This is a genomic window from Pseudomonas syringae group sp. J254-4 (assembly GCF_032586855.1).
GTDB classification, from domain to species: domain Bacteria; phylum Pseudomonadota; class Gammaproteobacteria; order Pseudomonadales; family Pseudomonadaceae; genus Aquipseudomonas; species Aquipseudomonas amygdali.
In genome coordinates this window covers 1-57,671 of sequence record NZ_JAWHOO010000017.1, presented here as the reverse complement: position 1 = coordinate 57,671, position 57,671 = coordinate 1, and the positions used below count along the sequence as shown (strand labels likewise).

Annotated in this window: 50 protein-coding genes and 1 pseudogene (1 of these 51 running past the window's edge); 17 read left to right on the top strand and 34 right to left on the bottom strand. The window is 59.2% G+C overall.

Going from position 1 to position 57,671, the window contains the following annotated elements; genetic code table 11:
• From RYB09_RS19300 to RYB09_RS19260, 9 genes are all read right to left on the bottom strand, one after another.
• Window positions 1–513: the 5' portion of a CMD domain protein gene (locus RYB09_RS19300; protein WP_316889789.1), read on the bottom strand. 15 nt of this gene lie to the left of the window's left edge; the window shows 513 of its 528 coding nt (coding positions 1–513); it begins with the start codon at window positions 511–513; its stop codon lies off the left edge, out of view.
• A gap of 70 nt (window positions 514–583) precedes the next feature.
• The gene (locus RYB09_RS19295; RefSeq protein ID WP_058401528.1) at window positions 584–2,149 is read right to left on the bottom strand and encodes an ABC transporter substrate-binding protein; all 1,566 of its coding nucleotides are present in this window, start codon (window positions 2,147–2,149) and stop codon (window positions 584–586) included.
• 51 nt (window positions 2,150–2,200) lie between these two features.
• Window positions 2,201–3,214 (bottom strand): ABC transporter ATP-binding protein, encoded by a 1,014-nt coding sequence (locus RYB09_RS19290; protein WP_057403027.1) that lies wholly within the window; start codon window positions 3,212–3,214, stop codon window positions 2,201–2,203.
• Window positions 3,204–4,202: an ABC transporter ATP-binding protein gene (locus tag RYB09_RS19285; RefSeq protein ID WP_057403026.1), complete on the bottom strand. Its 999-nt coding sequence runs from the start codon at window positions 4,200–4,202 to the stop codon at window positions 3,204–3,206. The genes RYB09_RS19290 and RYB09_RS19285 overlap by 11 nt, the downstream gene beginning before the upstream one ends.
• Window positions 4,199–5,119 carry an ABC transporter permease gene (locus RYB09_RS19280; protein WP_057403025.1) on the bottom strand — a complete coding sequence of 307 codons (921 nt, stop codon included), beginning with the start codon at window positions 5,117–5,119 and terminating at the stop codon, window positions 4,199–4,201. Before RYB09_RS19280 ends, RYB09_RS19285 begins: the two co-directional genes overlap by 4 nt.
• Entirely contained in the window at window positions 5,116–6,090 is a 975-nt protein-coding gene (locus RYB09_RS19275; RefSeq protein WP_002553733.1) for an ABC transporter permease, read from the bottom strand. Before RYB09_RS19275 ends, RYB09_RS19280 begins: the two co-directional genes overlap by 4 nt.
• Window positions 6,087–7,547 (bottom strand): NAD(P)/FAD-dependent oxidoreductase, encoded by a 1,461-nt coding sequence (locus RYB09_RS19270; protein WP_316889785.1) that lies wholly within the window; start codon window positions 7,545–7,547, stop codon window positions 6,087–6,089. Before RYB09_RS19270 ends, RYB09_RS19275 begins: the two co-directional genes overlap by 4 nt.
• Window positions 7,548–7,787: 240 nt before the next feature.
• Window positions 7,788–8,738, bottom strand: coding sequence for a LysR family transcriptional regulator (locus RYB09_RS19265; protein ID WP_057403023.1), 951 nt, complete (start codon window positions 8,736–8,738; stop codon window positions 7,788–7,790).
• Between the two features lie 108 nt (window positions 8,739–8,846).
• Window positions 8,847–9,902, bottom strand: coding sequence for a GGDEF domain-containing protein (locus RYB09_RS19260; protein ID WP_058401524.1), 1,056 nt, complete (start codon window positions 9,900–9,902; stop codon window positions 8,847–8,849).
• A 402-nt stretch (window positions 9,903–10,304) separates the two neighbouring features.
• Between RYB09_RS19260 and yghX the strand changes: the two genes are divergently transcribed.
• On the top strand, window positions 10,305–11,192 hold the full coding sequence (yghX, locus tag RYB09_RS19255; RefSeq protein ID WP_316889782.1) for a YghX family hydrolase: 888 nt from the start codon (window positions 10,305–10,307) through the stop codon (window positions 11,190–11,192).
• A 145-nt stretch (window positions 11,193–11,337) separates the two neighbouring features.
• On the opposite strand, the gene RYB09_RS19250 is transcribed toward yghX, so the two are convergent.
• Window positions 11,338–14,385, bottom strand: a complete 3,048-nt coding sequence (locus tag RYB09_RS19250) for an FAD-binding and (Fe-S)-binding domain-containing protein (RefSeq protein WP_316889780.1) — start codon at window positions 14,383–14,385, stop codon at window positions 11,338–11,340.
• 154 nt (window positions 14,386–14,539) lie between these two features.
• Here RYB09_RS19250 and RYB09_RS19245 point away from each other — a divergent pair, with 154 nt between their 5' ends.
• The 4 genes from RYB09_RS19245 (at window position 14,540) to RYB09_RS19230 (ending at window position 19,136) form a co-directional block, all read left to right on the top strand.
• Window positions 14,540–15,445, top strand: coding sequence for a LysR substrate-binding domain-containing protein (locus RYB09_RS19245; protein ID WP_080394721.1), 906 nt, complete (start codon window positions 14,540–14,542; stop codon window positions 15,443–15,445).
• Between the two features lie 24 nt (window positions 15,446–15,469).
• Window positions 15,470–16,381, top strand: a complete 912-nt coding sequence (locus RYB09_RS19240; RefSeq protein WP_057403021.1) for a LysR substrate-binding domain-containing protein — start codon at window positions 15,470–15,472, stop codon at window positions 16,379–16,381.
• Window positions 16,382–16,569: 188 nt separating this feature from the next.
• A complete protein-coding gene (locus RYB09_RS19235; protein ID WP_057403020.1) occupies window positions 16,570–17,880 on the top strand; it encodes an MFS transporter in 1,311 nt (436 codons plus the stop codon).
• Window positions 17,877–19,136 carry a metal-dependent hydrolase family protein gene (locus RYB09_RS19230; protein ID WP_057403019.1) on the top strand — a complete coding sequence of 420 codons (1,260 nt, stop codon included), beginning with the start codon at window positions 17,877–17,879 and terminating at the stop codon, window positions 19,134–19,136. The genes RYB09_RS19235 and RYB09_RS19230 overlap by 4 nt, the downstream gene beginning before the upstream one ends.
• 7 nt (window positions 19,137–19,143) lie before the next feature.
• On the opposite strand, the gene RYB09_RS19225 is transcribed toward RYB09_RS19230, so the two are convergent.
• Complete coding sequence (locus RYB09_RS19225) at window positions 19,144–20,046, bottom strand: polysaccharide deacetylase family protein (RefSeq protein WP_057403018.1); 903 nt, start codon at window positions 20,044–20,046, stop codon at window positions 19,144–19,146.
• On the bottom strand, window positions 20,043–21,203 hold the full coding sequence (locus RYB09_RS19220; protein WP_057407948.1) for a GNAT family N-acetyltransferase/peptidase C39 family protein: 1,161 nt from the start codon (window positions 21,201–21,203) through the stop codon (window positions 20,043–20,045). Before RYB09_RS19220 ends, RYB09_RS19225 begins: the two co-directional genes overlap by 4 nt.
• A gap of 93 nt (window positions 21,204–21,296) precedes the next feature.
• Here RYB09_RS19220 and RYB09_RS19215 point away from each other — a divergent pair, with 93 nt between their 5' ends.
• Both RYB09_RS19215 and RYB09_RS19210 read left to right on the top strand, forming a co-directional pair.
• Window positions 21,297–22,883 (top strand): RimK family protein, encoded by a 1,587-nt coding sequence (locus tag RYB09_RS19215; protein WP_057401347.1) that lies wholly within the window; start codon window positions 21,297–21,299, stop codon window positions 22,881–22,883.
• Window positions 22,884–22,887: 4 nt separating this feature from the next.
• Window positions 22,888–23,817, top strand: coding sequence for a magnesium transporter CorA family protein (locus RYB09_RS19210; protein WP_057401348.1), 930 nt, complete (start codon window positions 22,888–22,890; stop codon window positions 23,815–23,817).
• 4 nt (window positions 23,818–23,821) lie between these two features.
• Here the strand turns inward: RYB09_RS19210 and RYB09_RS19205 are convergent, their stop codons facing one another.
• The 5 genes from RYB09_RS19205 to lexA are packed head-to-tail and all read right to left on the bottom strand — an operon-like array spanning window position 23,822 to window position 30,486.
• Window positions 23,822–24,673, bottom strand: coding sequence for an urea carboxylase-associated family protein (locus RYB09_RS19205; protein ID WP_316889775.1), 852 nt, complete (start codon window positions 24,671–24,673; stop codon window positions 23,822–23,824).
• Window positions 24,674–24,733: 60 nt separating this feature from the next.
• Window positions 24,734–27,829 carry an error-prone DNA polymerase gene (locus RYB09_RS19200; protein ID WP_058401514.1) on the bottom strand — a complete coding sequence of 1,032 codons (3,096 nt, stop codon included), beginning with the start codon at window positions 27,827–27,829 and terminating at the stop codon, window positions 24,734–24,736.
• The gene (locus tag RYB09_RS19195) at window positions 27,826–29,241 is read right to left on the bottom strand and encodes a DNA polymerase Y family protein (protein WP_316889772.1); all 1,416 of its coding nucleotides are present in this window, start codon (window positions 29,239–29,241) and stop codon (window positions 27,826–27,828) included. The genes RYB09_RS19200 and RYB09_RS19195 overlap by 4 nt, the downstream gene beginning before the upstream one ends.
• A gap of 7 nt (window positions 29,242–29,248) precedes the next feature.
• Window positions 29,249–29,869, bottom strand: a complete 621-nt coding sequence (gene imuA, locus RYB09_RS19190; RefSeq protein ID WP_057454456.1) for a translesion DNA synthesis-associated protein ImuA — start codon at window positions 29,867–29,869, stop codon at window positions 29,249–29,251.
• Window positions 29,869–30,486, bottom strand: a complete 618-nt coding sequence (gene lexA, locus RYB09_RS19185; RefSeq protein ID WP_057401353.1) for a transcriptional repressor LexA — start codon at window positions 30,484–30,486, stop codon at window positions 29,869–29,871. The genes imuA and lexA overlap by 1 nt, the downstream gene beginning before the upstream one ends.
• 181 nt (window positions 30,487–30,667) lie before the next feature.
• On the opposite strand from lexA, the gene RYB09_RS19180 reads away from it, so the two are divergent.
• The gene (locus RYB09_RS19180) at window positions 30,668–31,663 is read left to right on the top strand and encodes an aldo/keto reductase (RefSeq protein WP_058401512.1); all 996 of its coding nucleotides are present in this window, start codon (window positions 30,668–30,670) and stop codon (window positions 31,661–31,663) included.
• 19 nt (window positions 31,664–31,682) lie between these two features.
• Here the strand turns inward: RYB09_RS19180 and RYB09_RS19175 are convergent, their stop codons facing one another.
• Window positions 31,683–32,369: a hypothetical protein gene (locus RYB09_RS19175; RefSeq protein ID WP_011168719.1), complete on the bottom strand. Its 687-nt coding sequence runs from the start codon at window positions 32,367–32,369 to the stop codon at window positions 31,683–31,685.
• A gap of 209 nt (window positions 32,370–32,578) precedes the next feature.
• Between RYB09_RS19175 and RYB09_RS19170 the strand changes: the two genes are divergently transcribed.
• From RYB09_RS19170 to RYB09_RS19155, 4 genes are read left to right on the top strand one after another with little or no spacing between them, the layout of a single operon-like run.
• Window positions 32,579–32,956 carry a hypothetical protein gene (locus RYB09_RS19170; protein ID WP_162492556.1) on the top strand — a complete coding sequence of 126 codons (378 nt, stop codon included), beginning with the start codon at window positions 32,579–32,581 and terminating at the stop codon, window positions 32,954–32,956.
• Window positions 32,871–33,881: an aliphatic sulfonate ABC transporter substrate-binding protein gene (locus RYB09_RS19165; protein WP_058401511.1), complete on the top strand. Its 1,011-nt coding sequence runs from the start codon at window positions 32,871–32,873 to the stop codon at window positions 33,879–33,881. The genes RYB09_RS19170 and RYB09_RS19165 overlap by 86 nt, the downstream gene beginning before the upstream one ends.
• Window positions 33,878–34,726 (top strand): ABC transporter permease, encoded by an 849-nt coding sequence (locus tag RYB09_RS19160; RefSeq protein ID WP_122259860.1) that lies wholly within the window; start codon window positions 33,878–33,880, stop codon window positions 34,724–34,726. Before RYB09_RS19165 ends, RYB09_RS19160 begins: the two co-directional genes overlap by 4 nt.
• 3 nt (window positions 34,727–34,729) lie before the next feature.
• Entirely contained in the window at window positions 34,730–35,443 is a 714-nt protein-coding gene (locus tag RYB09_RS19155; RefSeq protein ID WP_058401509.1) for an ABC transporter ATP-binding protein, read from the top strand.
• 19 nt (window positions 35,444–35,462) lie between these two features.
• Here RYB09_RS19155 and RYB09_RS19150 read toward each other — a convergent pair whose 3' ends face one another.
• Window positions 35,463–36,542: a polyamine ABC transporter substrate-binding protein gene (locus RYB09_RS19150; RefSeq protein WP_058401508.1), complete on the bottom strand. Its 1,080-nt coding sequence runs from the start codon at window positions 36,540–36,542 to the stop codon at window positions 35,463–35,465.
• A 389-nt stretch (window positions 36,543–36,931) separates the two neighbouring features.
• Between RYB09_RS19150 and RYB09_RS19145 the strand changes: the two genes are divergently transcribed.
• Entirely contained in the window at window positions 36,932–37,198 is a 267-nt protein-coding gene (locus RYB09_RS19145; RefSeq protein WP_002553708.1) for a DUF1652 domain-containing protein, read from the top strand.
• Window positions 37,199–37,208: 10 nt separating this feature from the next.
• Here RYB09_RS19145 and RYB09_RS19140 read toward each other — a convergent pair whose 3' ends face one another.
• From RYB09_RS19140 to RYB09_RS19075, 14 genes are all read right to left on the bottom strand, one after another.
• Window positions 37,209–39,701 (bottom strand): UvrD-helicase domain-containing protein, encoded by a 2,493-nt coding sequence (locus RYB09_RS19140; protein ID WP_193601057.1) that lies wholly within the window; start codon window positions 39,699–39,701, stop codon window positions 37,209–37,211.
• A 129-nt stretch (window positions 39,702–39,830) separates the two neighbouring features.
• Entirely contained in the window at window positions 39,831–40,754 is a 924-nt protein-coding gene (locus tag RYB09_RS19135; protein ID WP_058401506.1) for a sugar kinase, read from the bottom strand.
• A gap of 28 nt (window positions 40,755–40,782) precedes the next feature.
• The gene (locus tag RYB09_RS19130; protein WP_080396316.1) at window positions 40,783–41,988 is read right to left on the bottom strand and encodes an amino acid deaminase; all 1,206 of its coding nucleotides are present in this window, start codon (window positions 41,986–41,988) and stop codon (window positions 40,783–40,785) included.
• A gap of 31 nt (window positions 41,989–42,019) precedes the next feature.
• Window positions 42,020–42,784, bottom strand: a complete 765-nt coding sequence (locus tag RYB09_RS19125; protein ID WP_004658792.1) for an IclR family transcriptional regulator — start codon at window positions 42,782–42,784, stop codon at window positions 42,020–42,022.
• A gap of 59 nt (window positions 42,785–42,843) precedes the next feature.
• Complete coding sequence (locus tag RYB09_RS19120) at window positions 42,844–43,230, bottom strand: RidA family protein (RefSeq protein WP_002553703.1); 387 nt, start codon at window positions 43,228–43,230, stop codon at window positions 42,844–42,846.
• 40 nt (window positions 43,231–43,270) lie between these two features.
• Window positions 43,271–44,062 carry an amino acid ABC transporter ATP-binding protein gene (locus tag RYB09_RS19115; protein ID WP_002553702.1) on the bottom strand — a complete coding sequence of 264 codons (792 nt, stop codon included), beginning with the start codon at window positions 44,060–44,062 and terminating at the stop codon, window positions 43,271–43,273.
• On the bottom strand, window positions 44,059–44,721 hold the full coding sequence (locus RYB09_RS19110; RefSeq protein WP_004665521.1) for an amino acid ABC transporter permease: 663 nt from the start codon (window positions 44,719–44,721) through the stop codon (window positions 44,059–44,061). The genes RYB09_RS19115 and RYB09_RS19110 overlap by 4 nt, the downstream gene beginning before the upstream one ends.
• A 9-nt stretch (window positions 44,722–44,730) precedes the next feature.
• Complete coding sequence (locus RYB09_RS19105) at window positions 44,731–45,393, bottom strand: amino acid ABC transporter permease (protein WP_002553700.1); 663 nt, start codon at window positions 45,391–45,393, stop codon at window positions 44,731–44,733.
• 63 nt (window positions 45,394–45,456) lie between these two features.
• On the bottom strand, window positions 45,457–46,308 hold the full coding sequence (locus tag RYB09_RS19100; RefSeq protein ID WP_002553699.1) for a transporter substrate-binding domain-containing protein: 852 nt from the start codon (window positions 46,306–46,308) through the stop codon (window positions 45,457–45,459).
• A 375-nt stretch (window positions 46,309–46,683) separates the two neighbouring features.
• On the bottom strand, window positions 46,684–47,043 hold the full coding sequence (locus tag RYB09_RS19095; protein WP_005743630.1) for a hypothetical protein: 360 nt from the start codon (window positions 47,041–47,043) through the stop codon (window positions 46,684–46,686).
• Between the two features lie 49 nt (window positions 47,044–47,092).
• On the bottom strand, window positions 47,093–47,536 hold the full coding sequence (locus tag RYB09_RS19090; protein WP_005743629.1) for a hemerythrin domain-containing protein: 444 nt from the start codon (window positions 47,534–47,536) through the stop codon (window positions 47,093–47,095).
• A 115-nt stretch (window positions 47,537–47,651) separates the two neighbouring features.
• Window positions 47,652–48,077 (bottom strand): DUF3830 family protein, encoded by a 426-nt coding sequence (locus RYB09_RS19085; RefSeq protein WP_122259859.1) that lies wholly within the window; start codon window positions 48,075–48,077, stop codon window positions 47,652–47,654.
• 119 nt (window positions 48,078–48,196) lie between these two features.
• Window positions 48,197–48,760 carry a GNAT family N-acetyltransferase gene (locus RYB09_RS19080; protein WP_058401571.1) on the bottom strand — a complete coding sequence of 188 codons (564 nt, stop codon included), beginning with the start codon at window positions 48,758–48,760 and terminating at the stop codon, window positions 48,197–48,199.
• A gap of 99 nt (window positions 48,761–48,859) precedes the next feature.
• Window positions 48,860–49,561, bottom strand: coding sequence for a DUF3053 domain-containing protein (locus RYB09_RS19075; protein ID WP_058401502.1), 702 nt, complete (start codon window positions 49,559–49,561; stop codon window positions 48,860–48,862).
• An 859-nt stretch (window positions 49,562–50,420) separates the two neighbouring features.
• On the opposite strand from RYB09_RS19075, the gene RYB09_RS19070 reads away from it, so the two are divergent.
• Both RYB09_RS19070 and RYB09_RS19065 read left to right on the top strand, forming a co-directional pair.
• Complete coding sequence (locus RYB09_RS19070) at window positions 50,421–51,269, top strand: lipopolysaccharide biosynthesis protein (protein ID WP_316889765.1); 849 nt, start codon at window positions 50,421–50,423, stop codon at window positions 51,267–51,269.
• 398 nt (window positions 51,270–51,667) lie between these two features.
• Window positions 51,668–53,257: an ABC-F family ATPase gene (locus tag RYB09_RS19065; RefSeq protein WP_002553692.1), complete on the top strand. Its 1,590-nt coding sequence runs from the start codon at window positions 51,668–51,670 to the stop codon at window positions 53,255–53,257.
• 63 nt (window positions 53,258–53,320) lie between these two features.
• Here RYB09_RS19065 and RYB09_RS19060 read toward each other — a convergent pair whose 3' ends face one another.
• Window positions 53,321–54,454: a lactonase family protein gene (locus RYB09_RS19060; protein ID WP_058401500.1), complete on the bottom strand. Its 1,134-nt coding sequence runs from the start codon at window positions 54,452–54,454 to the stop codon at window positions 53,321–53,323.
• A gap of 164 nt (window positions 54,455–54,618) precedes the next feature.
• Here RYB09_RS19060 and RYB09_RS19055 point away from each other — a divergent pair, with 164 nt between their 5' ends.
• Window positions 54,619–55,812: an MFS transporter gene (locus RYB09_RS19055; protein ID WP_193601056.1), complete on the top strand. Its 1,194-nt coding sequence runs from the start codon at window positions 54,619–54,621 to the stop codon at window positions 55,810–55,812.
• 252 nt (window positions 55,813–56,064) lie between these two features.
• Window positions 56,065–57,671, top strand: a pseudogene (locus tag RYB09_RS19050) (autotransporter outer membrane beta-barrel domain-containing protein); the annotation flags it as partial.

Sequence of the window (57,671 nt, the reverse complement as noted above, 5' to 3'; positions counted from 1 at the left end):
AGACTTTAACGCATCCAGCCCTGCGGCCAGACGCACTTGATAGGACAGGAATGCGATCAGTTGTGCCAGCACTACGATTTCAGCGGTGCTCAGGCCCTGATGTTGCAGCGCCTGCAACGCGCTTTGATCGCCGTGTACCGGAGACTCGATCAAGGTGCGGGTAAAACGCAGGATCGCAGCCAGACGCGGGTCCTCCAGCAGATCGATTCGGCTGGCGCTCACATCGGCCAGTACGCTTGCCTGCGCGCCAGTCGCCTGCAATTGCGAAAGATAATGCTCGCTGAGGGTCGGTTGCAGGCTCAGCAGGGTCGCGTAATAAGCAACCCAGAGGCGCTCGTTCAAAGACAGGTTGTGCTCCAGCGTCGGAGCAAAAAACAAATCCTGGCTACCCTGGGTGGCCAGTGCGACCTTGTCCCGCGCGTGTCGAACTGTGTGCAGCGGACTGCCCGGCGCAATGCCCAACAGGCTATCGAGAGTGTCCGGAGGCGTTGAATGTTCAGTGGTCGATGTCATGACAGGTCCTGCAATGCTGTGGTTGCATGCGCGCAGCCGCTTCAAGAAGCTGCGCAGGAATGAAAGGAGATCAAGGCTGTTCGGTAACCATGGTTGCCGCCGTGCGGTCACTGACCAGCGGCTCTACCTTCAGGCCTTTGCGCGCCGCCCAGATGTTCTGGTAGTGGAACAGCGGGATGATGCCGACGTCGTCGCTGACCACCTGGACCGAGTCCTGAAGAATCTTGCGCCGTTTGGCCTCGTCGAATTCGGCGGTCGAATCAGCCAGAGCCTTGTCTACCAGCGGATTGCTGTAATGCCCCCAGTTGGACGCGCCCTGCCCCTTGGTGCTGTCGACCGTGGTCAGAATGTTGGTCAGGGCATATGCCGCTTCGCCGGTCCCGTTGCCCCAGGCAATCACACTGATCGCCAGTTCATTCTTGTTGGCCTTGCCCGCGTACACCGCCCACGGCAATACCTCCAGCTGGACCTTGACGCCGATCCGCGTCCAGAACTGCGCCACTGCCTGCATGACTTCCGGCGCTTGCGGGTAACGGTCGCCCGGAACATGAACGGTCATTTGGAAGCCTTCGGGAAAGCCTGCCTGCGCCAACAGGTCCTTGGCTTGCTTGACGTCGTAAGGGATGTTCTTGATCTGCGGGTTGTAACCGAAGGTGTTAGCCGGCATCCATTGGTTGGCCTCGGTAACGGTGCCTTGCATGATGCGTTCGTTGATGGCCGGGCGGTTGATCGCCAGGGACAGCGCCTTGCGCACCCGCACGTCCAGCAGCGGGTTTTCGGCCAGCGGCTTGCCTGCGTTGTCACGAATGAACTCGTTCGGCCCGGCACGGAAGCTCGGTTGAATGATCAGCGCACGCAAGCCCTGATAGGCGAAAACATTGACATTCGGCGTTTTGCGCAGACGCTCCACATCGGTGGGCGACACCTTGTCGATCACGTCTACATCACCCGCCAGCAATGCAGCAGTACGGTTGGCAGCGTTGGCAATGAAACGAAAATCAACCTTGTCCCAGGTTGGTTTCGCGCCCCAGTAGCTGTCGTTGCGGGCAAAGATCGTGCGATCGCCAGGCACGAACGAGACAAACCGGTAAGGACCGGTGCCGATCATGGCCTTGCCCGAGTTGTAATCGGCGCTGCTGGCGGTCGCACCTGCATGGCGGCTGACAATGTAGATCGAATCGACGTCCGGCAGCAGGTTGGCATTGGGCAGACGGGTCTTGATGATCAGCGTGTGCTCATCCTTGGCCTTGACCGATTCAACGGTGCGCATGGCACCTGCGTAAGACGCGACGCTGCCGGGTACGCTGCGGGCGCGCTCGAAGGAGAACACCAGATCGTCGGCGGTCAGCGGCGTACCGTCCTGCCATTTCACGTCATCGCGCAGGGCAAATTCCCAGGTGGTGTCGTCGACGACCTTCCAGCTCTTGGCGAGGCCCGGCAGAGTCTTGTCATCGCGGCGGCTGACCAGCGATTCAAAGGCATGCAGCGCCACCGAGCGGTCGCCGGCATAGTTGTTGAGCTGAGGATCGAGCGACGATACCGGGTCGGCATAACCGATACGCAAGTCCTGCGCCGAGACACTGCCAGCGGCCAGAACGAGGGCCGACGCTAACAACGAACGAACGAGTGGTTTCATGGGTGATTCCTTGTACGCAATGGCAGAGGGTGACGAGCTTCAGGCGCTCGTTCAGCGTTGATCATTCAGATGGCACGCGCTCTGGTGGTTCGGCGAAACCTCCCTCAGCGCTGGAACTTCCTCGCGACAGCGCGCCATGGCGTGCGGACAGCGAGGGTGGAAATGACACCCGGTTGGCGGGTTCAGCGGGCTGGGGATTTCCCCTTGGATCGCGTCATAACGGGTACTGCGAATATCAAAGCGCGGGATCTGCGCCAGCAGGGCCTGGGTATACGGGTGATTGGCACGCGCAAACAGGTCATCGACCGATGCGGTCTCGACCACCCGCCCCAGGTACATCACGACCACGCGGTCGCAGAGGTGCTCGACCACGCCCAGGTCATGGCTGATAAACAGATAGGTCAGCCCCAGTTCGTCGCGCAGGTCCATGAACAGGTTGAGAATCTGCGCCTGAATCGACACGTCCAGAGCCGCCACCGACTCGTCGCACACCAGCAGTTCCGGTTGCACCGCCAGCGCACGGGCAATGCCGATGCGCTGACGCTGACCGCCGCTGAATTGATGCGGATAGCGCTGGCGCAACTGCGGGCTGAGCCCGGCACGTTGCAACTGGGCACTGACGTAATCATCGGCCCCTTTACGGTCGGTCAGGCCATGCAGCAGCGCGCCCTCCCCGACGATACGGTCGACCCGCAGGCGCGGGTTAAGGCTTGACGACGGGTCCTGAAAAATCATCTGCACTTTCAGGCGCAGCGCCTTGCGCTCCTGCGTCGTCAGGCTGTCGAGCGGCTTGCCGTCCACCGATGCGATACCTGACGAGACCGGCAGCAGCCCGGCGACCATGCGCCCAAGGGTCGATTTGCCACAGCCCGACTCGCCCACCAGCCCGACCACCTCGCCACGCATTATCCGCAGGTCGACTCGGTCCACCGCATGGGTCACCGGTTTCGGACGGGTCAGGTGCAGTCGCTGCAGCAGTCCTTGAAGAGAGTGTTCAGCCACTGGTTTGCCGAAGATCTTGCTGACCTGGTGCAGCTCGATAAGGGGAATCAGATCACTGGGCATCGGCAGCTCCCGGATGAAAGCAGCGAACCGTCTGGCCCGGTCCCGCCTCGTGGGGTTCGGGGTCGGTCTGTACACATATCTGCGACGCTCTGGAGCAGCGCGCCGCAAAGGCGCAGCCGGCAGGCATCGACAGCAGGTCCGGCGCCATGCCGGGTATCTGACGCAGGCGCTGGCCACGCTTGTTGCGACTTGGCAGGCTGTCGATCAGCCCCTGTGTATAAGGATGTTGCGGGCGATCCAGCACCTCGGCGACCGGGCCTTGTTCGACAATACGTCCGGCGTACATCACTGCCACGTCATCAGCCAGCCCGGCGATCACGGAAAGATCATGGGTGATCCAGATCAGTGAGGTGCCCTGCTCACGTACCAGCTTCTGCACCTCGCTGAGGATTTGCGCCTGAATGGTGACGTCCAGCGCAGTGGTTGGCTCATCGGCAATGATCAGGTCCGGGGCGTGCAGCAGCGCGATGGCGATCGCCACCCGCTGGCGCATGCCGCCAGACAGTTGATGCGGATAGGCGCGCAGGCGCTCTTCAGGGCTGGCGATGCCCATCAGCGCCAGAGTACGACTGGCATGCTCGCGGGCCTCGCGCCTGCCGAGCGGGCTATGCGCGCGCACCGCTTCGACCATTTGCGTGTCGACCCGCAGCACCGGGTTGAGGGTCATCATCGGGTCCTGAAAAATCATCGCCACCCGATTGCCCTGAATACCGCGCAGTTGCGAGGCAGACAGTTTGGTCAGATCACGTCCTTTGAACAGCACCTGCCCGCTACTGATGCGCCCCGGCTCATCGACAAGACCGAGGATCGAAAACCCGGTGACCGATTTACCCGAACCCGACTCACCGACCAGGCCGAGAATACGCCCCGGCTGCACGCTCAAGGACACATCACGCACCGCCGGCAGCACGCCTGCGCGGGTATGGAACGAGGTGCACAGCCCTCGCACATCAAGGGTTGGCTGTGCTGACACTTCAGGCAGGCTCATCGCTGCAACCTCGGGTTGAGAACATCACGCAGACGGTCACCGACCAGATTGATCGCCACAATGGTGATCAACAGCGCCAGCCCCGGAAACAGGCTGATCCAGTATTCATTGCTGAGCATGTACTGAAAGCCGTTGGCAATCAGCAGCCCCAGTGACGGCTCGGTCACCGGCACACCCAGACCGAGAAACGACAGGGTCGCTTCCAGGGTAATGGCGCGGGCGATTTGCAGCGCGCCGATCACGATCAGCGGCGGCAGGCAGTTGGGCAGAATGTGGCCGATCACAATGCGTAGCGGACCAACGCCCTGCCCGCGCGCTGCATCAACGTATTCACGGCGGCTTTCGGTCAGCGCCTGACCGCGCGCTGTGCGGGCGTAATAGGCCCATTCGAGCACTATCAGGGTGAGCATCACGTTGCCGACGCCCTTGCCCAGCCAGGCGAGAATCATCAGCGCCATGAGAATGACCGGGAATGACAGCAGCAAGTCGACCAGACGCATCAGCAAGGCATCGACCCAGCCGCCTACATACGCAGATACAAGCCCCAACAACGTGCCGATCACTGCCGCAATCAACGCCGAGCCAATGCCGACCCACAGGCTGATGCGCAGGCCATAGATAATCGCCGAGACCAGATCGCGGCCCTGCCCGTCGGTACCCAGCCAATAGGTGTAACCGCTGTCCCCATTGAGGCTGCCAGGCGGCATGCGCGCGTCCATGACGTTGAGCTGCATCAGGTCGTAGGGGTTCTGCACCACAATCCACGGCGCCAAGACAGCCACCAGCACGATGATCAACAGGACCATCAGGCCTGTCACCGCAGTCGGTGAGCTGAAGAACTCGGCCAACACTCGTCGCCAGGGTGACTGGGCCTGCAACAGCGTGCTGCCGATCGGGGCTTTTTCAATGACATTCATCGGGACGCCTCGATGCGTACGCGTGGGTCCAGCAGGTAATACAGGCCGTCAACGATCAGGTTGAGCACCACGAAAATCACCACGACCACCATCAGGTAAGCGACCACCACCGGGCGATCAAGCATGTTGATGCTGTCGAGGATCAACTTGCCCGCACCGGGCCAGGCAAAAATGCTCTCGGTTACCACGGCGTAGGCGATGGTCGAGCCCAGTTCCATGGCCAGCACCGTCACCACCGGGATCATGGTGTTGCGCATGACGTGCATGCACATCACACGCATCGGCGACAGGCCCTTGGCCCGGGCGAATTTGACGAACTCCTGAGGCAGCACCTCGCGCACTCCGGCACGGGTCAGGCGCAGCACCAGGGAAATCTTGAACAGCGCCAGGTTCAGCGCAGGCAGTAACAGATGTTGCAAACCGTCCAGCGTCAGCCATGACCATTGCACGCCCAGCCATTCGCGGGTTTCGCCCCGGCCACTGGCCGGCAACCAACCCAGCGTGATCGAGAACAGCATGATCATCATCAATGCCACCCAGAACGCCGGCAGCGAAAAGCCGACGATGCTGGCGGCCATCATCAGCCGGGACAGCGGGTGCTCGGGGTACATACCGGCGAACATGCCCAGCGGCACACCGATGACCACAGCCAGAAACAGGGCGCTGAACGCCAACTCAAAGGTCGCGGGCAAGCGTTGCAGAATCAGGCGCATGGCATCTTCGTGGTACACAAAACTTTGCCCAAGATTGCCGTGAACCGCGCCTTTGAGAAAAATCAGGTACTGCTGCCACAGCGGCTGGTCCAGCCCCAAATGGGCGATGGCCTGCAGACGTTCGGCCTGATTGAGGTCTTCACCCACCAGAATGTCCATCGGGTTGCCGATGGCATTGAGGCCGACGAACACCACCACGGTCATCAACAGAATGACCAGCAACGACTGAGTGAGCCTGCGCAACGCCCAGCCGATCATTGGCGCAGCTCTTCGGCGGTCGGCTGGCTGGCCACCCACTCATCGCCCAGCAGCTCCGGTTCGGCGTAATCGAGCATGGTGTCGAAATGCAGAACGATGTCCTCATTGAACAACTGCCCGACCAAGGCATGAGCCAGACGCTTGGAGCCTTCGCTGATGGCAGGAATATCCCCGGATACCGCGCCATAGCTCAGCGCTGCCGGGTAACTGAAGCAGTGGATATGGTTCAGCCCCGGACAGGCGCCGGGGGTCTTTTCCAGAAACTCGAAGCAATTGCCCAGATCCGGCAGCACCGCCAGTTCGCTATCGGTTTCACCTTGCGGCGCGTCGAAACGATCCTGCCAGACGCGAATCTGCGAAGAAAACGGGGCAAATTCAGGGCGCAGGCGGAAGTCAGTACGAAACCCGGTGGCAAACACCACAAAATCGGCCTCGATACGCGCTGTGGGCGTATTCAGCCACACGCCGCCAGCCGGGTTCTGTTCGACTGAAAGCACCGGGCTGTCGAGCATGAAGCGGGCTCTGCCCGAACCAGACACTCTGAGCGTACTGCCGCGTGGCGGTGGCACTTGCTGGGTGTTCAGGTAGTGACGAATGCGCCATTTCCAGATATCCGGCAGGCGCCAATAACCGTGAACCATGCCCGGGTTACCGACCCCCTTGCCTTTATTGATGCGAGGCAGCTCGGCGCGCCGGATGAGCAGGTCAACCCGCGTTGCGCCCGCTTCAAGCGCAGTGGCGGCGCTGTCCATGGCCGATGCGCCACCACCGATGACTGCCACACGTTTACCGGTGAACCAGCCATCCTGCAGGCCCGCCGCCGAATGCGTCCACAAATGCTCCGGCAACTGCCGGGCAAAATCCGGCACCCAGGGGCCGCCCAGACCGTCACGGCCCGTGGCGAGCACCACATGCCGGGCCAGCAGGAATTGCGTTTGCACAGGCGTCACGATATCCAGTTCGATAAGGCCGTCCGCTCTGGGTGCGACCCGGCTCACCCGGTGTTCGTTGCGTACGTCCAGCGCCAGCACCTTGCGATACCAACGCAAGTATTCGGCCCATTGCAGGCGTGGAATCTTGTCCAGTAATGCCCAGCCGTCGATACCGAATTGCGCTTCGTACCAGGCGCGGAACGTCAGCGCCGGTAGCCCCAGCGCCGGTCCGGTCAGTTGCTTTGGCGAACGCAGGGTTTCCATTCGCGCGGTGGTTGCCCAAGGGCCTTCGAAACCGGCCGGGGACTGATCGAAAATCACCGCCGCCACGCCGAGGTTGCGCAGTTCTGCGGCCAGAGCAAGACCGGCCATGCCACCGCCGATGATCGCCACATCAAGCACTGCCTGCCCGGCGCTCATCCTGGCTTTGACCCAGGGCTTGGCAGGCAGGTCCAGCCAGGCCAGATCCTGCTGCAAACGAGCTTCCAGGGCCGCCAGACCAGCGGGTGCATTTACATCTGACATTGATCGGTACTCGAAAAAATGTTCGGGCCACAAGCCCAAGCGGTGACTCAAACACTTCAAGAATCATTCCAATGTCGCATTAAATGAATTCTTTAAGCCTTTGAATGCTTAATTCGAATAGTAAGAGGCGCTTTTTATTCTCGCAATGCGCAAAAAAGCATATTGATATTCCTGAATGGAATTTTAACGAGCTTCGCGTGCTGTGCCGTGGGGCGTCACGACACGCATTGCACCTCTCGCTCACTCGGCATAAATGCTCTGCAACAGAGCATCGTGCGCGCTGGCTTCGTGCATGATCATTGCCGGCAACAGGGTTTTTGCGCTGTCGGCAATCTCATCGATCAGCGCGCTTGCCACATCGGACAACGGGCTGGCGAAGGCTGAAATCAGACCGAAGAAAAACGGGATGTTGCAGGCGATTGGCCGGACCACCACACCTTGCAACGGCACGCCGATGGCGGTGAAAGGATCGACCAGCGCAATGCCCAGCCCGACTCTGGCCATTTGCATGGCGATCAGGGATGTATTGGTGTCAAGCATGCGCGGCGGCTGACCGCCCGCGTCCTGAAACGCCTTGTCGATGCGTCGACGAAAGCGATACGGGTTGGCCATGGTGATCAGCGTTTGCTGACGCAGCAGCTCCATCGACAGCACTTCATGGCTGGCCAGCGCAGAATCGGCAGGCAATACCGCCACGCAAGGCGCTTCGCCGATCCAGTGGATTTCCAGGCCGCGATGCTCCAGCGGCAGGCTTACCGCGCCCAGGTCCATGGTTTTCGACAACACCGCCTGAACCACATTCTCCGGGGACATGCTCTGCAACTGGATCTGCTGTGGACGCAGATGCTCAGGCAAGCGCGACAAGGCCGTGGGCAGCAAACCAGCCGCCAGGGCCGAGATCGCTACCAGCTTGATCTGGTGATTTTCTTCCTGGGCAATATGCTGCGCACGTTGGCGGATATTCCGTACGCCCAGCAACGCGCTCTCCACTTCGCCATACATCATGAACGCCTTGTGGGTAGGCGTGACCTTCGGCCCGCTGCGCTCGAACAAGGCAAAACCCAATTCCTGCTCAAGCTCCTGAATGGCCCGTGTAACCGATGGCTGAGAACGGCCAAGCATTTTCCCGGCAGCAGTGACACTGCCTGCCGACATGACCGCCGCGAAGGCTTCGAGCTGACGCAAATCCATAAGCATGCCTTGATCGATACATAGCCAATGAGGAAGCGCGACGCAATGCGCCCTCTGTTCAAAGCGCGAAAGTCTACACGCTGATGGAGCACTGGGTGAATGAACACCTCACCCGGCGATCATTACCCGGTTTCGGCCTTGTTGTTTGCCCAGATAAAGCGACGTGTCGGCACGATTGAGGGTTATCTGAAAGGTCTCGCCCGCGGCAAGGGTTGCCATGGCAAGGGTTGCGGTGACCGCAATGCTGCGTTCATCGATCTGACCGGCCTCTTCGGCGATACGCCGCCAGATGCGCTCCGCCACCCGCAGTGCATCATCGGGCGCGGTGTCCGGCATCAGCACCAGAAACTCCTCACCACCCCAACGGGCAGCCATATCGCTGTTGCGCACGCTTGAACTGATGACTTCGGCTACCCGCTGCAACACCGCGTCACCGGTCTCATGTCCGTGGAGATCATTGATCTGTTTGAAATGGTCGATGTCGAGCAGGATCAGTGAAGCCGAGAACCCCTGACGCCTTGCCTCCAGCTCGCGTATGCGATGCAGCACTCTCCTGCGCGTATAAAGGTTGGTCAGGCTGTCGCGGTTGGCAATATGAAACAGGCTCAGTTGCATCGACGACGTGAAACGTACCGAGAGTGCGGTGGCATAAATCGACAGGACGGTAGCCGTCAGCACGTTGACGATACCGAACGCATCAAGCACGTTCTGGCTAAGGCCGGATCCCTGCCCCATGTGGCGGCGAAAGGCGAAGCATCCGACCAGCGACAGGAGTATCGCCAGGCTATAGGCAATGCGTCTGATAGCGACCAGTTGAAAGGTAAAGGCAATGATCGGGATCACGCAGAACAGGTAGAAGCTGAAGTTGCTTTCCCAGCCCAACTCCCATGTCGCGAGCAGTGCATGGCCGATGATTTCCAGACACATCAGCTGTCCGGCCTGGCGATAGCGCTGTCTGCGGATCAGGTAAAGGCAGTTGATGTAGAGCAGCGTGCTGACGATGTTCGCTACCCACAGGACCTTCATGCCCAGCCCCAGGAACACCACCAGCAAGACACAGTGAATGCCCAGCGCGACGTACACGATCGGAGTGATGTGTTTCCAGAACTGGATAGCCGTGTCCTTGAACAGCTGGGTGCGGTCTTCCGTCGGGAGGGTCATCATCACGTTATCTCGAAATGCAGGTGGAATATGACCATGAGCGTGGGGTGAAGATCATGATGTGTTGTCGGCCTGAACCGACGCTGCTTGATACGGCGGCTCGATAATATGTTGGTTTGCACAGCGCAAACGCCGTGGCATGTGCCGAAGGAGTCAAATGGACATCACTGATGGCAAGTAGTGCAATTAGATGCCTGATTTTCCTGAACCACTGGCAGCAGGCACGGGCCTGCACATCAGGCTCGTTGGCGAGATCGGTAAGGGATGACGGCTTTTCTTCAATTTGCAGTAGCGATCCCGGTGTTCTGGAAATACTATCGGGACCGGACATTGTGTTGATCGCGCTGCGCCCATCAGCCCGCCAACACGCAGGCAGCCCTGAATGATTCAGAAGGAAGCGTACTGATGGAACGTCTCACTGCAAAAGACTTTGCCCCTGAATTGCTTGAGCTTTACGACTACTACGCGCACGGCCGGATCAATCGACGCGAGTTTCTCGATCGGGCTGCGCTGTTCACCTTCGGCGGCCTGACCGCCAGCGCGCTGCTCGCTTCCCTCAGCCCCAACTACGCGCTGGCCGAACAGGTGGAATTCACCGATCCGGATATCGTTGCCGAGTATGTGTCCTACCCCTCACCCAAGGGGCATGGTCAGGTTCGTGGCTATCTGGTACGCCCGGCAAAAGCCACCGGTAAAGTACCGGCAGTGGTCGTGGTGCATGAGAACCGCGGTTTGAACCCCTATATCGAAGACGTTGCCCGTCGTGTGGCCAAAGCCGGTTTCATCGCGCTGGCACCTGACGGCCTGTCCTCGGTCGGCGGCTATCCGGGCAATGACGACAAGGGTCGGGAGCTCCAGCAGACCGTTAACCCGGAAAAGCTCATGAACGATTTCTTCGCTGCCATCGAGTGGCTGATGAAGCATGACGCGAGCACCGGCAAGGTCGGCATCACCGGCTTCTGTTATGGCGGCGGCGTGACCAATGCTGCCGCCGTGGCGTACCCGGAACTGGGCGCTGCCGTATCGTTCTATGGCCGCCAGCCCAACGCCGAAGACGTGGTGAAGATCAAGGCGCCGGTGATGATTCACTACGGCGAACTGGACACCCGCATCAACGAAGGCTGGCCCGCGTACGAGAAAGCCCTGAAAGCGGCTGGCACGACGTACGAAACGTACATCTATCCGGGCGCCAACCACGGCTTCCACAATGACTCCACCCCGCGTTACGACGAAGCCGCGGCCAAACTGGCCTGGGACCGCACATTGGGGTGGTTCAACAAGTACCTGGTCTAAGTTCTGGCCGAACGGCGCGGCACAGATCTGTGACGCGCAGCATCACGCAAGGCATTCCCACGCAGGAGCGTGAGGAACGATCGTTTTGTAACTATCGTGCCCATGCTCCGCGTGGGCATGCCGTTCTGGACGCTCTGCGTCCTCTCTATAGCGCCCTCACCCGTTCCAGCAGTACCTGTAGTGGATGCTGCACCACTTTGCCATCCTGGCGCTTGACCTGGCTGCGGCATGAGTAGCCATCGGCGACCAGTCGACCTTCAACGCCATGCCGGGCCACCAGCGGCTGCCAGGACTGACGATAGATGGTGTCGCTGGTTTTCGCGTTTCGGGTTTCATGCCCATAAGTGCCGGACATGCCACAGCAACCGCTGGCCAGCACATCAAGCCTGAGCCCGGCGCGAGCGAAGGCTTTCTGCCAAAGGCCGACACTGGCGGGCTCGTTGGTCTTTTCAGTGCAATGCGGCAGGAAGTAATACGTCTCACCTGACGGAGCACCACACTGTTCCTCAAGCGCAGAAGCCAGCCATTCCTGCGGCAGCATGACGGTCGGTACGCTCTCGCTGCCCAGCGTCTTGCTGTACTCCTGGCGATAGACCAGGGTCATGGCCGGGTCCAGACCGATCAGCGGAATGCCGTACCCTGCCAGCTTGCCAAGCGACTGGCTGTTGAAACTGGCAGCCTTCTCGAACGCAGCCAGAAAACCCTGCACGTGCAGCGGCTTGCCGTTGGGTGCGAACGGTGCGAGATAAACCTGATAACCCATGCGCGAGATCAGCTCCAGCCAGTCTGCTGCCAGCGGGGTTTCAAAGTATCGGGTGAACGCATCCTGAACCAGCACCACCGTACGTTTGCGCTCCTGCTCGCTCAACGCGGCCAGACGCTGCGGCGTGGCAATGCCGACATTCCAGCGGGCGCAGGCCGCGCGAAAGTCCATCAGGCTGAGCAATGGGCTGTCGACCATACCGGCGACGTGCTCAAGCAGGTAACGCACCGGTTTTGCGCCCATGATCGCGTTGTACAACCGGGGAAAGCGCGCCAGGTGCGGAATGCTGAACTCCAGCGAGCCAATCAGGTAATCCTTGATCGGACGCAGGTAACGGCTGTGGTACAGCTCGAGAAAACGCGAACGGAACTCAGGCACGTTGACCTTGACCGGGCACTGCCCCGCGCAGGACTTGCAGGCCAGACAACCGGCCATGGCATCGTAGACTTCATGAGAGAAATCCTTCTGCCCTGCTACTCTGGCCACGCTGTTGACAGTTCGCTCGGCAAGACTTTTCAGCACATTGGCATTCCGCGCCCTGGCGCTGGCGGTCAGGACGTCGACATCCTGCTCGCCTTGCAGACGCAGCCATTCCCGGACCAGCGAAGCGCGGCCCTTGGGTGAGTGAATGCGGTCACGCGTGGCTTTCCATGACGGACACATGGCATCGTCGGTGTCGTAGTTGTAACAGGCACCGTTGCCATTACAGTGCAGCGCGCTGTCGTAGCTCTGCCAGACCCGTTCATCGATAGTGCGATCCAGATCACCGCGCAACGTCACTTCATCCACCAGCGTCAAGCGTGATTCCGGCACCGTCGCAGGCGTGGCGATCTTGCCGGGGTTCAGCTGGTTGAACGGGTCGCACGCGGCCTTGAGCGCCTGCAACGCAGGGTACAACTCGCCGAAATATTCGGGCACGTATTGCGAGCGCAGGCCCTTGCCATGCTCGCCCCACAGCAGCCCGCCGTAGCGCTTGGTCAGCGCGGCGACGGCGTCGGATATCGGCCGAATCAACGCAGCCTGCGCAGGGTCTTTCATGTCCAGAATCGGTCGTACGTGCAGCACGCCTGCATCAACATGGCCAAACATGCCGTATTGCAGGCCGTAGCTGTCCAGCAGCGCACGAAACTCCTGAATGTAATCGGCAAGGTTTTCCGGTGGCACAGCCGTGTCTTCAACAAACGGCTGCGGCCGCGCTTCACCCTTGACGTTGCCGAGCAGCCCTACCGAACGCTTGCGCATGGCGTAGACGCGGTTTACCGCAGCGCTGCCGGTTGCCAGGGTATGACCTAGGCGCACCACCGAGGTGTCTTTTTGCAGGTGAGCGACGAATGCATGGACGCGCTGTTCCACTTCGTCCAGCTCATCACCACTGAACTCGATCAGGTTGATGCCCAGAGTCGGCGTCGCCGGGTCCTGCGGGAAATACTCGGCCACGCCGTGCCAGACGATATCCTGCATGGCCAGCATCAGCACTTTGGAGTCCACGGTCTCGATGGACAGCGGCTTGTGCGCCATCAACGCCTTGGCATCCCGCAGAGCGTCCATGAAACCGGCATAACGAACGTTGACCAGAATCGAATGTTTGGGGATTGGCAGGACGTTGAGTCGGGCCTCGACGATAAAACCCAGCGACCCCTCGGAACCGCACAGCACGCTGTTGAGGTTGAAACGCCCGTCTTCCTCACGCAGGTGCGCCAGATCGTAACCGGTCAGGCAACGGTTGAGCGGCGGAAAAACGTCCTTGATCAATTGCGCCTGCGTATCGGCGATCTGCTGCGCACAGCGATACACATCGCCAGCACGGTCAACACGCGCTTGCTCGCTGGCCAGCTGCTCAGCGCTGAATGCCTGACTGTTGACGTAGGAACCACCGAGCAGCACGGTCGTCAGTTCCAGCACATGGTCACGGGTCTTGCCGTAGGTGCAACTGCCCTGCCCGCTGGCGTCGGTGTTGATCATGCCGCCAATCGTGGCGCGGTTGGAGGTCGACAGTTCCGGCGCGAAAAACAGCCCGTGCGGCTTCAGCGCTGCGTTGAGCTGGTCCTTGACCACGCCGGTCTGCACCCGCACCCAGCGTTCCTCGACGTTGATTTCAAGGATATTGTTCATGTGCCGCGACAGGTCGACCACCACGCCGTTGGTCAACGACTGTCCATTGGTCCCTGTGCCTCCGCCACGCGGGGTCAGCACCACCTGCTTGTGCTCGGGCCGCGCTGCCAGGCGGGCGACAATTGCCACATCATGGCTGTCCATCGGGAACACCGCAGCCTGCGGCAGGCGCTGGTAGATGGAGTTGTCAGTGGCCAGCACAGTACGCGAGCCGAGGTCCCTGGCTATTTCGCCGCGAAAGCCGCCCTCCACCAAGGCATTGAGGAAACGGTCATAGTGACCGACCTGCTCGGAGGTCGGTTTCAACAGCGCAATCATGGTGGTCTTCCTGGCTGGCTAGGCGTTTTATATGCAAAGCACGTATGCTTCGAAACGCTCGTATGCATGGCGTTATCAACGGTTATCGTGATTCTCCGGCGTGTCATGCTTCAGTGCAAACGTAAAAGACGCCGTTTTTCCATGAGTTTTATGAATGAACACCAGAAGACTGACGCCCTCCATGTCGTTGTTGCTCGCTTTCGAGGCGGCCGCGCGGCATGGCAGCTTCACCAAAGCCGCAGACGAACTGGCCTTGACCCAGAGCGCCGTCAGCCGCCAGGTGCAGGCGCTGGAAGCCCAACTGGAAGTCGAGCTGTTCAAGCGTGATGGCAGGCGTATCGAACTGACCACTGCCGGTGCGTTGTACCAGCATGAGCTGGCCGCCGCGCTGGGCCGCATTCGCAGTGCAACCCTGCAAACCATCGCGCACAAGGCCGAGGGCGGCACGCTGCATCTGGCCGTGCTGCCCACCTTCGGCTCCAAATGGCTGCTGCCGCGGATGAATGACTTTTACACCCGGCATCCGGGCTATGTGGTGCATATTCACTCACGCATCGTGCATGCCGACCTGACGCCTGCTGCAAGCGAAATGAACGCGATCATCTGTGCCGGCAACGGTAACTGGCCCGGTTACATCGCCCACCCGCTGGTCAGCGAAAAACTGGTGGTCATTGCCAGCCCTGCCGCGCTTGCCGGCTACCAAGCGATGACTCCGACGCAGGTCGCCCAGCATTCGTTGCTGAGCGTGGTGTCACGGCCCAATGCCTGGTCAGACTGGTTCGACAGTAATCGGCTGGACCACCACATCATGCGCCCCGGCCCGAGTTTCGAACTGACCTCGCACCTGATCCAGGCTGTGGCGGCGGGCATCGGTATCGCACTGGTACCGCGCATTCTGGTGCAGGACGAAATCAACAGCGGCGAACTGGTCACCCTGTTCGAGCCGCTGGACAGTGGGCGCAATTACTACCTGGCGTACGCGACGCGCTTTCAGAACCTGCCATCGCTGTGCGTGTTCAGGGACTGGCTGCTATCGACACCGTTTCCCGACCCTTTGTAAAACCTGCCCGCAACAGGAGCCGCTGTGCGTATCGAGCCCCTTCCACCCTTGCAGAACCTGATCGCCTTCGAAGCCGCCGTTCGGCACGCTAGTTTTACCCGTGCCGCCAGCGAACTGAACCTCACCCAGAGCGCGATCAGCCGTCAGGTCGCGCAACTGGAGGAATTTCTCGGCCGCGCGCTGTTTCGTCGCGAGCACAAGCGTATTCATCTGACGGTGGCCGGGCAGGTTTACGCCGAGCAGATCCAGCGTGTGCTGACCCTGTGTGCAGAGGCCACGGCACAAGTCATTACCCATAGCGGCGAACAACAACTGACCCTGGCTTGTTCCAGCGGCGTGGCCGCACTGTGGCTGGGCCCTTTGCTGGGACGCTATCGCGATGCCTTCCCCGCCGTGGATATCCGCCTGCGAGTGGTCGACGGGCTGGATTCTCTGATTCGCGCGGAATTCGATCTGGCGTTGTATTTTTTGCGCGAAACATCACCGACGGGCCTAGACAGTCGTTTGCTGTTCGCCGAATCGGTAAATGCCTACTGCTCGCCAGACTACCTGGACGGCAAACTGCTGGAACCTGCACAGTTGCTGGACCACTGCCTGCTGATGCTGGAAGACGGGCAACGTCAGTGGCTGTCCTGGGGAGACTGGTTCGGCCGTCAGGGCGTTGATGCGTCGCTGATCCGCAAGCGTATGACCGTTAACCTGTACCCCGTGCTGGTCGACCTGGCTGTCGCCGGGCACGGCATCGTACTTGGCTGGCAACCGATGATTGACCGTCACGTGCAATCCAGTGCGCTGGTGCCGGCCTGCCAGAAAAGCGTCGGTGCAATAGGCGGCTATTACCTGCTGACCCCCAGCGGCAAGACGCCCCGGCGCGCTGCGCGAGCCTTCGAGAAATGGCTGACAGATGAAATAGCCACGCTGACACCTCGCCCCTGACGCTTGCATGCATCTGGCGCATGCAAACCTGCGCAATAAGCGTTTTCTTAAAATCGGCCCAGCACCTACTCTCGACTGAAACGGGCAAAAAGACCTGACTCAGCCGCACTTACATCAACCCTGCCCCTCAATCAATGCAGCCACTGCAGGGGGCCTCCCTGCGTGTATCGCATGCAGGAGCCTATCCAGTGAGCACATTACGATCCTCTGCTTCACGCACCCATGAACAAAAGGCACGCCGCGCGGTGACCGCTACGGTGATCGGCAATGGCCTGGAATGGTTTGACTTCACGGTCTACAGCTTCTTCTCGGTGATCATTGCCAAAGTGTTCTTCCCCACCGGCAGCGAGCTGACCTCTTACCTGTTGGCGCTGGCGACCTTCGGGGTCGGCTTCTTCATGCGTCCGGTGGGCGGTATTGTTCTGGGAATCTACAGTGACAAGCGCGGGCGCAAGGCGGCTTTATCCCTGACCATCCTGCTGATGGCGCTGGGGACGCTGATCATCGGACTGACGCCCAGCTTCGCGCAAATTGGCTATCTGGCACCGCTGCTGATTGTTCTGGCGCGACTGCTGCAAGGGTTCTCTGCCGGTGGCGAGATGGGCAGTGCCACCGCCTTTCTGACCGAGCATGCCCCGTCCGGCAAGAAAGCCTTCTACTCCAGCTGGATTCAGGCCAGCATCGGCGTCGCGGTGCTGCTCGGCTCTGCGCTGGGTGCCATTCTGTCCAGTTACCTGACCCAGGCACAGCTCGAAAGCTGGGGCTGGAGGGTGCCGTTTCTGATTGGCACGCTGATCGGGCCGGTCGGCTTTTATATTCGCAGCCGGGTGGATGAGACGCCTGCCTACAAGGCCGCAAAACCAGTCGAGTCGCCTCTGCGCGAAGTCATCAAGACCTACCCGCGCCAGACCCTGATCAGCTTTTCGCTGGTGGTACTGTGGACGGTCTGCACCTACGCGATTCTGTTCTACATTCCGTCCTACGCCCAACGCGTGCTTGGCCTGCCGTCATGGATGGGCTTCAGTGCGGGAATGATGGGTGGTGCAGTACTGATCGTCGCCACACCGATTGTCGGCGCCCTGGCAGACCGCAGCGGGCATCGCCCGTGGTTGCTGGGCTCGGCAATTGCCATTTTCTTCAGCGCCTACCCGATGTTCCTGTTCATCAACCAGATGCCGGGACTGTTTTCGCTGCTGGTCTTTGAGCTGGTACTCGGCCTGCTGATTTCCGGTTACATCGGTTCGATCCTTGCGGCCTTTGGCGAATTACTGCCCACCCACGTGCTGTCCACCGGGCTTTCGGTGGCCTACAACTTTGCCGTCACCATTTTCGGCGGCTTTGCCACCTTCACCATCACCTGGCTGATTGCCTCGACCGGCAGCAACCTGGCACCCGCTTTCTACATCATGTTCGCGGCCGTCGTCAGCGGCATTGGTGCGCTGCTGTATCGCGACCGTGCGCCTGCTGCCCATCGTCCCCTGTCTGGAGCTTTCCAATGAGTATTGCTGATCCTACACGCCTGATCCTGCGCAACGGCCGCCTGCTGGACCTGCAAAAAGGGCAATTGATTTCCGGCCAGGAAGTCGTGATCGAGGGTGAGCGCATTGTCGAAGTACGTGCCGAAGGCGAACCTGCCGCGGTTGGCGCTCAGATTATCGATCTGGGCGGCAGAACCCTGATGCCCGGCCTGATCGACTGCCATGTGCATGTGCTGGCTTCCAACGCCAACCTGGGCATGAATGCCCTGCAACCCAACGCAATCATCATGTACCGCGCATTGCCGATTCTTGCTGCAATGCTCAACCGCGGCTTTACCACTGTGCGCGATGCCGGGGGCGCCGACTGGGCGCTGGCGCGTTCGATCCAGATGGGGCTGATTCCCGGGCCGCGGATCTTCGCTTCGGGCAAGGCGTTGTCGCAGACCGGCGGCCATGGCGACATGCGCGCACGGGGCGAATTGCTGCTCAACGAACCTTGCTCGTGCTGCTTTCGGGCAGGAGCCATTGCCCGCGTAGTGGACGGCGTCGATAACGTGCGTCTGGCCGTGCGCGAAGAGCTGCAACAGGGTGCCAACCAGATCAAGATAATGGCGTCGGGCGGCGTCTCGTCACCGACCGATCCAATTGCCAACACCCAATACAGCGAAGCTGAAATCCGCGCCATCGTTGACGAAGCCGCCGCTGCGAACACCTACGTGATGGCCCATGCCTATACCGCTCGGGCGATTCGCCGTGCCATCGAATGCGGCGTAAGAACCATCGAACACGGCAATCTGGTGGATGCCGACACCGCCCGACTGATGGCCGAAAAAGGCGCATTTGCGGTGCCGACTCAGGTCACCTATGAAATGCTTGCCGAGTACGGCGAGCGCTTCGGCCTGCCAGCGGACTCGGTGGCCAAAATCGAAGATGTGCGCCAGGCCGGGCGCAACGCGCTGCTGCTGTTCGCCGAAGCGGGCGTACCGATGGGCTATGGCTCGGATCTACTGGGGGAAATGCACGAGTACCAGACCCACGAACTGAAGATTCGCGCCGAATTGCTCGGTAATCTGGCGGCGTTACGCAGTGCAACAAGTGTTGCGGCGCAGATACTCCAGCGCGAGGGTGAACTGGGTTGCATCAGCGCCGGTGCGATAGCCGATCTGCTGGTGGTGGATGGCGACCCGCTGAGCGATATCGGTTGTCTGGTCGGTCAGGGCGAACATCTGGCAATGATTGTCCAGGGCGGTCATGTGCGCAAGAACACCCTGGTCTGACGCCTGGTCAGTGCGCGTTGTGGTCCCAGATCCAGTTCCACACACCGGGCAAGCTGACAGGCTCGCCCGCCTCCTTGACCGTCCTGGCCAGTGCTGCGCGCTGCAACTGCGCACTGTCGTCGTAGAACGGCTTGTCGGCGAGCCTTACGCCAGTCTGCCCGGCACTGTCGACCAGTATCTGCAGGTACTCTCGCGCATGCCGCGCGGTGTAGCGGTTCAGGTCGTGAAAGGTCACCACCACCGGAATCACCCCGTCCACTGCAGGCAGCTCTCCGGCGGCGATGCGTTCACGTACTTGCGAGAGCTGACTGACCATGTTCGAACGGCGGCGCAGGCTGAAGTTATAGCCCCAGATCTTGCCGTCATTGGCGCTCAGGTCAGTCAGTAATACATGCAGGTCATGACGCTGGTAGGCGCTGAACGTGCGTTTGTCGTAGTTCCAGAACGGCGGGCGCAACAACGTGGTCGGCACACCGGTAATCGAGGCGATGATGGCGCAGCCCTGGGTCAGGGACTGCTCCAGTTCCTCATCGGTCAACGAACGATGATTGGTGTGGTGCGGCGTGGCGGTATGAAAGCCGAGCAAATGCCCCTCTGCATGCTGACGGTGCATGATCGCCCGCCCCTGATCACTGTTGCCTGCGCCTGTGGCGCCGGTCTGCACGAAGAACACGGCCTTGATGTTCGGCTGCAACGGATTGTCGGCCAGGCTGTCGAGTACGGTGATACTGGGGTTGTAAAAAGTCGACGCACTGGGGCCGTCATCAAAGCTCAGCAGGAACCGCACTGGTGGCTGCTGCCGCAACTGTTCGGCAGTTTTTGGCGTCAAAGGGACTGGCGCGCTGATGCAGGCCGACAGGCTCGCGACGATGGCCAGTGCGCAAAGGGCCTTGAGGGCTGACTTGATCAATGTACGGGATCCTGTGGCCGGGCTGCTGAAGCCGCTTGGGAAGCGCACGCATGATCATCCACAGGCGCGGCAAACACAATCACTGCGGCGCGCAGTTTATCGGTGCCGAAACAACTCATGCGATTGAAATCAGCATGGCTTACCGGCAAATGCTGGCAGTCGATGGCCTGCCGATGCAGGCTGTGATCAATATCAGGATCGTGCAGATAGACGAAATCGCTGTCGCAATCGGTGACCATCACCCAGTGCGGTGCCTTGGAGCGTGTCAGGCGATAGCTGCTGATCAGCACCAGCGGCTTGCCGCCCTCGGCCAGTACGCGAGGCAGGTTCAATGAGCGGTTGGGCAGCGTCTCTACACCGCAGATACGCAGCTCATGACAGAACTGCTCATGAACCAGGCGAATCACCTGTTTCTTGTTGTCGCTGCGCACGCCGCCCAGAAACAGCGGGCCTGCCACCGACACCAGCAACTTTACGGCGAAGCCCCGTCGCCGGGCAGCCAGCGCCAGCCCTTGAGGGCTGCATCCACCGTGGCCGGAGGTCATGAACACCGTGGTCGCCTCGCGCCAGATCTGCAGTTCTTCGGCGCGATCCATCAAACGCGCAGGATGTAGAGCCTTCATCGCCATCAACAGGCAGGCAGGACCACAGGTGAACTCCAGGGTCTGCTGGTAGTAAGGCACTGAACGACTGTCCAGCCGGGCATGCTCGACGATGCGCTTCTCGTAACGCAGCGCCGGGGCATGGTCCTGGTAATAGTCGTCGACCTGAGCGAAGCGCCGGTAGCCGTTGCGTTCGTACAGCCCGATAGCCGCGTGGTTATCAGGGCGCACCTCAAGGCGCAGGTAAGCGCAGTCGCGGCCCACGGCCTGCTGCTCGGCACATTGCAACAACTGCTTGCCCAGCCCCTTGCCCCGCGCCGCATCGGCAATCGCCAGCGAATACAAACGCCCCAGCGAGGTGCCCCGATGAAACAGCACCAGCGCATAGCCGGTGAGCTGTCCGGCCTGCTCGGCGACGATCAGGCTGGCATTGGCGCGGCGAATCATCCAGTGAAAGCTGCGCGCGGTCAGACGGTCGCCGTCAAAGCACTGGTTCTCCAGAAGCAGCAAGTCGTCGACATCGGTTTCAACTGCATCGCGAAATATAAAGTCCATCTGCACCGCCGTAAAAGTTGTGTAACGAAACGGGACATTTCAAAAAGCACATGCTTAATAGAAAGGACTTGTTTCCCATCGGATCGATTACACATGTCAGCGGCACAGGTGAAGATGAACGAAGTATCTGCGCAACTTGCGCTTTCAGCAACAACCAGACGTGCAGACCCCACAACGCTTTTTGCAGCACAGAGGCAACTGGTGATTATTGTCGAACGGCTTGAAGACTGGGCATCGTACTTCCCCAGCGAAAACCTGATCAGCGCCCAGGAGTATCTGGAAAAGCCGCTGAAAGCCACGGCAGGCAAGCGTGTGCAAGTCATCAATCTGTGCCGCAGCTACAAATACCTGGGCCACGGTTATTACTGTTCCCTGCTGGCCGAAGCGCGCCAGCACAATGTCATTCCCTCGGTAAAAACCATCAGCGAGTTGACCCGCAAGTCACTCTACGGCCTGGCCCTTGATGACCTGGACAAGTTGCTGGACACCGCACTCCAGGATCATCCCTATGACGACACCGAAGGGTTTACCCTGACACTTTACTTCGGCCAGACCACACTTGAGCCGTTGAAAGATCTCGCCCGTCAATTGTTTGAAGTCTTCCCCTGCCCGATCCTGATGGTGGAGTTTCGCAAGCGCGACAATTGGCACATTGCCGGTATCAAGGCCGGTGCTCTGCCGCGCCTGCGCGATGATCAGCAGGATGAGTTCGCCATGGCGCTGGAAGGCTTCAGCCGCAACGTCTGGCGCCAGCCCAGCTCGCGGCGCATGGCCCGCTACGACCTGGCGATTCTGCATGATCCGCAGGAACAGCTGCCGCCGTCCAACCCTGAGGCGCTTGCCAATTTCATCCGCGTCGGTCAGCGCCTGGGCATCGATGTCGAGCTGATCGAAAAGAAAGACTATGCCCGACTGGCCGAGTACGACGCGCTGCTGATTCGCGAAACCACCAGCGTTGACAACCACACCTATCGCTTTGCCAAGAAAGCCGAAAGCGAGGGGCTGGTAGTCATGGATGACTCCACCTCGATCCTGCGCTGCACCAACAAGGTTTACCTGACCGACCTGCTCAAAAGCCATGATCTGGGCATGCCTCGAACGGAAATCCTCTACAAGGACCGCCCGGAAGAACTGCAGCACGTGGCCACACGCCTGGGTTTCCCGCTGGTATTGAAGATTCCCGATGGCTGTTTTTCCAGAGGCGTGATCAAAGTCAGTACGCCCGAGGAAATGCATACGGCGACAGCCCAATTGTTCGAGCATTCGGTGTTGTTGCTGGCTCAGGAGTTTTTCTACACCGAGTACGACTGGCGCATTGGCATTCTCAACCGCAAACCGATATTCGCCTGCCAGTACTTCATGTCCAAGGGGCATTGGCAGATCTACAACCACAAGGCAATCGGTGCCGAGGTCATTGGCGAATGCCGCACGCTGGCGGTGCATGAAGCGCCGCGCGCCGTGGTCGAGCTGGCACTCAAGACTGCCAATCTGATTGGTGACGGGTTATATGGCGTGGACTTGAAACAGTCAGGCGATCAAGTGGTGGTGATTGAGGTCAACGACAACCCGAACCTGGATGCCGGCATCGAAGACGCTTATCTGCAGGATGACCTGTACAGCCTGGTGCTGGAAGAGTTCGTCCGCCGCCTGGAGCTCAAACGCCTCGGCCAGGCATGGTGAGACGATGATCCAGGGCCTGAAACTCGATGACAGCCGTTTGCTTGTATGTGATCCGCAAAAAGCTCAGGTGCTGTGGTTCAGCAAACCTGATGCAGGTGAACGCAGATTATTGCTGGAGCGATTTCACCTTGATGAGCATGCCGTTGCCTCGGCACTCGACCCGGACGAAATTTCGCGCATCGAGTTTCACCCTGATGCGTTGTTCGTCATCTGGAAACGTCCCGAGAACTATTCGGGCAAGGACAGCTTCTCGTTCGACGTTTCGTCCTTTGGCGTGCTGTTGAGCCGGGACCAGCTGGTGCTGATCTGCGATGACGAGCAACCCTTGAGCGCGCTGGGGGCTCACCGCCCGTTGGACCAGCCGCTGGATATCCTTCTGGAGCTGCTGTTCAACAATATTCATCACTATCTGGGCCATTTGAAAGTCATCAAGATGGTCGCCCGGGAATTGCAGCAGAAATTCAACTCGTCACTGGAAAACCGTCATTTGCTGCAGATGTTCAACCTCAGCGAAAGTCTGGTGTATTACATCAACGCCATCCACAGCAACGGCGCGGTCCTGACGCGCCTGCGCAATCACGCACAAGGCAAGCAATACGGGGCTGCCAGCCTGGCGCTGATCGATGACATGATCATCGAGAACGACCAGTGTTACAAACAGGCCGAGATCTATTCCACGGTGTTCGCCGGGTTGATGGATGCGCGCGGCAATCTGGTCAACAACAGCACCAACACCCTGCTGCGCAAACTGACCTTGATCAATGTGGTGTTTCTACCCCTGAACCTGATTGCCGGGATCGGCGGTATGTCCGAATTCAGCATGATGACCGCCCCGCTGCACTGGTGGGTGGCTTACCCGGCACTGCTGCTGGCGATGCTCGGGATGGGGGCGGTGATGGTCTGGGGACTGCGCAAGATGGCTCGCGCAGCCTGAGCGGTTATTTTTCCCAGTCAGCCTTGGCAATCTGCAAGCCATGCTGACCGTTATAAGCTGCACGTTCGGGAGACTGCCAACCCTCCAGCAACGCAGCGTCGAGATCGTAGATTTCGACGCCCAGCGGACGGCAGACGCTTAACGGGTCCTCCGCGTCAGGCCCCCACATCGGCAGTGACAGGTCGCCGCCCGGACAGGTCGACAAGGCGCACAGCAGGTCGATTTCCGCGAAGAATTCCAGGTAATCGCCCTTTTGCGCCGGACAGGCTTTCATGAAGTACATGTCGTCATGGTTGAGGCCGGTGCACTGGAAGATATTCAACACGTCATGCACATCGAATTCGGTCAGCCCATACGGCAACACTGCGCGGGTCAGGTTCGAATGGCAGTGATGATGAAAGTCTTCGCCGGTCAGCATCTTGTTGACGTAGGGATCACAGCGCGTGCCAAGCAAATCGTGCAGGCGGCCACCATGCTCGTCGATCCCGTAGCTGGCCAGGCTGTCATCGGTGATGGTGACCAACGGCCGTAAAAACGGCAGGTTCGACCACAGCCGGTCATGGGTGCTGACATGCGCACCCTGCAACTGACGCGTACGCGCCGCCCACAGGCGTTCGCGAGGGTCGTTGGCATTCCACACATTGAAATCGCCCACCTGCGGGCCAACCGGTGTGGTAACACGAAACACCTGACCGGCCTTGACCTTCCAGGCCCGCCCGGTGCGGATCGGCACTTCAAATTGCTCGACGAGGGTACGCTGCTGCGCATTCGTGCGGATACGCTCGTAAAAGGCCGTATCCACTTGCAGCGCCGCGCCTTTGCTGACCTGGTAAGCGGCTGGGTAGTCTTTGTACATACAGGGCTTCTCGCTGGCAGGATGAAAGTGTTCAACCAACACTGCAAATTGCGGGCCTGTCTATTGAAAATCCCGACTGCGCACATCCAGTCCGGTCAACAGCGGCGTCAGGTCATACAGCCGCTGGGCGATCAGGTGCCGTACGCCGCTTTTTGATTCCAGTCGCCCGAACACCTGCAGCAATTGCGAGCCCACCAGCACCTTGCGCTGACGTTCGGCAAGGTCGCGCCAGACCACGACGTTGACCATGCCGAATTCGTCTTCCAGCGTCACGAAGGTCACGCCACTGGCGGTGCCCGGTCGTTGGCGGCCGATGACCAGCCCCGCCACGCTGAGGGTTCGGTCGTTTTCCAGGCTCAGCAAGTCTTGTGAGCTGCGAAAGCGTTTGGCAGCCAGTTGCCTGCGCAGCAAGGCCAGCGGGTGTGGGCCCAGGGTAGTGCCCAGCGTTGTGTAGTCGGCCACCAGGTCCTCGGCCACCGTCGGCAGCGGCAGCGTCACCTGGGTTTCGTCGCTGGGCAGGTCGTCGAACAGCGGGCGCTGGGCCTCGACCCCGGCGACTTCCCAGCGCGCCCGGTGCCGATGACCAATCAGGCCACGCAAAGCCCCGGAATCCGCCAGTGCCTCGGCGGCGCGAGCGTCCAGACCGGCACGCTGAGTCAGGTCGGTGGCATCGGCGAATGGCCGCTTCGAGCGCGCCGTTTCGATGCGCCGGGCATCTTCCTCGCGAAAGCTGCGCACCATGCGCAGCCCGAGGCGAATCGCCAGATTGCGCGTGCTGTCGGGATGATCGAGCGGCTCCAGCGAACAATCCCAGTCGCTGTAGCGCACATCCACCGGGCGGATTTCAATGTGGTGGCGACGTGCGTCCTGTAACAATTGATCCGGGCTGTAAAACCCCATCGGCCAGCTGTTGATCAGCGCACAGGTGAACGCTGCCGGTTCGTGGCATTTGAGCCAGCAACTGGCGTAGGTCAGCAAGGCGAAACTGGCGGCGTGAGACTCGGGGAAACCATAACTGCCAAAACCCTTGATCTGTTCGAAAATCCGGTCGGCAAAGTCCGCTTCGTAGCCGTTTTTCAGCATGCCCGTGCGCAGCCGTTCGCGATGCGGCTCCAGCCCGCCGTGGCGTTTCCACGCAGCCATCGCGCGGCGCAACTCGTCCGCCTCGCCCGGCGTGTAGTCGGCAGCGATGATCGCAACTTCCATGACCTGCTCCTGGAACAGCGGCACGCCCAAGGTGCGCTCAAAGACGCTTTTTAGTTTAGGCGGATAAGTGACCGCCTCTTCGCCATTGCGCCGCCGCAGATACGGATGAACCATGTCGCCCTGGATCGGCCCCGGCCGGACGATGGCGACTTCGATGACCAGGTCATAGAATTTTTCCGGCCGCAGGCGCGGCAGCATGGCCATCTGCGCGCGGGACTCGATCTGAAACACACCGATGGTGTCGGCGCGGCTGATCATTTCGTAGGTTTTCCGGTCGTCGCCCGGCAGACTTGCCAGAGTCCATCGTTGGCCACGGTGCAGATGCACCAGATCGAACGTGCGGCGCAAGGCACTGAGCATGCCCAGAGCAAGAATGTCGACTTTCAGCAGGCCGACCAGGTCCAGGTCGTCCTTGTCCCACTGGATGATGGTGCGGTCGGCCATCGCGGCGTTCTCCACCGGCACCAAGGTCTCCAGTGGGTGTTCGGAAATCACGAAGCCACCCGGGTGTTGCGACAGGTGCCGGGGAAAGCCGATCAGCTCGCCGGTCAGTGCCAGCACGCGCTTGAGGATTGGCATGTCGGCATCGAAGCCGTATTCGCGCAGGCGTTCGGGCGACGGCAGCGAATCGCTCCAGCGGCTGAAGGCATCGGCCAGGGCGTTGATCTGGTCAGGCGGCAGACCCAGCACCTTGGCCACATCACGCACTGCGCCCGAGCCGTGATAGGTGCTGGCCACCGCCGTCAGCGCCGCCCTGCCCCGACCATAACGCCTGAATATGTACTGAATGACTTCTTCGCGGCGGTCATGCTCGAAATCCACATCGATGTCCGGTGGCTCGTTGCGCTCTTTGGAGATGAAGCGCTCGAACAGCAGGTTGCTCTTTTCCGGGTTCAGCTCGGTGATCCCCAGCGCATAACACACTGCCGAGTTGGCCGCCGAGCCACGCCCCTGGCAAAGGATATGCTGGCTGCGGGCAAACTCGACGATGTCATGCACGGTCAGAAAGTAGCTGTCGAACTTCTTTTCCGTGATCAGGGCCAGTTCCTTCTCGACCTGCGCACGGGTAGCTGGCGTCAGCCCCTTCGGCCAGCGTTTGCGGGCACCGCGCTCGGTCAGTTCACGCAGCCACGACGTGGGTGTCTGGCCTTTGGGGACCAGCTCGTGCGGGTATTCATATTTCAATTGTTTGAGATCGAACGTGCAGCGCCGGGCAATACGCACCGATTCGGCCAGCAGCCAGTCCGGGTAATGCTCGGCAAGCGCATCCAGTGGCCGTAAATGGCGCTCGCCGTTGGCAAACAACAGGTGCCCTGCTTCGGCCACGGTCGTGTGATGGCGAATGGCAGTCATGGTGTCCTGCAGGGCACGCCGGCCGCGTGCGTGCATGTGCACATCACCACTGCCTACTGCCGGGATACCCAATGATTGAGCCAGCGCCAGCAAGTCGGCCAGACGCTGCTCGTCATCCGCGCCGCGATGTAACTCCACGCCGAGCCAGAGGCGCTCGGCAAAGCGCTCACGCAACCAGCGTCCATGCGCCAGACAGGCTTGCGCGTCGCCTTCGATATCCGGCAGCCAGATGGCCAGCAACCCTTCCGGCGAAGGCTCGAAGTCTTCACGCAACAACCGGTATTCACCTTTTCTGGCTCTGCGGCGTGCCACCGTGATCAATTTGCACAGCGCCTCATAGCCTGCCTGGTTTTCTACCAGCAGCACGGCTTTCGGCCCGTTCTCGATGTGCATTTCGCTGCCGATGATCAATGGCAGGCCGGTGCTGATGGACGCCTGCCAGGCACGTACGATACCGGCCAGCGTGCACTCGTCAGTGATGGCCAGCGCCTGATAGCCGTGGCGCGAGGCACGTTCGAACAGCTCACGGGCGCTTGAGGCACCGCGCTGAAAACTGAAGTTGGACAGGCAATGCAGCTCGGCGTATTCGCTTGTCATGCGAACCAGCCATGCAGCAGCAGTTCACCCTGCTCGCCCACGCTGCGATAGGCCCAGGCGCGCTGGCCGTTGGAGGTTTCGACCAGATAGTAGTCGCGACGTACATCGCCGCCGTCCCACCAGCCTGATTCGATTCGCTCGGGCCCGGCCACGATGCGCGTGGCATGAAGTGGCAGCGGCTGGGGTTCTCGCAGCAACCAGCCCGGGCGCATACAACCTTTGGCTGGCAAGACCGCTTTGCTTGTGCTGTGCGGTTGCCAGGCGCATTCAGGGCGGTGATCGGCCTGGGCGCGCAAGCCATTGACCGACTCGTCGCCCAGTCGCGCACGCAGGCGTTCGCGCAGTTGCTCCCAGGGCAGGGTCTGTTGCACGCGCTCATCGAACAACTGGCGGTGCGCCGGAACAAAATCCGGCAAATCCTGCGCCAGCAAGCGCACGGCACGTACCGGCGACGCGACCAGCACTTGCTCCAGCCTGCCGCGGGCCAGTTCGAACAGCATCGAAGCATCGCGCTCGGCACTCAGCAGCCCGACTGGCACCACAGTCTCCGGACCTTCAACGTGCTCCAGATGCAGGGAAAATCGCTGCACACCGCTGTCGCGTCCAGCCAGAAACAAAGCCAGATCGGCGATCAGCCGCTTGAGAGGAAACAACAGGGCCTGATGCGACTCGACGTCGAAATTCAGCTCGATGCGTACATCGAAGAAGTCCGGCGGTGTGTAGCACTCCAGTGCCACCGGTCGTTCGCCAAGCAATGTGTCGAGATGCTGCAGCATGCTGGCCGGAAACCGCCGCGCCAGTGTATCGCGCGGCAGGGCCAGTACCTGCCGCACATAGCGCAGCCCCATGCGTGTCAGGGCCGTGGCGGTTTCACGACTCAGACCGATGCGTTCCAGCGGCATATGCTCCAGGCTGCGGCGCAACGCCTGCGGGCAATCAATGCTCAGCCCGTCATGCATGTTGGCCAGCATCCGTGCGGCTATCGGGTTGGGCGCAACCACGATGCGATGCCGGAAACCCTGCGCAGTCAACTCTTCACGCAAGCGTGCCTCGAACACCGGCCAGGGGCCGAACAGCTTGAGACTGGACTCGATTTCCATCAGCAGCACTCGGGGGTACTTGAGGATGACATTGGAGCTGAAACCGTATGCCCAGGCCGCGAGCAGTTGCTGCAAGCGCTCGATGTCGGCCGGGTCATGCTCGACCATGGAGAAGTTCGACACCAGTGCCTGAGCGGCCGTCAGCGACTGCCCGGCTTTCAAACCCAACGCACGCGCCGCCGGGTTGACGGCTTGCAACACGCGACGTTGAGCACTGCCGCTGATCAGCGCCAGAGGCTCATCGGGATCGTTACGACGACGCATGACGCCGTCGAGCGCCAGTTGCGGCAGCAAGACACAGGCCCAGAGCATAAGAACCTCAAGCGTCGGTCGAAAATGGAATGGGGAAAGGCGGCGCAAGCCCGCCACGGCACTTGAGCACCCGCAATTGTGCGGGTCGGGTGTCGACAGCGATGCGCAGGGCCGCCGGTGACGGGTTGGCGGCGGCCTGCTGCGGGCGGCAGGCAAACGCCAGGGTCTGCCCGGTTTCGGCAGCCACCTGCAAACGTCGCAGCGCACGGTCATCGACCATGCCGGGCCAGCACACGACCGCGCCACAACTGCCGGAACGCAGGCACTGTTCGGCAGCCCACAGGGCATCGCGCGGGCCTGCCTCGATGACAACCAGCTGGCGCAGATCGACCCCGGCGGCCAGCCAGGCTTGCGGGTACGGAATGTAGGGCGGTGCAATCAGCACAATGCGCTCACCGATCGCGGACAACCTTGCCAGACTTGGCCACAGCAGACGCAATTCCCCACTGCCATTGGCCGGGATGAGGATTTCAGTCAGGGCGGCAGCAGGCCAGCCGCCAGTGGGCAAGGCGCTGTCCAGCAATGCATGGCCACTGGGGTGCGGGCTGACCTGCGGCGCGCTCTGCTGACGGCCTTTCCAGACCCTGCGCTCATCCAGCAAGGCGTCAAGGCTGACCACCGCGCCCATCATTCGCGCCGGACCAGCCCGCAGAACACGCCTTCGATGGCGAAGTCCTGATCAGGCGTGACAATGATCGGTTCGTAGGCCGGGTTGCGCGGCAACAGGCGCACCTGATCGGCACTGCGTTGCAAGCGCTTGATGGTAACTTCGCCGTCCAGGCGGGCAACGACGATCTGCCCGTCACTGGCCTGCGGGTTACGGTGCACGCCGACCAGATCGCCATCGAGAATACCGTCTTCGATCATCGAGTCGCCCTGCACGCGCAGCAGGTAGTCCGGCACACGGGTAAACGTGCTGCGGTCCAGATGCAGTGTGGTGTGAATATCGAGGTCCGGCCCGATAGGTGCGCCCGCAGCTACGCGCCCCAATACCGGAAGTTCAAGCAATTCGGGCCGCGGCTCGCTGTTGAGCAGGCGAATACCACGGGCCTGATGCGCTACGACCTCGATCAGACCGGCTTCAGTGAGGGCCACAATGTGCTTGCGCGCCACGCTGCGCGAAGCAAAACCAAAAGCCTCGGAAATTTCTGCCAGGCTCGGCGATTGCCCTTGCTGCGCGATGCGATCGCGGATGAAGGTAAGGATTGCGCTGCGGCGGGGAGATAATGTGCTCATGGAGTACATTTGTACTCCACTGGTGATTTTGTGACTAGTACGGTTTGTCGGATTGACGCCGCACGCTCTCGCGCTTCGTAGACGTCGATTATTCGGATTTTCACAACAGTGAAATAAGAAACACCCGGTTTATTGCGCCAGCCAAAGCGTAGAGACTTGATGGCTCTTTCAACGATCAGGAGAGTTCATTGTGATCACGCGCCAACTGGGTCACCACGGTCCGCAGGTTTCTGCCATCGGACTGGGCTGCATGGGAATGTCGGACTTCTACACCACCGGCATCGACGAAAAGGAATCCATCGCCACCTTGCACCGCGCGCTGGAACTGGGTATCACTTTTTTTGATACCGCTGACATGTATGGCCCGCATACCAACGAGACGTTGCTCGGCCGGGCTCTCGAAGGCAAGCGTGAAGGTATTTACCTGGCCAGCAAGTTCGGCATCGTGCGTGGCGATGACCCGCATGCGCGTGGCGTGAATGGCAGCCCGGCGTACATTCACCAGTCCATCGATGCCAGCCTGAAACGGCTGAATACCGATTATCTTGATCTCTACTATCAGCACCGTGTCGACCCCAATGTGCCCATCGAGGACACCATCGGTGCCATGGCCGAGCTGGTCAAGGCTGGGAAGGTTCGCCATATAGGTATCTGCGAAGCCAGCGCAGCGACCATCGAAAGAGCCCACAACGTGCATCCGCTGGCGGCCGTGCAAAGTGAATATTCGTTATGGTCTCGCGATCCGGAGCACGACAATGTGCTCGCCACTTGCCGTCGCCTGGGTATTGCTTTCGTGGCTTACAGCCCGCTGGGCCGTGGCTTTCTGACTGGCGCCTTGCGCACGCCGGACGATTTCGCTGCCGATGACTATCGTCGTTTCAGCCCGCGCTTTCAGGGCGAAAATTTCAAACGCAATCTGGCACTGGTAGAAAAGGTCAAGGCACTGGCTGCGGCCAAAGGCGTCAGCGCGTCGCAACTGGCGCTGGCCTGGGTACTTGCTCAAGGCGACGACATCATTCCGATCCCGGGCACCAAACAGCGCAAGTACCTGGAAAGCAACGTGGCAGCGGCTTCATTGACGCTGAGTACCGATGAGCTGGCTCAACTGGATGCGATCTTCCCGGCGCAAGGGGCCGTGTCGGGCGAGCGTTACAGCCCGGAGTCGATGAAGTCGCTCAACGGCTGAAAACGTTTGTGGTTCGAGATCAGGTCGCCTCAGGGCAGGTCTCGGTGCCGTTGTTGAGGCCCTGTTTTTGATTCTTGTAATCGAGCGTGGCCTTGCCATCGACCCATTTCAGGGTGACGACAATCACTGAGTCGAAATCATCGTTCGTCCAGTCATCCAGCAGGTTAGTGCTCTTGCCGGACGCTTCTTCAGCAACCTTGTTGATCAGCTCCGGCAGGTAGCCATGCGACCAGGCGGTGTAGATAACTGCGTTGTGGTACTTGTCCCGCATCAGCTCATCGGCCAGGTCTGCGGTGTCGTTGGCACCAAAGTCGAGGTTGACGGGCAGACCCAGTTTGATTGCGCTGGGCCCTACCGTCATCAGCGGACGCACGTAGCTGTAGGACAGGTCGCCCTCACCCTCCTCCACGTGTCGGCTGGGGTTGGCGGCGAAGATAAAGTCAGCTTTGCCGAATTCCCTGGGCAAGACCTCCGACAGTTCGATGGCCCGGTTGAGCCCTTGGCAGTTCAGTTGCCCCAGCCCCATGGCCGGTTTTTCGGCATGACGAAGAAATACCAGTGTCTGCGTGCCGTTCTTGGGCTCGGCATGAACCCCCTTGCCCATGGTGAACAGGGCCAGGGCAGAAGCCACCAGTAATGATGGGAAGAAGCACCATGCGATGCGGCGCTGGAGTCGGGTGATCGAAGGCATTTTCGGCATATTCATTATTTTCTGAGTCCGGTGCGCATTTGAAAGGGATCAGCCATCTGGCTGGTGCGAATACGCAGGCTTATGCAGCTCGCCCCAAGAATTTCTGCGGATCAGTCAAACAAGGGCGCAGTGGGCGCACACTCATGGATCACGCGCGAATCTTAGTGCTCACATGTTTCGAAATTAAGAATGTGGACGATTAGGAGTGTCAAAAAACGATTCTGTTGCAAACCTGGCGAAAAAAATCACCCGAAAAGCAGAAAAACTGTCAGAAAATCGTCGAAAAACAGGCCGTGAGCCTTACTGTTTACCAGGCAACAACAGTTCAACACCTTGCTGCCAGATCAACATCACTCACACTGGAAAATTGCCCTGATACCTTGCTGTTCAAGCACCCGGACCCTTGGCACAGAGCATGCAATATTCCATTTGTGAATTTCATGCTCTCTGGACTGCTGTTTTTGAAATATGCAAACCAGTCTTGCAGCCCTTGTCTCCCCGATCTGGACGCTCACTATGCCACAACCCCCTATTTCTTTTTGGTTGCAAACGCCGCGAGCCCTGATTCGCTGGATGCTAACGACCTGCACATTGGCGATTAGCCTGCAGGGAATAGCACAGGCCGCTGAAACCGCGCCTGCCGAAGTCCGCCTGGATTACGCCTATTATTCGCCGGTCAGCCTGGCGCTCAAGCATTTTGGCTGGCTGGAGAAAGCCCTGCCGGAGGCGAAAGTCACCTGGGTGTTGAGCCAGGGCAGCAACCGCTCGCTGGAATACCTGAACAGTGGCAGCGTCGACTTTGCTTCGTCGGCCAGCCTGTCTGCGGTGCTGGCCCGGGCCAACGGCAGCCCGATCAAATCGGTGTATGTCTACAGCCGGGCAGAATGGACGGCTCTGGTGGTGCGCAAGGATTCTCCCCTGCAATCGGTTGCCGAACTCAAAGGCAAGAAAATCGCCGCCACCAAGGGCACTGATCCTTACCTGTTCACCTTGCGCGCGCTGCAGAAGGCCGGGCTGAAAAAGGATGATGTCGAGTTGCTGCACCTGCAGCATCCCGATGGACGCACCGCCCTCGAAAAAGGCGACGTAGATGCCTGGGCAGGGCTTGACCCGCACATGGCGGCCAGTGAAATACAGTCCGGCTCGCGCCTGCTTTACCGCAACAAGGACTTCAACAGCTATGGCGTACTGAGCGTCACGGAAACCTACGCCAAGGAGCATCCACAGGCGATCAGAACAGTATTGAGCGCTTATGAGCAGGCTCGGGAATGGGCAGTAAAAAATCCTGATGAGCTGGCCAGGCTGCTGGCGACCGAGTCAGGCCTGCCGCTGGAAGTCGCCAGGTTGCAATTGACCCGTACAGACCTGAGCAACCCGCAACTGAGCGAAAAAGATGTAGAAGCATCCAAGTCTGCAGCACCGATTCTGGTGTCCGAGGACCTGGTGCGCAAAGGCGTGAACGTCGAACAAGTGATCGATCAGTTGATCACGCCAGAGTTTTCCAAAGCCGTGATCGCAACGCCATGACCAGCCCAGACAAGTCACTGCCTGCCTGTGCGCAGGCGGCCTTGCCTGACAAGGCGCAGCGCACGTTTTGGCAGCGCTACAAAACGCCGCTCAAAGGCCTGGTAGTCCCCGCTGTAATCATTGTTTTGCTGGAAATTATCGTGCGCATCGGCTGGCTGCCCTCCTACCAGATGCCAGCACCCAGCGAGATCGTGCTGACACTGCGCGATCTGGCCGATGGTGCGTTGTGGAAACACATCAGTGCCAGCCTGTTGCGTGTGCTCAGCGGCTTTGTGATCGGCGCAAGCCTGGCCTTGGTATTTGCCGCGTGGGTGGGGCTCAGTCGTGAGGCGGAGGCGTATCTGGAGCCGACGCTCGCCGGGCTCCGTTCCATCCCGAGCCTGGCCTGGGTGCCGCTTCTGTTGCTGTGGCTGGGCATTGGCGAGACATCCAAGATTGTGCTGATTGCCATCGGTGCGTTTTTTCCGGTCTACCTCAACGGCGTGGCCGCAATTCGGGGCATTGACCGAAAGCTGGTGGAAGTCGGCCAGATGTATGGCTTCAGCCGCTATCGCCTGACCCGGCGTATTCTTCTGCCCGCCGCCCTGCCCGGCCTGTTTACCGGTTTGCGCAGCGGCATGAGCCTGTCATGGATGTTTCTGGTGGCCGCCGAGCTGATCGCGGCCACCAAAGGCCTGGGCTACCTGCTCAGTGACGGACGCGAAACCTCGCGCCCGGACATCGTGCTGGCGGCCATCATCGTTCTGGCAACACTGGGCAAGTTGAGCGATGGCCTGTTGGCAGGCCTGGAAAAACGCTTTCTGGCCTGGCGGGACACATTCACCGGCCAAAGCCGCGAGGGTTGATAAATGTCGGAATCGTTGATGAACATACGCGTCGACCGCAAGGCATTCGCTGGCAATACCGTACTGCATGACATCGATCTGTCGTTACAGTCAGGTGAAATCGTCAGCCTGCTGGGGCCAAGCGGTTGCGGTAAAAGCACGCTGCTCAGAATTGTCGCCGGGCTGGAGCAGGACTTTCGTGGCTCGGTGGACAACATTGAGGGAGAAGTCGCGTTTGTGTTTCAGGAACCGCGCCTGATGCCCTGGCTGACCGTCGAACAGAATATCGGCTTCAGCGACGATGCTGGCTACGACCGTAGATGGGTCGGTCAATTGATCGATGAAGTGGGCCTGTCCGGTTTCGCCGATGCTCTGCCAAAAGCGTTGTCCGGAGGCATGGCGCAACGCGTGGCCATCGCTCGCGGTCTGTACTCGCACCCTGCCGTATTGCTGCTGGATGAGCCTTTCAGCGCAGTGGACGCGTTTACCCGAATGAAGCTTCAGGACCTGCTGCTGCAACTGGCCGAGCGTCACGCTATCACCCTGTTGCTGGTGACTCACGATGTCGACGAGGCGCTGTACCTGAGCGACCGGGTATTAGTGATGGGAAGCCGCCCCGGTACGATTACCCAGCAACTGCCGGTCGGGCTGCAAACACCAAGAGATCGCCGCGATCCGCTACTGGCCAGGCTGAAGGCTCAGGCACTGACCGAGCTGCATCAGGCCCACATCATTTGACGTCGGTCGCCTCGCAGCCTTACTTGTCGGCCTTGAACTCTTTCCAGAGTCCCTGGCGCAACGCCTCGATATTAACGGGGACCTGAGACATCACGAACAAGCGGCTCAGCATGTCGGCGTCTGGATAGACAGTGGTATCCGTCCACAGGCCGGGATTGATCAGGGCGTCGGCCTTTTCGTTACCGTTGGCGTAATGCACCGTATTGGTAATGTTGGCGATCACTTCCGGGCGCAGCAGGTAGTTCATGAACGCGTAGGCACCTTTGACATCAGGGGCATCAGCCGGGATGGCGATCATGTCAAACCACATTGGCGCGCCCTCCTTTGGAACCACATAGCTGATGGTGATGTTGTTGCCCGCTTTTTGGGCCTGCTCCTGCGCCAGGGAAATATCCCCTGAGTAGCCTACTGCCACACAGATCTTGCCCGTAGCGAGATCGCCAATATAGTCGGCTGAACTGAAATTGCGCACATACGGCCGTACCTCATCCAGCAGCGCCTTGGCCTTTTTGTAGTCGTCCGGCACCTCGCTGTGCGGTGGCAGGCCGAGGTAGTTCAGAGCGATAGGGATCAGCGCCGGTGCGCTGTCCAGAAAAGCGACACCACACTGGGCGAGCTTTTTCATGTTTTCCGGCTTGAGCACCAGATCCCATGAGTCAAGCGGAGTGTCCTTGCCAAGAATGGCCTTGACCTTCGCCATGTCATAGCCAATCCCGGTGCTGCCCCACAGGTAGGGAAACCCGTGCTGGTTGCCCGGATCACTGCCCTCCAGTGCCTTGAGCAGAACCGGGTTGAGGTTTTTCCAGTTGGGGAGCTGCCGTTTGTCGAGGGTCTTGAGCAAGCCGCTTTCAATCTGTCGACCCATGAAATGAATGGACGGAAAGACCAGGTCGTACCCGGAATGGCCAGCAATCAGCTTTGTGTTCAGCGTCTCGTTGGTTTCGAAAGTCTCGTAAGAGGTCTTGAAACCGGTAGCCGCTTCAAAGTTTTTCAGAGTGTCCGGGGCGATATAATCCGTCCAGTTGTAGATATTGACCGTCTCCGCCGCATGGCTGGTCGAGGCCAGCAACATCAGTGCAGCAAGGGATTTTCTCAGCATTTTCAGCTCCTCGGGTCAATAACGATAGCTTGCCCCAGACCGGGCATGAAAACCACCTTCGTCAAGCAAGTTCAGTTCACTACGGGGCCTTCTCCGGGGTGAATGACAAATGCATGGAACGTGCCCATTGATACCTTGCGATGATGACAGCCATATAATTGATTTTTTTGTGCTGCGTCATAAAAAATTTTTCCAGAACGGTGCGGGCAGATGCTATTTTCAGTACTCGTCAGACCGCTCAGCGATCCTGCTGGAAAGCAACCCGACCGACCGATAATCCGCTGCGCTGATTATCGTCTCGTCATCATGGCTTTACCGGACGAATTCTGGCTGTCTGCCTACCCATTGGAGCAAGGGAAATGCTCGATTGATTAAGGTGGGCCATTGTCATGAACAAAGTCACATTCCCCAATGCATGCCAACTGATGCGCTGGCACTTCCATCCGGTAGGCTTTGAAGCCTCGATGGATGCTCCCGGCAGCATGATTGCACGACTTTTCGACCGCGCCAGCGGTGAGACAGTCGTCGCCATCGCCGGCCTGCCGTGTTCCACGGTGATGAATGCCGCTGATGTAGAGCGCATCATCGAGGCCATCGAGGATGAGTTGGAATTGTTCGGCACTCATACGCAGCAACAGGTCGCCGGTTTTTCCTGAGATGACAGCCTCAGCCTGTTCGGACTTTACCGCGCAAGTCTTCGAAGAAAGGCTTGTCCTGGGCAATTCTGTCTGAAGCTTTAGGCATCTGGGCATTTTCCCCGCCGCCGGTGCCTTGATCGATATACCAATAGCAATGCCGCGCCGCACGAGTAATGGCGACATAAGCCAGGCGCAAGACTTCATCCTTCTGCGCTGTATCAAAGGGCTGAAGATCGCTCGCATCACCCAGCCCTGCCAAACGGTAAACCTGATTCTTGTAAGGCGAGACGGTCAGATGCTGGCAGTCGCCCAACAAAAACACGGCATCCGCCTGCAAGCCTTTGGAACTGTGGTAAGTCAGCGTCCTGATGCGACGGCCTTGTGCGCCCATCGCCGCGTCAGCATCGATCAATGCCTGCAAACGTTCCGAGAACCGGGCTTTCTCGCTGCCTTTACGGTACAGCAGCAGAATCGAGTCACCGTCGTTGTAGTGCTCGGCTACACGCACGGCCAGTTCGTCCTCGTCACGATCCAGCACCGTGACCGGCAGCAGCTCTCGCGGCATGCCGCTGGCACGAGCCTTCTTGCCCGCAATCGCCGGAGCTGCCCGGACGACATGCTCGGCGGCATCGATAATGTGCTGATGGCTGCGGAAGTTGTCACTGAGCATGACTCTGGTGGTCGCCGGAGACGAAAACTCCCTGGCGAATTCCATGAAATACTTCGGTGAACTGCCGCGCCAGCCATAGATCGATTGCCAGTCATCGCCGACACACAGCAGTGATGAATGCTGAGCGATCCGGCCTGTATGCAGCGCGGGACCACGACGCCGGATTTCGCGAAGACTGGCGCGTATCCATGAGACGATCTGCGGCGACACATCCTGGAACTCGTCGATCATCAAATGCGACAGCGGTCTGAGCATCTGGTCGCTGACGTGTTTGAGGTTTTCCGGCGATGTTTCACCGAACAACGCAAACATCCGGTTATAGGTCATGATCGGAGGCGACTGAGCCAGCAGGTGCGTTTCGAAAGCTTTCCAGAACAGACTCAGCGCTTCGAAGAAGAAACGGTCCGGGTCGTCGCTGGCAAAGCTCATCTCGGAGACGGCATTGGGTACGTCCAGCCCGAGGTTCTCGATGAAGCTGGCGGCGGTGACAAAACAGTCCAGTAGCGGCGCAGCACCGAGTTCACCCTTGACCCGATAGTCGAATCCGGGCCCGGCAACCGCGTCGCCCGCCAATGACTGTAGTAGCTTGTTGGCAGACTGGTAGTTATCCAGCCATATCAATGGCTTACTGCAGAAAGCTTGAAACAGTGTGCGCTTTATGACCCCCTCGGCCCACACTGGCAATTTGGCACCCGGGCGCTTGAGTTGCTGGTCTTCGCTGGCGTCCAGGCCCAGCACAACCCAGGCATCCAGCTCGGCGATATAGCCGTGAAAACAAAAGGGAAAGCCATTTATTTCAACAGCTTGGCGCATAGGCTCAATGCCCTTTATAGGCCAGGCCCCTGCGCGAATCCACAAGTCTTCGACAGTGTCACACCACTCTTCATCCCGTTTCGAGGACAGCTCAGTCACCGCAACACGTTTCTGCACGTCAGGATGGTCGCGATCCAGTTCCTTGAGCTGCAAGGCATGGCGATACAGCGGCGCCATGACTTCGCGAAAACGCTCATTGCCGGCGTACAGGTCGCGGTAGCAGAGATTGAGTTGCTGACGCTGCGCGTCGTTGATCCGCAGGTCGAAAGGATTGCTGTCCGCCTCTTCCAGGCCGGATGACTGGCTGCTCAGGTTCTCGAACGCCCTGAGCTGCTCAAAACCCGGCAGGCTGCGCACCAGCGGCAGAATACGCGAATGAAAGGTGCGAACCAGGTCACGAGCCTGTTTCTGCCCCGTCACATGCCCCCACAAGGCCATCACTTCGATCAGCTTGCCGATGAAGTCCTTGCGCGACTCACGGGTGAAGGTCACGACTGTCATCGCGTTCAGTTCAAAGCCCAGGTAGTGATGCAACAGCAGAATGCGCAGCACCAGCGATGTGGATTTGCCTGCGCCCGCCCCGGCAATGACGTAGGTAGACGGCGTATCGCTGAAAATCATCTTCCACTGCGCCGTGCTGGGCTGAGCATGCGCAGGGAGCTTTTCGGCGACATCGGCCTTGATACGCTTTTTCAGTTCAGGCGTGAGCGCCAGCCGCCAGTCGTCGAACAGATGGTCGTCAACTCTGGGGCCGCGATGTCGGACAGGTCGGGTATCGTTGATGACCAGCACCTGACGCCCTGCTTCCTCACCATCCAGGTAGCCATCGGCATAACCCTCGCGCACGCCCTCTATGTGCCCATTCAGATAGCCGTCGGCATGGCCCTGGAACCACGACGGCGTGTGCTGCGAGCCCAACGCTGTAAGGCCGCGGCCCATCAGGCGCGATAACAGACGCCTGAAAAACGGCAGTTGCCGAGGCGGCATGAGATCGACATCCAGGTCATGAGGAAGCGCAGAAGGAAGGTCGTCAGGCACGCAGACTCCGGTGGATGGCTTGCAGGCAAAAAGGTCGCCTATGGTGGCCGGATTTGCGCGCAGGTTCCAGCGAAATGCTTGTCTGTCAGTGCGTTAGCCGATCAACTGCATGTTCCGTCGCAGGTGCCATCAGACTGGCATGACCGATTTTGGCACCAGCGCACCCGGGTGTTGAATCACGACACTGGCCAGACGATGACCGGCTTCGGCAGCCTGTCGCGGGTGTTCCCCCATGAGCCGGGCGGCCAGATAGGCAGCGCTGAACGAGTCCCCTGCTGCCGTGGTATCGACGACGCGCTCGACCTTTTGCGACGCAATGTCGAAACGCTCGCCGCCGGCTTCCACAAGACAACTTTGCGCGCCGCGCTTGACGACGATCTCACCGATGCCACGACCCCGATAGGCCGCCAGCAATTGCTCACTGTCTGCATAACCATAGAGCGCCTGCTCATCGTCTTCGGTGAGCAACGCCAGATCCACATGCTGCAGACATGCCTGATAGGCCTCACGGGCCTGCTCCACGCTGGCCCACAGCCGAGGCCGATAGTTATTGTCGAAGGCAACCCTGACCCCACGTTGGCGAGCACGGCCCAGCGCTTCCAGCAATCGGGCGCGGCCCTGCTCGCCAAGTACCGCCAGGGTGATACCGCTGAAATAAAGCACGTCGTAGCTGGCCAGCGCCGCGAGAATCGGCTCGGCCGCGGGCGTCATGAAACAGTCCCGTACGGCGGCTTCGTTGCGCCAGTAGAGAAAACGGCGCTCGCCATTGGCATCGGTCTGGATGCAGTAGAGCCCGGGCAAACGCCCCGGCAGGCGCTGCACCTTGCCCAGACCAATGCCCTCATCCGCCCAGATCCGGCACATTGCATCGCTGAAGCTGTCATCACCCAGCGCCGTTACGTAATCCACCTTGGCCCGCTCACCCAACAATCGGGCAAGGTAAACCGCCGTATTGAGCGTGTCACCGCCGAAGCTCTGACGCAGGCTGCCGTCGGCATGCTGCTGCAACTCGATCATGCATTCGCCGATAAGGGCGACCCGTGGAAGGCTCATGAGACGATTACTCCTGCCAATACCGGAACTAGAAATAGGTGCTGAAAGGCTCGATCACTCGCATGTCATTATCAACCAGACAACCTGAACGCCACTTGTCGAAGGTCAGACACGGGTGTGAGGTACCGAAGGAAATGATGTCGCCAACCTTCAACTCGCACCCGGGCGCGACGGTCATGAAAGCGTGCTGATCCATCACGGCAGTCACTTTGCAGGCACTGACGTCGTCGCCTGATGCAGGCTGCACGCCCGCTTTGTAACGCAGCAGCGGGTTGGGCAGCCCTGCATCGTAGGCAACGTCGCGCTTGCCCATGGCGATCACCGCAAAACCCGGCTCCGGCATGGACTGCACATGCGCCCAGACCTCCAGCGCAGGACGCAGCGCTTCGCTCAGCTCGGCACGTCGGTCCAGCACGCAGCACTGCGCATCCTTGTAGATACCGTGGTCATGCACCACATAACTGCCGGGGCGCAGCACGCTGAGGAACCGTTCGCGAACGGCCCGGGCATCGAATGCTTCAGCGATCAGGTCGTACCACGCCGAGCCGGATGCAGTGACAATCGGGCGATCCAAAGCGAATGCGCCCTTGTCCTGCAGGTCGACAGCCAGGCGCACCAGCGACGCCGCAAAAGCCTTGATGCCATCGATGGCATGGTCGCCGTGGATGACGCCTTCGTAACCCTCGATACCCGTCAACGCCAGCGCCGGCTGGGCCTGAACAGCGTCAGCCAGGGCCAGCACCTGCGCTTCGCTGCGACAGCCGCAGCGTCCACCGGGCACGCCATATTCGATCATCACGTTCAGACGCAGGCCGCGTGCCGCGAAAAACTGGCCCAGTGCAGCGACATTGTCCGGGTGATCGACCATGCAGTGAAACTCGAACATCGGGTCAGCCAGCAGATCGGCAATCACCGCCATGTTCGGCGCGCCGACCAACTGGTTGGCCATTAACACCCGCCGTACGCCATGCGCATAAGCGGCCTGGGTCTGGACCGCCGTGGCGAGGGTCATGCCCCATGCGCCCGCGTCCAGCTGTCGCCGAAACAGCGCCGGTACCATGCTGGTCTTGCCATGCGGTGCCAGTTCTGCACCGCTGTCGCTGACAAAACGTTGCATCCAGCGAATATTGTGATCCAGCGCCTGACGATGGATGACCAGTGCAGGCAGGCTGACATCAGTGACCAGGCTGTCGCCCGGCTGTGCAGTGCCCTTGTCCATGACGGCGGTGTCCATGACAGCGATGCTCATCAGTAATCTCCTGCAGTTATTCGTTTATTCGACGAGCCAGGCCATTGGCGCTGTCGATCAGCACCCGTCGATAGTCGTCGTAATGGGTCTTGGCATCGGCACGCGGCGCGACAATGCACAGGGTTGCGATGCACTGACCGTGCTCGTTTTTCACCGGCGCGGCGAAACAGTGCGTGAAGGTGTCGGCCACGCTATCGAAGGAGAAGAAACCCTCTTCGCCCGCCTTGCGGATTTCCCGCAAGAAGGTTTCCAGCGGCAGACGCTCGCCACCCGGGAGGATGAAATCGTCGGGATCAATCAGGTCGATGATCTGCTGATCGCTGAGGTGGCTGAGCAGCAGACGCCCGGAAGCGGTCCACGGGATGGGCGCGTTTTCACCGATGTCCGAGGAAATCCTGAAATGCCGCTCACCCTCTTTCATCAGCGCAACGGTGTATTTTCGGCCATTGAGCAGGCACATCTGCGCGGTTTCCCGCGTCTGGCTGACGATCTCGCCCAGGCAGACTTCCGCCTCGCGAGTGAAATCGAAGTGCCGCAAATGCGCCTGACCGAGAAAGTACAACTGGCGGCCAAGGTAGACATGCCCGTCCTTGCCGACCGTCTCCAGAATACGCCGCTCCAGCAGCGACGCCACCAGCTCGTAAACCGTCGATTTGGGGCTGCCGATTCCGCTGGCAATTTCGTTGGGACGCATGGGTCTGGCCTTTTCCTTGAGGAAATCCAGAATATCGAACGCCCGGTCCAGTCCACGTGCCCGGCGCTTGATTGTGTCTTCAGTCATGACTCATTCCTTAAGTAGAGCTGTAAGCCAGATAACCCGAGGCTTCTGGCTTGAAGCTGCTACTTGCGCCTATAAGCAATACAGTCGATTTCGACCTTGCAGTCGACCATCATGCTGGCCTGCACGCAAGCGCGCGCCGGTGCATGCTCGGGGCTGAAGTATTCACCGAACACCTTGTTGAAACTCCAGAAGTCCCGTGGGTCTTCCAGCCACACGCCGACACGCACTACGTCTTCGAGCGCATAACCGGCTTCGTCGAGGATCGCGATCAGGTTGCGCATGGTCTGGTGCGTTTGCTCGACGATACCGCCGACGATAATCTCGCCATCCTGCGCAGGCACCTGGCCGGAAACGTGCAGCCAGCCGTCGGCCTCGACTGCTCGGGCGAATGGACGTGGCTGGCCGCCCCCTGCGGTGCTGCCTGCGCCATAACGGGTAATAGTCATGAGTTTTTCCTTGTCTTGAAGCATTGGACGTCGTGAAACGTTAAAAACGGATGTTCTTGAGGAATTCGCTCAAGCGCGTCGATTTCGGTTGCTCGAACAGTGTCTTGGGTGGCCCCTGCTCCTCGATGCGCCCTTGATTCATGAATACGATCTGGTCTGAAACCTCATAGGCGAAACGCATTTCGTGAGTCACCAGCAGCATGGTCATGCCGTCCTCGGCCAGGTCCTTGATAACGCTCAGCACTTCGCCGACCAACTCCGGGTCGAGCGCAGAAGTGACTTCATCGAACAACATCAGGCTGGGATTCATGGCAATGGCGCGGGCAATTGCGACCCGCTGCTGCTGACCACCGGACAACTGGCCGGGAAAGTGATTGCGGCGCTCCAGCAGCCCGACCCGGTCCAGCCACTTTTCCGCCAGGGCAATGGCCTGATCCTTGGGCATCTTCTTGACCTTGAGCAGACCCAGGGTCACGTTCTGCAAGGCGCTGAGGTGCGGAAACAGGTTGAATTGCTGAAACGCCATGCCAGTCATTGCCCGGTGCTGTGCGATAACCCGCTCCGGATGACGGGTACGCTTGCCGTCTACGTCGCTGTAACCGATATCCTGCCCCTCAAGCCGGATATGACCGCCCTGAAACTCTTCAAGCAGATTGACGCAGCGCAGCAAGGTGGTCTTGCCCGAGCCGCTGGAACCGATCAGGGTAACAACGTTGCCTTTCTGCATACGCAGATCGACCCCCTTGAGCACTTCCACTGCGCCGTAGGACTTGTGCAGGCCTTCGATGCTGAGCAGCGCCGGGCCGGGGGTTGCGGTATGAGTCTGTGTCATGGCAATGCCACCCGTTTTTCGATTTGCCGCCCAAGAAGCTCAATGGCGTAATTGATGAGAAAGAACAGAAAACCTGCAAACAGGTAGAACTCCAGGGTCATGAACGTGCGCGCAATCACCTGCTGAGTGCTCAACAACAGTTCAGCCACACCGATGACTGAAAGCAGTGTCGAAGCCTTGACGATCTCGGTCGAGGAATTGACCCACGTCGGCAGGATCTGGCGCATGGCCTGCGGCAACAACACATAGCGCAGCGACTGATTGAAACGCAGCCCGATCGCCTTGCCAGCCTCCAGCTGGCCAGCGGGAATGGCCTGCAGGGCACCGCGCACGATTTCCGATACGTGAGAGCCGCAGAACAACGTCAGGCCTATTGCGCCAGCCTGAAACGCGCTGATCTGCCAGCCCAGCGCCGGGACCATGTAAAAGACTGCCAGCACCAGCACGAACACCGGCGTACCGCGAATCAGATCCACATAAAGCCGGATCGGCAACCGTGCGAAGAATCCGCCGTAGGTCAGCACCAGACCGGCAAGCATGCCGATCAACGTGCCCGCAGCAATCGCCAGCGCCGAGCACTGGATACTGGTCAAAAAGCCGGACCAGAGCACTTCTCTCGCGGTCCACAATTCCTGCAACCAGCCAGGGGGTTGATACATGACAGCCTCCTAGCGGCGAATCGCCAGACGTTGTTCGAGGGTGCGCAACAGCATGGCGATCACATAGCAGGCCACTACGTAGAGTGCAGTGGTCACCAGCCAGGTTTCGATCACCCGGTAGCTTTCGACGTTGATCTTGCGCGCGTAATAGGTCAACTCCGGCACCGCAATGGCGGCTGCCAGCGAGGTGTCCTTGAACAGCGAAATGAAATTGTTGGATAGCGCTGGCAACACGTTGCGCAACATCACCGGCACGATGATGTATGCCCTCACCTGCCACTCGCCCAGACCGATGGCCAACCCTGCTTCGCGCTGACCTTTGTGGATGCTCAGCAAACCGGCACGGAAGACTTCGGTCAGATAGGCACCGGCGTACAGCGACAGCGTGACAATGAACGACGCCAGCTTGTCCAGGCGAATGCCCAGCCCGGGCAAGGCGAAGTAGATCAGCAGTATCAACACCAGAATGGGCGTGTTGCGCACCACGGTGACGTAGATCGACGCGACAATTCGCAGTGCCTTGTAACGTGACAGCAGCGCAAATGCATTTGCCAACCCGATCACACAGCCGATGGCGATCGAGATCAGGGCCAGTTCCAGCCCCAGGCCCAACCCCGCCAGCAAGCTGGGAAAGTCGCGCCATACGGCATCAAAATTCAATTGATAATTCATGCTTGCCCGTACCTGGCAGGGAAAGCCCGATGGCCTGCCCTGCCCTTGAAGGTCAGAGTGGACTTATTTGTATTCCATCGGGAAACCGATTGCAGGCACAGGCAGATCGACACCAAACCATTGCTTGAACGAGGCGGCGTAAGCCGGGAACTCGACACCGGTCATGGCTTCATGCAAGGCGGTGTTGACGAAGTTCAACCAGTCCTGATCGCCACGTTTGACGGCACAAGCGTAGGTTTGCGGGCTCCAGGCAAAAGCCGGCGAGCGGTAGCGGCCAGGGTTCTGCACCATCAGGTACTTCACTGAAGACTGATCGGTGGCTGCCGTGTCGGCGCGGCCCGAGTTGATCGCCTGGTACATCAGGTCGACGCTGTCGTACTGATCGACCTTGGCTTTGGGCAGCGCCTGATGCACCAGCTCTTCGGCATATACGTTTTGCAGCACAGCAACGGTCACTCCGTCGCCCGCGGCTTTAAGGTCGTCTATTTCCTTGTATTTACTGTTGGCAGGCAGCAACAACGCTACGCCTTCGCGGTAGTACGGCAAGGTGAACGCCACCTGCTGTGCACGACTGGCGGTAACGGTGATGAACTGGCAACTGATGTCGACCTTGTCAGTCAGCAAATTGGGAATTCGCGCATCCGATGACTGCACCACAAACTCGACCTTGCTCGGGTCATTGAACAGGCCCTTGGCGATGATCCTGCCGATGTCGATATCGAAACCCTGCAACTTGCCGTCCGCTCCCTGAAAATGCCACGGGGCGTTGGTACTGCCTGTACCCACCACCAGATTGCCACGTTTCAATACTGCATCCAGCTTGCTGCCTTCGGCGGCCTGAGCCGCGTTGGCCAGCGTGAATGAGGCTGCAAGGACAAATGCACAAGCTTTCACAAAAGAAGGTCCGCGATGCATGACATAGACTCCGCCGAAGTATTTTTATTCCGCTATAGCGGACAGTAGTATGTAACAACGGAATAGACAGCAGAAAGTGTGCCATACGAGGCCTGCGAAAAACACCGCATAAAAATCTCGAGGCAAATCAAAAGGCTGGAGATGAAGGAATTGATGGCTGGGTGATATTACGACTTGAGGGCACCGCTACCTTTTGTCACAAATGAGTGGTAAGGCCCCATTCTTGTGCGCGCGCCGCGGTCGAGTACGCAGTACTGGTGCAGGCGCAACGGTCGCGCCGCAGTGAAGACAGGTGCAAAGCACCAGGAACTGCTTGCCAATGCAGGAGCATTGGCAAGAAAGTCAGTCCGGTTGAGGCATGACGAACAGCATCATTCAGAGGCAGGTAGCAATCGCAGCAGATCGCAAGGCGGCCTGGGTATCGCCCTGCGGAGCGTAGAACTCGACAGCAGTGGCAGGACCTTTGGCGTGTACGTCTGCGAAATACCTGGATTCAGTAGTGAAAACGGTGAAGCCGCCACCGGAAAGATCATGCAGGAACACATCTGACGATGTGCCAAACATCGCTTCGTTCTGCCAGGTCACCTGAATGCACTGGGCAACGGCGGCATCCTGCTTGGCACTCGACAGGACCTTGAATGGCCCTGCCGCACGTGCCGAGTTTGAAGGCGCTGCGCACCCGGCCAGAACCGTCGCCGCAATCACCGTTGCGCTCGTCAAAAACAGAAACTTCATGTCGTGCCTTCGCTGATAAAAAAGCCGATTCTAGCACTGCACGGGCCTGTTACCCCTCAGCCAATTGCTCTTCGTATTCCTTCACGTATTCACCAGCCAGGCTCTCTTTCTGCTTTTCATCAAGTAACTTGCCTGCCATCTGAAAGAACTTCTGCTCTTCTTCCTTCAAGTGGTGATGCACTTTTTCCGACAGCTTTTTCGCAGTCGCCAGCCAGGCCGGGCTGGACATCTCGGTTTCATCGAGCTCTTCCATCATCTCGTCCATTTCATGATGCTCGGAAATGGCATGGCGGCTGAGGTCCACGCCATTGTCGTGGGCCATCAGGGGTATATAGAAAAACCGTTCTTCGGCTGTCTCATGAGCTTGAAGCTCATCCTTGAGCTGTTTGTAGGCTTTCTCTCGTTCGACACTGTCGCCGCTGGTCTGGATCAGTGCGTCGGCGTAACCGCGCTGACGATCATGGCTTTCACGCAATGCTTCAAAGATATTCAAGGTCTTGTCTCCAGGTCGGCTTCCGGGAGCTGGAAGCATTGTGGACTAGACCCCTGGCGAAGATCAGCAGTTCCGAGAAATGCTGGCAAATGACTACTGCGCGCTAACCGCAGGCTCAGGCAAGCTCGAAAAGCACATCCTGAGCGCCTTCCCAAAGCGTCTTGACGCCCAGTTTGCGCAGGTTTTCCTTGCCTTGAGTAATGGTCAGAAAATGATTGCCGGCCAGTTGGCCCATCTTGCTGGCGAAACAGCACGAACCGTACGCCAGGATAATCTCGGTTTCGCTGTAACCGCCCGGATAGAACAGAATGTCGCCGACAGAAGGATGACTGGTCGCGTTCTCGAAACCGATCAACGTGTCATCCAGCTTCAATTGATAATCATCCAGTGGCACCCAGCAGCCCTCACCACTCCAGCGCACATGGATGAATTTCTGCCTATAAGGTAGCAGCTTGAGAAATGCTTCCACCGTTTGCGGCGCATCCGGATTGGCTTCGGCCAGAAACTCGTATCCGCCCGCGGTAATTTTGATGGTGGTCACTGCAAGGACTCCTTGAAGGCAACAATGCTCAGAATGGTGCGCAAGGATAAACGCGAGTCTTGTGAGGCGTCACGGAGTTCCGCTGCGCTCACAGGGAGGCAGGCAGCTGCAATCGTTAATCAAACAGAAGTCCGCGCCGGATCTGACCCGCCGAGCAGTTTGGCGAACAGCCGATTCTCATGTGTTTCGCCCTGAAACTCATAACGTGGCGAACCTTTTACTTCATAACCCTGCCGCGGATAAAACCCCAACGCGCGCGGGTTGCCAACCCAGACAGTCGCCCACATCAACGCGGCCTTTCTGGCCGTAGCGCGCTGCTCGGCGGCTTCGAGTAACAGTCGCCCTGCTCCACATCCAGTGAAGCGTTCCTGCACATAGAGGCGTTGCAACTCGGCAGCCGTCGATACGCCGAGCATCGGGTGATCGACGCACAGCGTTACCTGAGCGAAGCCGATCAGATGCCCAAGAGATTCAGCCACGATAATGAGCGTTTCCGATGCGCCAAGCAGATGCGCAAACGCCTGCGGAGAAAATGCCTCGAGGGCTTCGCGCGCAATGGACTCACGGATGCCTTGCGTTGCGTAGGTGTCGAGAAAGACCTGCATGCCCAGCGCGCTCAGGCAGATAGCGTCAGCGGGCACTGCTTCACGCAGGGCAATCGTCGATGGGAGAGGTTTGATTATCAAGCAGACAGGCCCTAGGGCAGGCAAAAAGACACGCGAATCATACCCGACACACGGCCTGACCCGGCAACAAGACCGGGGCAAGCCGTCAGCTCAATCTCAGCGACCGGTCATGAGCGATTGCAGACGAGCCTGAGCCTGCTGAGCGTTTTTGCCCTGATCGTTCAGCTCTTGCAGCAATTTGTTGAGTTCAGCCTGTACGACCGGGTCCTTGACGGTTATCGCCGAACCGGAGATATCGATTTGCGATTTGTGCGCGTCCACATAATCGGCAACCTTCAGGCCACTCGAAAACGTGCCCTTTATTTGCGGCAAGACTTCACGGAACGTGTTGGCGGGTACGCTCACAGTCCTGTCATACGCCTTGTCATAAACGACTTTCAAGTCATCGGGCTGCTTGAGTTTGGCATGTGCCGCATCGGCCTTGCCCTGCTCGATGGTCAGCTTCTCGCCGACTTCATCCAGACCTGTCTGCACGGCAGCCAGGTCTGCGCGACGTTGAATGACATCGCTTACCGAACGAAAGGATCCTTTCTGCATCAAGCCGGCGAGAGGCTGTACAGCGGTGTCCATACCCGCGCCGAAGTCGGAAATAACGGCATAGTGCGAGCTGTAGTCACCAAAGGCTTTCTTTTCATCGTCCGTCAGTTTGGGAACGTGCACACCTGGCTTGTCGATAATTCGGGTTTGCAGGAACTGAGTGAACGCAGTGCGTTGCTCGGGCTCCTTATCCCCGCAGCCGGTCAGCAACAGGGGTAAAGCAACAGCCAGCAGCAAGACTGGACGGAAAAGGGACTTCATGTCAGGAACCTCCGGGTGATGAGAATGCGCGGTCATCGGCATGGCCTGACGAACGCGAGCGTGCTTATAGTCTCGTCATCACTTCATCTAGTTCCGCAGCGGATGAATTTTGCGACGCCTCATCACCAGAACGGCGCATGGAAAACCCGCTCCCCCTCGGCTATTTGAGTCAGCAAACGCAGGTACTTCAGAGTGTCGGCGCAACAGAATCAGCACTGCAAAAAGCTCGCCTGGCAGCCTTTTCAGGAAAGTTCATTAACATTTCTTCATGAGGTGAAACGTTTCAGCGACTAGTCTTCAGCGCACCGACAAAGTGAACAACAGGAGTCAATCACTATGTTTGCACACGAGGGCCTGGGCCTGATCCTTGTCTCCATCGTCTTTCTGCTCGGAGCGATTGCGATGTTCATTCACCCTTTCCACGCGCTGGGGAGCTGGTTCAGGAGGAAGCGGCAGGAACGGAAATCCGATTAGCTATCAATAAATTCGCCACAACAAGGAGGCCCGGTGATAGCCGGGCCTTGCAGCCTCACCCTCTCCCGCCTCCCTCCCCTCGTACAGCGCGAAGCCTGTATGCATGCTCAGTAATATTGCACTAAGCGCATCTAGCGGCAGGTGCATTAACCGCGAGCTTGATACTGGCTATTTAGTATTAAATAATACTGCAGGACGTGCATTACATCCTAAAAATCCTCTAACGCAAGAAAAAATCTTCAAAAATTAATCACCAACCTGTGGCTTAATGTTTCCAGTTTGATACGCTATTGAAACTCTTTGATATTGAACTAATGGCCAGCAGCCAATAGCATTGCGCGCCAAATACCCTAACTAATTTGCCACTAGTGCTCATGGGGTAGTCATGACTAGTCAATCCATCAATGCGGCGGTTTATCTTCGAAAGTCAGCTGAAGATCACATTCCGAAGCCGACCCGCGTACTTGATTTCGGCAAATGCAGGGGCACCAGAAAAGGCCCGGTTCTTCTGATTGGTTCAGGTCAATCTGCCAGAAACTTTCCGATCCGGGACTTTTCGGACACCCCGATGATTACCATGAACGGGGCGTTCTCGATGTTTGCAGGAACGAACATCAAGCCATTGTTCTACGTGTGTACTGACCGGGACTTTCCCAACCAGCAGCCCGAGCTGTTCGCCGCGGCAATGCGCGAGAGCGAGAACGTCGGCCTGTGGGAGGACCAGTTCAACTCCGGTATTCCCAGGCCTTCCGGGCACGCCTATGCGCTGAAGAAATCACCGAGGTTGTCGACGGTTGCAGCGCTCTGTTCACGAGAAGATGCGCTGGTCAGAAAACTGTCTTTATGGAGTCATAGAAGCAGGGATATCGGCTTCAGCAAAAATCTGGAACTGGTTTTTTTCGACGCACGTACGGTCATGTATCTCGCCTTGCAATTGTCCTATCACCTTGGTTTTGATAGTGTCTTTCTCGTAGGCTTTGATATGAATCAGTCTGCAGGCCGGTTCTATGAATCGTCGACAGATATGCGCTCGCCTTGTGGACTGGACCAGCACTACGAATCAAGAATTCTCCCGTCACTGGAACTTATGTCGAAACAGGTAGTCGGGGATGATTTTCAGGTGTTCAATTTGTCCGACAGCTCGCGAGTTCCAGATGAAGTCATTCCCAGGTTGAGCATTGATGAGGCCCGGCTTAAAGTAAGCGTCGCCCGTTACAACGCCAGCCGAACGTAAACGACCTCCCGATCAGGCAACTTGACGACCCAGTCTCTTTCTTCTGCGACTTCCTTTGAAATCGCACCTGCCTCTGCCCTGCGCAAACGCCTTGAGCAATGCTACCCGACAGGCACCTGAGCGAACCGCAACGCAGACAACTCGGCAATCCGGCACTGTCCACCATGTCCCTGCCGCCCGACCTATGCGACAATGCGCGCCAATGTCTGGCATGAACCCCCACATTCATATCCCGGCAACGCGGCCATGGCAGGCTGCCGTTGCTGTAGACGTATGCCCGTTGGATCAGCTCATGCTCAGGCGGAGCAGGCTGAACAGCTCCGGTCGGGTCTAGAACCCGACACCCGCTGACACCAGCGCTCCCCAGTTATTGCCCAAGTTATTGATAGGTAAAGTAATTGATCTCCACAGCTAACATCACGATGCAGTTCGGCCCCAAACCCTTGTTCGAGAACGTCTCGGTCAAGTTTGGCGCCGGTAACCGTTACGGCCTGATTGGCGCGAACGGCTGCGGCAAATCCACCTTCATGAAAATCCTCGGTGGCGACCTTGAGCCTTCGGGCGGTCAGGTGATGCTGGAGCCGAACGTACGACTGGGTAAGCTGCGCCAGGATCAGTTCGCCTACGAAGAATTCACGGTGCTCGACACCGTGATCATGGGTCATGAAGAGCTGTGGAAGGTCAAGGCCGAGCGCGACCGCATCTACTCGCTGCCGGAAATGAGCGAAGACGACGGCATGGCCGTGGCCGAGCTGGAAACCGAGTTTGCGGAAATGGACGGCTACACTGCCGAGTCCCGTGCCGGCGAACTGCTGCTGGGCCTGGGTATCGGCATCGAGCAGCACAACGGCCCGATGAGCGAAGTGTCGCCCGGCTGGAAGCTGCGCGTTCTGCTGGCGCAGGCACTGTTCTCCGATCCGGAAGTGCTGCTGCTCGACGAACCAACCAACCACCTGGACATCAACACCATTCGCTGGCTGGAAAACATCCTCACCCAGCGTAACAGCCTGATGATCATCATCTCCCACGACCGTCACTTCCTGAACAGCGTGTGCACGCACATGGCCGATCTGGATTACGGCGAGTTGCGCCTGTTCCCGGGCAACTATGACGAGTACATGACCGTGGCGACCCAGTCCCGCGAGCAGTTGCTGTCCGACAACGCCAAGAAGAAAGCGCAGATCTCCGAGCTGCAATCGTTCGTCAGCCGCTTTTCGGCCAACGCATCGAAAGCCAAGCAGGCCACGTCCCGAGCCAAGGCGATCGACAAGATCCAGCTGGCCGAGGTCAAGCCGTCCAGCCGTGTCAGCCCGTTCATTCGTTTCGAACAGACCAAAAAGCTGCACCGTCAGGCAGTCATTGTCGATCGCATGGCCAAAGGCTTCGACGGCAAGACACTGTTCAAGGACTTCAGCTTCCAGGTCGAAGCCGGCGAACGTGTTGCAATCATCGGTCCGAACGGCATCGGCAAGACCACCCTGCTGCGCACCCTGGTCAACGAGTTGCAACCGGATGCAGGCACGGTCAAGTGGACCGAAGCAGCGGAAATCGGTTACTACGCTCAGGACCACGCTCACGATTTCGAAGACGAATCTACCCTCTTCGACTGGATGGGCCAGTGGACGCAAGGCGGCGAGCAAATGGTACGTGGCACTCTGGGCCGCATGCTGTTCTCCAATGACGAGATCCTCAAGTCGGTCAAAGTGATTTCCGGTGGTGAACAGGGCCGCATGCTGTTCGGCAAGCTGATCCTGCAAAAACCGAACGTGCTGGTGATGGACGAACCGACCAACCACTTGGATATGGAATCCATCGAAGCGCTGAACCTTGCGCTGGAAAACTACCCGGGCACCCTGATTTTCGTCAGCCACGACCGCGAGTTCGTGTCCTCGCTGGCAACCCGCATCATCGAACTCAGCCCAAGCGGCGTAATCGACTTCAGCGGTACCTACGACGACTACCTGCGCAGCCAGGGCGTTTCGTTCTAAGCCTGTCAGGCTGCTACAGCAAAAAGCCCTGTCTTGTGACAGGGCTTTTTATTTTCAAAACCGCTACTGGCCCGGCTGGCTGAGCATTTCAATCCACAGCGCACCCTTGCCCGAGGGCGCTTCGCTGACCCGCTGCAAGGCACCGTTCGCCGCAATGGCGTAACTGCCGACCTTGTCGCTTTTCTCACCGCTCACCAGCAACCAGCGCCCATTGGGTGACACTGCGATGTTGCGTGGCTGTTTTTCCTGCACCGGATAGTTTTCGACAAACGTCACCTTGCCACTGGCAGGCTCGACCTTGAACACCGACACGCTGCTGGTAGTGCGCTCGCTGATAAACAGCAACCTGCCATTCGGCGCGAGGCGAATGTCTGCCGCCCAGATACGCGGGGTGGGGTCATCCTTGAGATCATTGTTGCGCGCATCGCGGGCCTGCCCCGGCGCCAGGTTCAAGCGTTTCGGGATACCGTCCGCCGTGCTTGTCTGCTTCAACGCACCGGTTTTCTGGTTGATCGCGAACGCAGTGACGGTGCCACTCATTTCGCCGACCACGTACAGAAATTTGCCATCGGACGAAAATGCCAAGTGGCGTGGGCCGGTATTCTCGGTAACAGCAACATAGCCCTCGCCAATGGGCACAAGCTTGCCGTCCTTTGGCTCCAGCCGGTATTGCAGAACACGATCAACACCAAGATTACCGGCGTATGCAAAACGGTTGCTCGGGTCGGTGCGCACCGAATGCGCATGCATGCCGGTCTTGTAGGTCTGGATACTGTCGCTTGGGCGGTGTTGCGCATCGATGGGCTGGACGCTGAGCAAATCGGCACCATACGACGCGCCGAACAGGAAGCGCCCGCTGCGATCGGTAGACAGGTAGGCCAGGCTCTCGGCCAATGGTGCCTGGCTCAGCGGCTTGAGATGCCCTGTTGCAGGCTCGATGCTGAAACTCAGCACTTGATAAGGCTTGGAACGCAGCGCCGCAAATAACGCTTTGCCGTCCGGTGAGATGGCCATCGGATTGACCTGATCTCCGGCTTTTGTCTGCTCGACCAGGCTGAGCGCGCCGCTCTGCTCATCCAGACGGTATTGAGATATCAGGCCGTCGGTGGGACTGGATATGTAAGCAAACGTGGCTGCCTGGGCAGGCAGGCCAAACGAACAACCGACTGCAGCGGCCAGCAACAGAATATTTCTCATGGCAAACCTTTTTATTATTGTGGTGTGATCAGTCATCCTATGACCATATCTGCAGAACAGCAACTGCCTGATAACCCGCCCATATAAAACCGTTAGCCTGCTTTCTTTTAGTCACAGTGCACGCCATGATGAGGCACTCCCACCGCCTGCCAGCGAAGAGCCCAATGCCTGCCGCACACTCCGGTTCCATGACGATTACCCTGCAAATCGTTTCCATCGTTTTCTACACATTCATCGCCTTCCTGTGCATCGGTCTGCCTATTGCGGTGCTACCCGGCTATGTTCACGACCAGTTGGGTTTCAGCCCGTTGATTGCCGGCCTGACCATTGCCTCGCAATACCTGGCAACGCTGCTGAGTCGACCTTTTGCCGGCCGGGCGACCGACACGCTGGGCAGCAAGCGCTCTATCGTGTTCGGACTGTGGGGCATCGTCATCAGTGGCAGCATGACGTTACTGGCAACGCTGCTTCAGGAGTTTGCCACGCTGAGCCTGTCGATTCTGATCGTTGCGCGACTGTTTCTCGGCGTTTCCCAAGGGCTTATCGGGGTTGGCACCATCAGTTGGTGCATCGGCAAGCTCGGATCTGAACACACGGCCCGATCAATTTCGTGGAACGGCATCGCGTCCTATGGTGCGATAGCCATTGGTGCACCGCTGGGCGTGGTAGTCATAGATACTGTGGGTTTCAACAGCCTGGGGGTCGCCTTGATGGTGATGGCCGGGATGGCGCTGTGGCTGATCCGCAACAAGCCATCGGTGCCGGTCGTAGCCGGTGAGCGCCTGCCCTATTGGTCAGTGTTCGGCCGTATCGCGCCTTATGGTCTGGGACTGACGCTGTCCTCTATCGGCTACGGCACGCTGACCACGTTCATCACCCTGTTTTATCTGAGCCGTGGCTGGGAAGGCGCGGCTTATTGCCTGAGCATGTTTGGCGTGTGCTTTATCCTCGCCCGCCTGCTGTTCATCGGCGCCATCAACCGGCTCGGCGGCTATAACGCGGCCATCGTCTGTATGGCAGTAGAGATCTGCGGGCTGTTGATGCTCTGGCTGTCACCGAGCAGCGGCATTGCTCTGGCAGGGGCCGGGCTGACCGGTGTGGGGCTGTCGCTGATCTACCCGGCGCTGGGCGTGGAAGCGATCAAAAGCGTGCCTACCCCCAGTCGAGGCGCAGGTCTGAGTGCCTACGCAGTGTTCTTCGATCTGGCCCTGGCAATTGCCGGCCCTGTAATGGGGGCTATCGCCTTGGGTCAGGGCTATGACTGGATCTTTTTTTACGCGGCGTTGCTGTCGGTGTGCGCGCTGGCGCTGACAATCTGGTTATCACGCCGCACCGCCGACCAAACATATCCGGCATGAACACTACCTTTAGTGCATAAGTTTTTTGCTTGTAATTCCAATAGTTGGTAGCAAGTGTTTAAATCCCGCCACCGGTCGGTCAACTTCTTGACGCATCGGCCAGCGACCTCTTGACTTCGTACTGCGGGCCTTGAAAACAGGCCTGCAAAGCGACCGTCGCCAGCCTTGGTGCGACGTCACTGAGCGTGGCAGTCTGGCGCCTTGATCCGTTTCGATTGCCTCCCTGCTGCCTGCCTGGCCGGGAGAGCTGTCATGAAAATTCGTTGTATTCATCTGTACCACACCCGTAATGTCCTGCCGGTCATGATGTTGGCCATTATCCCGTCCTGTGCAGAGGGAGCCTGCGCACTTGGGGCCTCGGCATCGCCCGGCGTTCAAATCTGCGACAGTGGCATCAGCGGTTCATTTATCGGCCTTAGCGGCGATCACATTCTGATATTTCCAACAGGCGGAACAGGCACGGTCTCCGGCGATATCAGCTACGGGGCAGGAGTCGACAACGTTGATATGCAGTCAGGCCGTATTCTGGGCAACGTCACCCAAGGTGCCGGGGTCGACTCATTCACGTTGTCGGCGGGCGAGATCAGCGGCAGCCTGAACCAGGGCGACGATCCCGACAACTTTTTCATGAGCGGCGGTACGCTGGGCTCGCTGGCTCAGGGCGACGGGCGAGATACCTTCCTGATGAGCGGAGGCACCATCATTCGCGCGTTCGAGGACGGCGACGTCGCGGTGATGACCGGCGGCAGCATTGGCCGCGTCGACATGAAGCTGGACAACAATGTGTTCGAAATGTCCAGCGGCACAATCATCAACAACCTGGTAACCGGCTTTGGCAGGGATAGGATCACCCTCTCGGGCGGCTCCGTGGGCGGCAATGTCAGCGTCAGCGGAGGCGACGACCAGATCACCCTCAGCGGTGGCGATATACGCGGTGAAGTTCGCGCCAGCGCCGGTAATGACAGTTTCAACTGGCTGAACAGCGGCTACGCCCGCAGCAGTGTGTTGATGGCCGAAGGCGATGATACGGCGCGACTGTACAACCTGAGCGAATATTACCTGAGCGCCAATCCGTTGCTTGACGGCGGCCCTGGCAATGACGTGCTGACTTTCGACAACACTGTATCGTCGCAGCCGGGTCGCTATGCCAACTGGGAGACGGTCAACGTGAGTAACGGCTCGCAGCTGAATCTGGCCGGTAAGCTGGTCATTGGTGACGGCGTGAGTAACACCGGCGTTCTGAACATTGACTCCACCAGTACGCTGATCTCGAACTCGGGCAGCATTGCGCCCTTCCACGCCGCATCCCTCGCTTCATTAGAGAATGCCGGAACGCTGGACGTGAGCGATGCAGGCCGCGCGCTCACTGGCACATTGACGGTGAACGGCAATTACACCGGCCACAACGGGCGGCTGCTGTTGCTCTCGGCACTGGGCGATGATGCATCCCCCAGCGACCGACTGGTGGTGGCACAGGGTCGTATCAGTGGTTCTACGCGCATGATCGTCAGCAATGCGGGTGGGCTGGGCGCCCTGACCCTTGGCAACGGCATTGAAGTGGTACAAGCCATCAACGGTGCAACCAGCGATAGCGGCGCCTTTTCGTTGCAAAATCCGCTGTCTGCAGGCGCTTATCAGTATTACCTGTTCAAGGGCGGCGCCACTGCCGGCTCTGAGAACAGCTGGTTCCTGCGCTCTGCAGTGATTGCGCCGCCAACGCCAGCGCCGCCCCCTGTCGAGCCCCTCCCCGAACCTGCACAGCCAACTCCCCAGCCGACACCTGAGCCGATTCCTGAACCTGTTCCCGAGCCGACACCAACACCGCAACCTGTGCCCGCCCCGCCCCCAAACCCTGAGCC

Excerpts from the sequence above, each read along its gene's own strand:
- RYB09_RS19145 (WP_002553708.1), top strand. The coding sequence starts at position 36,932 with ATGAACAAAGTCACATTCCCCAATGCATGCCAACTGATGCGCTGGCAC.
- RYB09_RS19160 (WP_122259860.1), top strand. The coding sequence starts at position 33,878 with ATGACCAGCCCAGACAAGTCACTGCCTGCCTGTGCGCAGGCGGCCTTG.
- RYB09_RS19280 (WP_057403025.1), bottom strand. The coding sequence starts at position 5,119 with ATGAATGTCATTGAAAAAGCCCCGATCGGCAGCACGCTGTTGCAGGCC.
- RYB09_RS19100 (WP_002553699.1), bottom strand. The coding sequence starts at position 46,308 with ATGCATCGCGGACCTTCTTTTGTGAAAGCTTGTGCATTTGTCCTTGCA.
- RYB09_RS19135 (WP_058401506.1), bottom strand. The coding sequence starts at position 40,754 with ATGAGCCTTCCACGGGTCGCCCTTATCGGCGAATGCATGATCGAGTTG.
- RYB09_RS19120 (WP_002553703.1), bottom strand. The coding sequence starts at position 43,230 with ATGACTATTACCCGTTATGGCGCAGGCAGCACCGCAGGGGGCGGCCAG.
- RYB09_RS19155 (WP_058401509.1), top strand. The coding sequence starts at position 34,730 with ATGTCGGAATCGTTGATGAACATACGCGTCGACCGCAAGGCATTCGCT.
- RYB09_RS19245 (WP_080394721.1), top strand. The coding sequence starts at position 14,540 with ATGAACACCAGAAGACTGACGCCCTCCATGTCGTTGTTGCTCGCTTTC.
- RYB09_RS19060 (WP_058401500.1), bottom strand. The coding sequence starts at position 54,454 with ATGAGAAATATTCTGTTGCTGGCCGCTGCAGTCGGTTGTTCGTTTGGC.
- RYB09_RS19105 (WP_002553700.1), bottom strand. The coding sequence starts at position 45,393 with ATGAATTATCAATTGAATTTTGATGCCGTATGGCGCGACTTTCCCAGC.
- RYB09_RS19215 (WP_057401347.1), top strand. The coding sequence starts at position 21,297 with ATGTCAGCGGCACAGGTGAAGATGAACGAAGTATCTGCGCAACTTGCG.
- RYB09_RS19200 (WP_058401514.1), bottom strand. The coding sequence starts at position 27,829 with ATGACAAGCGAATACGCCGAGCTGCATTGCCTGTCCAACTTCAGTTTT.
- RYB09_RS19205 (WP_316889775.1), bottom strand. The coding sequence starts at position 24,673 with ATGTACAAAGACTACCCAGCCGCTTACCAGGTCAGCAAAGGCGCGGCG.
- RYB09_RS19295 (WP_058401528.1), bottom strand. The coding sequence starts at position 2,149 with ATGAAACCACTCGTTCGTTCGTTGTTAGCGTCGGCCCTCGTTCTGGCC.
- RYB09_RS19115 (WP_002553702.1), bottom strand. The coding sequence starts at position 44,062 with ATGACACAGACTCATACCGCAACCCCCGGCCCGGCGCTGCTCAGCATC.
- RYB09_RS19290 (WP_057403027.1), bottom strand. The coding sequence starts at position 3,214 with ATGCCCAGTGATCTGATTCCCCTTATCGAGCTGCACCAGGTCAGCAAG.
- RYB09_RS19265 (WP_057403023.1), bottom strand. The coding sequence starts at position 8,738 with ATGGATTTGCGTCAGCTCGAAGCCTTCGCGGCGGTCATGTCGGCAGGC.
- RYB09_RS19130 (WP_080396316.1), bottom strand. The coding sequence starts at position 41,988 with ATGGACACCGCCGTCATGGACAAGGGCACTGCACAGCCGGGCGACAGC.
- RYB09_RS19175 (WP_011168719.1), bottom strand. The coding sequence starts at position 32,369 with ATGAATATGCCGAAAATGCCTTCGATCACCCGACTCCAGCGCCGCATC.
- RYB09_RS19260 (WP_058401524.1), bottom strand. The coding sequence starts at position 9,902 with ATGATGACCCTCCCGACGGAAGACCGCACCCAGCTGTTCAAGGACACG.
- RYB09_RS19150 (WP_058401508.1), bottom strand. The coding sequence starts at position 36,542 with ATGCTGAGAAAATCCCTTGCTGCACTGATGTTGCTGGCCTCGACCAGC.
- RYB09_RS19285 (WP_057403026.1), bottom strand. The coding sequence starts at position 4,202 with ATGAGCCTGCCTGAAGTGTCAGCACAGCCAACCCTTGATGTGCGAGGG.
- RYB09_RS19095 (WP_005743630.1), bottom strand. The coding sequence starts at position 47,043 with ATGAAGTTTCTGTTTTTGACGAGCGCAACGGTGATTGCGGCGACGGTT.
- RYB09_RS19125 (WP_004658792.1), bottom strand. The coding sequence starts at position 42,784 with ATGACTGAAGACACAATCAAGCGCCGGGCACGTGGACTGGACCGGGCG.
- RYB09_RS19270 (WP_316889785.1), bottom strand. The coding sequence starts at position 7,547 with ATGTCAGATGTAAATGCACCCGCTGGTCTGGCGGCCCTGGAAGCTCGT.
- lexA (WP_057401353.1), bottom strand. The coding sequence starts at position 30,486 with ATGTACTCCATGAGCACATTATCTCCCCGCCGCAGCGCAATCCTTACC.
- RYB09_RS19075 (WP_058401502.1), bottom strand. The coding sequence starts at position 49,561 with ATGAAGTCCCTTTTCCGTCCAGTCTTGCTGCTGGCTGTTGCTTTACCC.
- RYB09_RS19275 (WP_002553733.1), bottom strand. The coding sequence starts at position 6,090 with ATGATCGGCTGGGCGTTGCGCAGGCTCACTCAGTCGTTGCTGGTCATT.
- RYB09_RS19195 (WP_316889772.1), bottom strand. The coding sequence starts at position 29,241 with ATGCTCTGGGCCTGTGTCTTGCTGCCGCAACTGGCGCTCGACGGCGTC.
- RYB09_RS19110 (WP_004665521.1), bottom strand. The coding sequence starts at position 44,721 with ATGTATCAACCCCCTGGCTGGTTGCAGGAATTGTGGACCGCGAGAGAA.
- RYB09_RS19210 (WP_057401348.1), top strand. The coding sequence starts at position 22,888 with ATGATCCAGGGCCTGAAACTCGATGACAGCCGTTTGCTTGTATGTGAT.
- RYB09_RS19250 (WP_316889780.1), bottom strand. The coding sequence starts at position 14,385 with ATGATTGCGCTGTTGAAACCGACCTCCGAGCAGGTCGGTCACTATGAC.
- RYB09_RS19165 (WP_058401511.1), top strand. The coding sequence starts at position 32,871 with ATGCCACAACCCCCTATTTCTTTTTGGTTGCAAACGCCGCGAGCCCTG.
- RYB09_RS19070 (WP_316889765.1), top strand. The coding sequence starts at position 50,421 with ATGACTAGTCAATCCATCAATGCGGCGGTTTATCTTCGAAAGTCAGCT.
- imuA (WP_057454456.1), bottom strand. The coding sequence starts at position 29,869 with ATGGGCGCGGTGGTCAGCCTTGACGCCTTGCTGGATGAGCGCAGGGTC.
- RYB09_RS19220 (WP_057407948.1), bottom strand. The coding sequence starts at position 21,203 with ATGGACTTTATATTTCGCGATGCAGTTGAAACCGATGTCGACGACTTG.
- RYB09_RS19055 (WP_193601056.1), top strand. The coding sequence starts at position 54,619 with ATGCCTGCCGCACACTCCGGTTCCATGACGATTACCCTGCAAATCGTT.
- RYB09_RS19230 (WP_057403019.1), top strand. The coding sequence starts at position 17,877 with ATGAGTATTGCTGATCCTACACGCCTGATCCTGCGCAACGGCCGCCTG.
- yghX (WP_316889782.1), top strand. The coding sequence starts at position 10,305 with ATGGAACGTCTCACTGCAAAAGACTTTGCCCCTGAATTGCTTGAGCTT.